Annotated in this window: 51 protein-coding genes and 1 pseudogene (2 of these 52 cut by a window edge); 43 read left to right on the top strand and 9 right to left on the bottom strand. The window is 70.3% G+C overall.

Annotated features, from left to right (window positions below):
• The 3 genes from IE262_RS13470 to IE262_RS13460 form a co-directional block, all read left to right on the top strand.
• Positions 1-1059 carry the 3' portion of a hypothetical protein gene (locus IE262_RS13470; protein ID WP_189873759.1) on the top strand. The gene continues 186 nt to the left of window position 1, outside the view, so only the last 1059 of its 1245 coding nucleotides appear in the window; the start codon falls outside the window, past its left edge; the stop codon is at positions 1057-1059.
• A gap of 105 nt (positions 1060-1164) precedes the next feature.
• Positions 1165-3141 carry a threonine--tRNA ligase gene (gene thrS, locus IE262_RS13465; RefSeq protein WP_189873757.1) on the top strand — a complete coding sequence of 659 codons (1977 nt, stop codon included), beginning with the start codon at positions 1165-1167 and terminating at the stop codon, positions 3139-3141.
• 120 nt (positions 3142-3261) lie between these two features.
• Positions 3262-3822 (top strand): HIT family protein, encoded by a 561-nt coding sequence (locus IE262_RS13460; protein ID WP_134039100.1) that lies wholly within the window; start codon positions 3262-3264, stop codon positions 3820-3822.
• A gap of 40 nt (positions 3823-3862) precedes the next feature.
• Here IE262_RS13460 and IE262_RS13455 read toward each other — a convergent pair whose 3' ends face one another.
• Both IE262_RS13455 and IE262_RS13450 read right to left on the bottom strand, forming a co-directional pair.
• Entirely contained in the window at positions 3863-5536 is a 1674-nt protein-coding gene (locus IE262_RS13455) for an AbeC-like domain-containing protein (RefSeq protein WP_189873755.1), read from the bottom strand.
• Positions 5537-5811: 275 nt separating this feature from the next.
• Positions 5812-8007, bottom strand: coding sequence for an elongation factor G-like protein EF-G2 (locus IE262_RS13450; RefSeq protein ID WP_134039098.1), 2196 nt, complete (start codon positions 8005-8007; stop codon positions 5812-5814).
• Between the two features lie 250 nt (positions 8008-8257).
• Here IE262_RS13450 and pgsA point away from each other — a divergent pair.
• From pgsA to IE262_RS13370, 16 genes and pseudogenes are all read left to right on the top strand, one after another.
• A pseudogene (gene pgsA, locus IE262_RS13445) lies at positions 8258-9003 on the top strand (phosphatidylinositol phosphate synthase).
• Positions 9000-9950: a phosphatidylinositol mannoside acyltransferase gene (locus tag IE262_RS13440; RefSeq protein ID WP_189873751.1), complete on the top strand. Its 951-nt coding sequence runs from the start codon at positions 9000-9002 to the stop codon at positions 9948-9950. The pseudogene pgsA and the gene IE262_RS13440 overlap by 4 nt, the downstream one beginning before the upstream one ends.
• Entirely contained in the window at positions 9947-11107 is a 1161-nt protein-coding gene (locus tag IE262_RS13435) for a glycosyltransferase family 4 protein (RefSeq protein ID WP_134039095.1), read from the top strand. Before IE262_RS13440 ends, IE262_RS13435 begins: the two co-directional genes overlap by 4 nt.
• 5 nt (positions 11108-11112) lie before the next feature.
• Entirely contained in the window at positions 11113-12036 is a 924-nt protein-coding gene (locus IE262_RS13430) for a formylglycine-generating enzyme family protein (RefSeq protein WP_189873749.1), read from the top strand.
• Positions 12037-12073: 37 nt separating this feature from the next.
• Positions 12074-12619 (top strand): LemA family protein, encoded by a 546-nt coding sequence (locus IE262_RS13425; protein WP_189873747.1) that lies wholly within the window; start codon positions 12074-12076, stop codon positions 12617-12619.
• 587 nt (positions 12620-13206) lie between these two features.
• Complete coding sequence (pdxS, locus tag IE262_RS13420; RefSeq protein ID WP_134039091.1) at positions 13207-14130, top strand: pyridoxal 5'-phosphate synthase lyase subunit PdxS; 924 nt, start codon at positions 13207-13209, stop codon at positions 14128-14130.
• Entirely contained in the window at positions 14130-14735 is a 606-nt protein-coding gene (gene pdxT, locus IE262_RS13415) for a pyridoxal 5'-phosphate synthase glutaminase subunit PdxT (RefSeq protein ID WP_134039090.1), read from the top strand. The genes pdxS and pdxT overlap by 1 nt, the downstream gene beginning before the upstream one ends.
• 75 nt (positions 14736-14810) lie before the next feature.
• Positions 14811-15563, top strand: a complete 753-nt coding sequence (locus IE262_RS13410; protein WP_134039089.1) for a YebC/PmpR family DNA-binding transcriptional regulator — start codon at positions 14811-14813, stop codon at positions 15561-15563.
• A gap of 216 nt (positions 15564-15779) precedes the next feature.
• Positions 15780-16310, top strand: a complete 531-nt coding sequence (ruvC, locus tag IE262_RS13405; RefSeq protein WP_134039088.1) for a crossover junction endodeoxyribonuclease RuvC — start codon at positions 15780-15782, stop codon at positions 16308-16310.
• Complete coding sequence (gene ruvA / locus IE262_RS13400; protein WP_189873745.1) at positions 16307-16915, top strand: Holliday junction branch migration protein RuvA; 609 nt, start codon at positions 16307-16309, stop codon at positions 16913-16915. The genes ruvC and ruvA overlap by 4 nt, the downstream gene beginning before the upstream one ends.
• A gap of 102 nt (positions 16916-17017) precedes the next feature.
• Positions 17018-18088, top strand: coding sequence for a Holliday junction branch migration DNA helicase RuvB (gene ruvB / locus IE262_RS13395; protein WP_134039086.1), 1071 nt, complete (start codon positions 17018-17020; stop codon positions 18086-18088).
• Positions 18089-18252: 164 nt separating this feature from the next.
• Entirely contained in the window at positions 18253-18771 is a 519-nt protein-coding gene (gene yajC, locus IE262_RS13390; protein ID WP_134039085.1) for a preprotein translocase subunit YajC, read from the top strand.
• A 142-nt stretch (positions 18772-18913) separates the two neighbouring features.
• A complete protein-coding gene (gene secD, locus IE262_RS13385) occupies positions 18914-20674 on the top strand; it encodes a protein translocase subunit SecD (RefSeq protein WP_189873744.1) in 1761 nt (586 codons plus the stop codon).
• A gap of 1 nt (position 20675) precedes the next feature.
• Positions 20676-21788 carry a protein translocase subunit SecF gene (secF, locus tag IE262_RS13380; protein ID WP_134039083.1) on the top strand — a complete coding sequence of 371 codons (1113 nt, stop codon included), beginning with the start codon at positions 20676-20678 and terminating at the stop codon, positions 21786-21788.
• Positions 21785-22333 carry an adenine phosphoribosyltransferase gene (locus IE262_RS13375; protein WP_189873742.1) on the top strand — a complete coding sequence of 183 codons (549 nt, stop codon included), beginning with the start codon at positions 21785-21787 and terminating at the stop codon, positions 22331-22333. Before secF ends, IE262_RS13375 begins: the two co-directional genes overlap by 4 nt.
• 204 nt (positions 22334-22537) lie before the next feature.
• Entirely contained in the window at positions 22538-25072 is a 2535-nt protein-coding gene (locus IE262_RS13370; protein WP_189873740.1) for a RelA/SpoT family protein, read from the top strand.
• Positions 25073-25174: 102 nt separating this feature from the next.
• Here IE262_RS13370 and IE262_RS13365 read toward each other — a convergent pair whose 3' ends face one another.
• The gene (locus tag IE262_RS13365; protein WP_134039080.1) at positions 25175-26404 is read right to left on the bottom strand and encodes a DUF349 domain-containing protein; all 1230 of its coding nucleotides are present in this window, start codon (positions 26402-26404) and stop codon (positions 25175-25177) included.
• A gap of 135 nt (positions 26405-26539) precedes the next feature.
• Positions 26540-27376, bottom strand: coding sequence for a peptidylprolyl isomerase (locus IE262_RS13360; protein WP_189873738.1), 837 nt, complete (start codon positions 27374-27376; stop codon positions 26540-26542).
• A 169-nt stretch (positions 27377-27545) separates the two neighbouring features.
• Here IE262_RS13360 and IE262_RS13355 point away from each other — a divergent pair, with 169 nt between their 5' ends.
• Positions 27546-28268, top strand: coding sequence for an MBL fold metallo-hydrolase (locus IE262_RS13355; RefSeq protein ID WP_189873736.1), 723 nt, complete (start codon positions 27546-27548; stop codon positions 28266-28268).
• A gap of 11 nt (positions 28269-28279) precedes the next feature.
• Positions 28280-29542 carry a histidine--tRNA ligase gene (gene hisS / locus IE262_RS13350; RefSeq protein WP_189873734.1) on the top strand — a complete coding sequence of 421 codons (1263 nt, stop codon included), beginning with the start codon at positions 28280-28282 and terminating at the stop codon, positions 29540-29542.
• 702 nt (positions 29543-30244) lie between these two features.
• Here the strand turns inward: hisS and IE262_RS13345 are convergent.
• From IE262_RS13345 to IE262_RS13330, 4 genes are read right to left on the bottom strand one after another with little or no spacing between them, the layout of a single operon-like run.
• Positions 30245-30868, bottom strand: a complete 624-nt coding sequence (locus IE262_RS13345; protein WP_134039076.1) for a response regulator — start codon at positions 30866-30868, stop codon at positions 30245-30247.
• Entirely contained in the window at positions 30865-32058 is a 1194-nt protein-coding gene (locus IE262_RS13340) for a sensor histidine kinase (RefSeq protein WP_189873732.1), read from the bottom strand. Before IE262_RS13340 ends, IE262_RS13345 begins: the two co-directional genes overlap by 4 nt.
• Positions 32055-32900 (bottom strand): ABC transporter permease, encoded by an 846-nt coding sequence (locus IE262_RS13335; RefSeq protein ID WP_134039074.1) that lies wholly within the window; start codon positions 32898-32900, stop codon positions 32055-32057. Before IE262_RS13335 ends, IE262_RS13340 begins: the two co-directional genes overlap by 4 nt.
• Positions 32897-33799 (bottom strand): ABC transporter ATP-binding protein, encoded by a 903-nt coding sequence (locus IE262_RS13330; RefSeq protein WP_189873730.1) that lies wholly within the window; start codon positions 33797-33799, stop codon positions 32897-32899. The genes IE262_RS13335 and IE262_RS13330 overlap by 4 nt, the downstream gene beginning before the upstream one ends.
• 150 nt (positions 33800-33949) lie before the next feature.
• Here IE262_RS13330 and IE262_RS13325 point away from each other — a divergent pair, with 150 nt between their 5' ends.
• The 16 genes from IE262_RS13325 (at position 33950) to nusB (ending at position 50286) form a co-directional block, all read left to right on the top strand.
• Complete coding sequence (locus IE262_RS13325; protein WP_134039072.1) at positions 33950-34585, top strand: vitamin K epoxide reductase family protein; 636 nt, start codon at positions 33950-33952, stop codon at positions 34583-34585.
• A gap of 56 nt (positions 34586-34641) precedes the next feature.
• Positions 34642-35997: a replication-associated recombination protein A gene (locus IE262_RS13320; RefSeq protein WP_134039071.1), complete on the top strand. Its 1356-nt coding sequence runs from the start codon at positions 34642-34644 to the stop codon at positions 35995-35997.
• 300 nt (positions 35998-36297) lie between these two features.
• Complete coding sequence (gene rpsD / locus IE262_RS13315; RefSeq protein WP_131563026.1) at positions 36298-36912, top strand: 30S ribosomal protein S4; 615 nt, start codon at positions 36298-36300, stop codon at positions 36910-36912.
• A gap of 210 nt (positions 36913-37122) precedes the next feature.
• Positions 37123-37569 carry a DUF948 domain-containing protein gene (locus tag IE262_RS13310; RefSeq protein ID WP_134039070.1) on the top strand — a complete coding sequence of 149 codons (447 nt, stop codon included), beginning with the start codon at positions 37123-37125 and terminating at the stop codon, positions 37567-37569.
• 3 nt (positions 37570-37572) lie between these two features.
• The gene (locus tag IE262_RS13305) at positions 37573-37929 is read left to right on the top strand and encodes a DUF6167 family protein (protein ID WP_134039069.1); all 357 of its coding nucleotides are present in this window, start codon (positions 37573-37575) and stop codon (positions 37927-37929) included.
• The gene (alaS, locus tag IE262_RS13300) at positions 37929-40601 is read left to right on the top strand and encodes an alanine--tRNA ligase (protein ID WP_189873728.1); all 2673 of its coding nucleotides are present in this window, start codon (positions 37929-37931) and stop codon (positions 40599-40601) included. The genes IE262_RS13305 and alaS overlap by 1 nt, the downstream gene beginning before the upstream one ends.
• A gap of 57 nt (positions 40602-40658) precedes the next feature.
• Positions 40659-41123: a Holliday junction resolvase RuvX gene (ruvX, locus tag IE262_RS13295; protein ID WP_229877262.1), complete on the top strand. Its 465-nt coding sequence runs from the start codon at positions 40659-40661 to the stop codon at positions 41121-41123.
• 115 nt (positions 41124-41238) lie between these two features.
• On the top strand, positions 41239-42987 hold the full coding sequence (gene mltG / locus IE262_RS13290; protein ID WP_189873724.1) for an endolytic transglycosylase MltG: 1749 nt from the start codon (positions 41239-41241) through the stop codon (positions 42985-42987).
• Positions 42984-43826 (top strand): shikimate dehydrogenase, encoded by an 843-nt coding sequence (locus IE262_RS13285; protein WP_189873722.1) that lies wholly within the window; start codon positions 42984-42986, stop codon positions 43824-43826. Before mltG ends, IE262_RS13285 begins: the two co-directional genes overlap by 4 nt.
• 209 nt (positions 43827-44035) lie before the next feature.
• The gene (gene aroC / locus IE262_RS13280) at positions 44036-45220 is read left to right on the top strand and encodes a chorismate synthase (RefSeq protein WP_189873720.1); all 1185 of its coding nucleotides are present in this window, start codon (positions 44036-44038) and stop codon (positions 45218-45220) included.
• Positions 45217-45732: a shikimate kinase gene (locus IE262_RS13275; RefSeq protein WP_189873718.1), complete on the top strand. Its 516-nt coding sequence runs from the start codon at positions 45217-45219 to the stop codon at positions 45730-45732. Before aroC ends, IE262_RS13275 begins: the two co-directional genes overlap by 4 nt.
• Entirely contained in the window at positions 45729-46820 is a 1092-nt protein-coding gene (gene aroB / locus IE262_RS13270; RefSeq protein ID WP_189873716.1) for a 3-dehydroquinate synthase, read from the top strand. The genes IE262_RS13275 and aroB overlap by 4 nt, the downstream gene beginning before the upstream one ends.
• A 170-nt stretch (positions 46821-46990) precedes the next feature.
• On the top strand, positions 46991-47851 hold the full coding sequence (locus tag IE262_RS13265) for a Pro-rich N-terminal domain-containing protein (protein WP_189873714.1): 861 nt from the start codon (positions 46991-46993) through the stop codon (positions 47849-47851).
• 183 nt (positions 47852-48034) lie between these two features.
• Positions 48035-49144, top strand: a complete 1110-nt coding sequence (locus IE262_RS13260; protein ID WP_189873712.1) for an aminopeptidase P family protein — start codon at positions 48035-48037, stop codon at positions 49142-49144.
• Between the two features lie 144 nt (positions 49145-49288).
• The gene (gene efp, locus IE262_RS13255; protein WP_134039059.1) at positions 49289-49855 is read left to right on the top strand and encodes an elongation factor P; all 567 of its coding nucleotides are present in this window, start codon (positions 49289-49291) and stop codon (positions 49853-49855) included.
• Between the two features lie 2 nt (positions 49856-49857).
• On the top strand, positions 49858-50286 hold the full coding sequence (nusB, locus tag IE262_RS13250; RefSeq protein ID WP_134039058.1) for a transcription antitermination factor NusB: 429 nt from the start codon (positions 49858-49860) through the stop codon (positions 50284-50286).
• A 123-nt stretch (positions 50287-50409) separates the two neighbouring features.
• Here nusB and bldD read toward each other — a convergent pair whose 3' ends face one another.
• Positions 50410-50910, bottom strand: a complete 501-nt coding sequence (bldD, locus tag IE262_RS13245) for a transcriptional regulator BldD (protein ID WP_134039057.1) — start codon at positions 50908-50910, stop codon at positions 50410-50412.
• Between the two features lie 244 nt (positions 50911-51154).
• Here bldD and pyrR point away from each other — a divergent pair, with 244 nt between their 5' ends.
• From pyrR to carB, 6 genes are all read left to right on the top strand, one after another.
• Positions 51155-51727 (top strand): bifunctional pyr operon transcriptional regulator/uracil phosphoribosyltransferase PyrR, encoded by a 573-nt coding sequence (gene pyrR, locus IE262_RS13240; protein ID WP_189873710.1) that lies wholly within the window; start codon positions 51155-51157, stop codon positions 51725-51727.
• A gap of 122 nt (positions 51728-51849) precedes the next feature.
• Positions 51850-52845 carry an aspartate carbamoyltransferase catalytic subunit gene (locus tag IE262_RS13235; protein ID WP_134039055.1) on the top strand — a complete coding sequence of 332 codons (996 nt, stop codon included), beginning with the start codon at positions 51850-51852 and terminating at the stop codon, positions 52843-52845.
• A 5-nt stretch (positions 52846-52850) separates the two neighbouring features.
• Entirely contained in the window at positions 52851-54137 is a 1287-nt protein-coding gene (locus IE262_RS13230; RefSeq protein ID WP_134039054.1) for a dihydroorotase, read from the top strand.
• Positions 54134-54703 (top strand): PH-like domain-containing protein, encoded by a 570-nt coding sequence (locus tag IE262_RS13225; RefSeq protein WP_189873708.1) that lies wholly within the window; start codon positions 54134-54136, stop codon positions 54701-54703. Before IE262_RS13230 ends, IE262_RS13225 begins: the two co-directional genes overlap by 4 nt.
• Positions 54700-55842 carry a glutamine-hydrolyzing carbamoyl-phosphate synthase small subunit gene (gene carA / locus IE262_RS13220; protein WP_189873706.1) on the top strand — a complete coding sequence of 381 codons (1143 nt, stop codon included), beginning with the start codon at positions 54700-54702 and terminating at the stop codon, positions 55840-55842. The genes IE262_RS13225 and carA overlap by 4 nt, the downstream gene beginning before the upstream one ends.
• Positions 55835-57671 carry the 5' portion of a carbamoyl-phosphate synthase large subunit gene (gene carB, locus IE262_RS13215; protein ID WP_189873704.1) on the top strand. Its footprint extends 1472 nt past the window's final position, so 1837 of the gene's 3309 nt are visible here — the first part of the coding sequence; its start codon is at positions 55835-55837; its stop codon lies beyond the right edge, outside the window. The genes carA and carB overlap by 8 nt, the downstream gene beginning before the upstream one ends.

Here is a 57671-nt window from a genome sequence, read left to right as displayed (position 1 = left end):
CGCTGGACCCCACCCGGACCCGGCGGCGCCGGTACGAGCCTGCTCGTGCCCGAGAACCGCGCCTTCCCCGACAGCGACGACCTGCTCGGCGAGGCACTCGACGCGCTCTCCCGCAGCGGATCCCCGTCCGCCCGCGACATCCTCCTCGCCCTCTCCGTCCCCAGCGACGAGATCCGCTGGTGGCGGGACGTCCCGACCGGCCCCCTCGGCCCCGCGCCCTGGACGGTCGAGGACCAGCTGCGCAACGCCGCCCGCCAGATGCTGCTCGCGGGCGCGCTCGCCACACGCGCGCGTGCGGGCTACTACGGTGCCCGGCACCGCCGACCGGCGGCCATGTCCCTGGAGAACGTCCTCGTCGGCACCGCTCCCGACGGGCGCCGCATCACCGCCTTCGTCCCCGTCACCACCGGCCGCCCCCTCGCCGTACGCCTCCACCAGGCGCTGTACGCGGCCCGCGAGGCCGTCGACTACCGGCGCGCCACCGGCGGCATGGACGCCTTCGACAGCGCCGTCGAGGCAGGCGTCAGCCACGAACTCACCGAGTCCCTGGCCGCCCTCGTCCGGGGCACCGAGGGCGCACGCATCGCCGTCGAATGGGCACCCGCCGCGGGCGTTCCCGAGGGCTGTGCCACCCACCCGGAGCCTGTCGAGTTCTCCCCGGGTGACCTGCCCGCGCTGCGCGAGGCCGCGTCCCGCTACCTGCGCGAGGAACCCTCGGTGTCCGTACGCCTCACCGGAGCCGTCGTACGGATGCGCCGCTCGGGACCGCGCGGCCAGGGCACCGTGCGCCTGCGCGTCCTCGCCGGGGCCGAGGTGTCGCACGTTCGCATGACACTGGACGAGGAGTCGTACCGGATCGCGGGCCACGCCCATCTCGTCGGACTGCCCGTACGCGTACACGGCAGGCTGGAGCGCCGGGGCGGGTTCCGCCGCCTCACCGACGCCTCCGGGGTCGTCCCCGTGCAGGTCGACGAGGCGGAGCGGGACCGGCTCATGAAGTCGCTGCAGGAGACCGCCGAGACGATGGCCTTCTTCGAGGAGGCGTGCGGCGGGGAGTGAGACGGGTCTGTGATAACCGTTTCGCAGAGGGCACCCCGGGCTCGGTACGATTCCTGTCTGCGTACGCGGACGCGTACGCACTCACCCATCAGGCAGGAGAGACCGGTGTCAGACGTCCGTGTGATCATCCAACGCGATTCCGAGCGGGAAGAGCGCGTGGTGACGACGGGCACTACGGCCGCCGACCTCTTCGCCGGCGAGCGCAGCATCGTCGCGGCCCGCGTGGGCGCCGAACTCAAGGACCTCGCGTACGAGGTGAAGGACGGCGAGACCGTCGAAGGAGTGGAGATCTCCTCCGAGGACGGCCTGAACATCCTGCGGCACTCGACGGCGCATGTGATGGCGCAGGCCGTGCAGGAGCTGTTCCCCGAGGCCAAGCTGGGCATCGGGCCGCCCGTCAAGGACGGCTTCTACTACGACTTCGACGTCGAGAAGCCGTTCACCCCAGAGGATCTCAAGGCCATCGAGAAGAAGATGCAGGAGATCCAAAAGCGCGGCCAGCGCTTCTCGCGTCGCGTCGTCACCGATGAGTCCGCCCGTGAGGAGCTGGCGGACGAGCCGTACAAGCTGGAGCTGATCGGTCTCAAGGGCTCGGCATCCTCCGACGACGGCGCGGACGTCGAGGTGGGCGCCGGTGAGCTGACCATCTACGACAACCTGGACGCCAAGACCGGCGAGCTGTGCTGGAAGGACCTCTGCCGGGGCCCCCACCTGCCCACCACCCGCACCATCCCCGCGTTCAAGCTGATGCGCAACGCCGCCGCGTACTGGCGCGGCAGCGAGAAGAACCCCATGCTCCAGCGCATCTACGGCACCGCCTGGCCCTCCAAGGACGAGCTGAAGGCGCACCTCGACTTCCTCGCCGAGGCCGAGAAGCGCGACCACCGCAAGCTGGGCAACGAGCTGGACCTGTTCTCCATCCCCGACGAGATCGGCTCCGGCCTCGCCGTCTTCCACCCCAAGGGCGGCATCATCCGCCGGGTCATGGAGGACTACTCGCGCCGTCGGCACGAGGAGGAGGGCTACGAGTTCGTCTACACCCCGCACGCCACGAAGGGGAAGCTCTTCGAGGTCTCGGGCCACCTGGACTGGTACGCCGACGGCATGTACCCGCCCATGCAGCTCGACGAGGGCGTGGATTACTACCTCAAGCCCATGAACTGCCCGATGCACAACCTGATCTTCGACGCGCGCGGCCGCTCGTACCGTGAACTGCCGCTGCGCCTCTTCGAGTTCGGGACAGTGTACCGGTACGAGAAGTCGGGCGTCGTGCACGGTCTCACCCGTGCCCGCGGCTTCACCCAGGACGACGCGCACATCTACTGCACCAAGGAGCAGATGGCGGACGAGCTCGAAAAGACGCTCACGTTCGTCCTGAACCTGCTGCGCGACTACGGCCTCACGGACTTCTACCTGGAGCTGTCCACCAAGGACCCGGAGAAGTTCGTCGGCTCGGACGAGGCGTGGGAAGAGGCCACCGAAACCCTGCGGAAGGTCGCCGAGAAGCAGGGCCTCCCGCTGGTCCCGGACCCGGGCGGCGCCGCCTTCTACGGGCCGAAGATCTCCGTGCAGTGCAAGGACGCCATCGGCCGCACCTGGCAGATGTCGACGGTCCAGCTCGACTTCAACCTGCCGGAGCGCTTCGACCTGGAGTACACCGCCCCGGACGGCTCCAAGCAGCGCCCGGTCATGATCCACCGAGCGCTGTTCGGCTCGATCGAGCGGTTCTTCGCGGTGCTCCTTGAGCACTACGCGGGCGCCTTCCCGGCCTGGCTGGCACCCGTCCAGGCCGTCGGCATCCCGATCGGCGACGCGCACGTGGAGTACCTGGAGAAGTTCGCCGCCGCAGCGAAGCGCAAGGGCCTGCGCGTCGAGGTCGACTCCTCCTCCGACCGCATGCAGAAGAAGATCCGCAACGCCCAGAAGGCGAAGGTGCCCTTCATGGTCATCGCCGGCGACGAGGACATGACCCACGGCGCCGTCTCCTTCCGCTACCGCGACGGCTCGCAGGAGAACGGCATCCCGGTGGACGAGGCGATCGCCAAGATCGCGCAGGTCGTGGAGGACCGCGTCCAGGTCTGACCCGAGAGCGCACCCGTACGGAAGGCCCCCGGAGCCCAGTCGCTCCGGGGGCCTTCCCTCGTGGTCCGCGTCTCGCGGTCCTCCCCGCCCCGGCGACCCGCTCCGTGCGCGTGAAGCCATATGCTGCACAGCATGACGAGTGAGCCGGAGCAGCAGATCGGAGTGGGGACGCAGGACGCGTTCCAGCGCCTGTGGACGCCCCACCGGATGGCATACATCCAGGGCGAGAACAAGCCCACCGGTCCGGGGGCCGACGACGGCTGCCCGTTCTGCTCGATCCCGGCCAAGTCCGACGAGGACGGCCTGATCATCAGGCGCGGGGAGCATGTGTACGCGGTGCTCAACCTGTACCCGTACAACGGCGGCCACCTGATGGTCGTGCCCTACCGCCACGTCGCCGACTACACGGACCTCACCGCGGCGGAGACCGCCGAACTCGCCGAGCTGACCAAACAGGCCATGACCGCCCTGCGCACCGCCTCCGGCGCCCATGGCTTCAACATCGGCATGAACCAGGGCGGGGTCGCCGGTGCCGGCATCGCCGCGCATCTCCACCAGCACGTCGTGCCCCGCTGGGGCGGCGACACCAACTTCATGCCGGTGGTCGGCCACACCAAGGTGCTGCCACAGCTCCTGGCCGACACCCGCGACATGCTGGCGCAGGCCTGGCCGGCAGGCTGAGGCCGGGCTCGCCCCCGTCCCGGCCGGCCGCCGCCAGGCACTACGCGTCGTACACGTCCGCCTTGCGCGGTGTCGGGTCCTGGACGGCCGTGCTGAGGAACGAGGACCGGTCACCGAACTTCTCGGTGTTCACGCCGTTCTCCGCAAGGACCTTGATCGCCGCCGAGTGCACCACGCGCAGCACGGGAGTCGCGGCGCGCAACGCGTCGTCCGCCATGAACCGGTGCCGCCACGGCTGGTCGGCCCACGCGTGCCGCATCCCGAACGGCTCGGGCAGCGACATGGACCCGCCGAGCCAGTTCAGCAGAGGCGGATACCAGGTCAGCGGTGCCCGCGCGGCGAGCCGCACGACCTCGTCCGTGTCGACCAGCGGGAGCTTCACCTTCCGGGTCTCCCAGAACCTGATCGACTTCTGGACCGACTTCTCCTTCGCGGCCGGCTTGTTGTTGAACAGCCCGTGCACCGGCCCGAGCGCATGCCCGGTCACCTCGATGCGCAGCGTGTGGTGCAGCACGGTCACGTTGATCATCATCGTGATGATCAACTGGCCGTCCCAGAGCGTCCACTGCACGCCCAGGTAGTGCCGGTTCCCTTGGCCGAACTGCTGCTTGTTGCAGATCTCCTGTATCGCGTGGGTCTTGAACTGGTACGCGTCGATGTCCTCGCCGTCGGGCCGCGACACCTCACCCGCGCCCTCCGCGATCGGACTGACGATCCAGTGCTTGATCGACGGGGCCGGGAAGCCGCCGGTGTTCAGCGGCCCGCGCTCCAGCATGCGCAACTGGTCGTGGATGGACCGGATGACGTCCCAGCTGCGGAACGGATGGATCTCCTTGCCGGGGTCGGCCGGTACCAGATCCTCGGCGAGCTGCCAGCTGCCCCAGCGGGTCCCCATGCCGAGGATGCCCTTGGGACCGGCGTAGAAGACAAGGTTGGAGCGCTGCTCCGCGCTGAGCCGGGCGAGCTCCTTGCGCAGCTGCTCGGCCTTGCTTTCGCCCGGACTGCCGGGCACCGCCTCGGGGATCTTGGCGCCGATGCCGCCGCCCGACAGCAGGCCCTCCCAGCGCTCGCGCAGGTCCTTCGCCGTGCGCTCACAGATCTGCTTGGCCCAGAACCAGCCGACGACGGGCAGTACGAGGCACGCGCGCGCGTACCACGCCCAGAAGCCGGTGAACGGCAACCGGAGCAGGACGATCACGGCGAGGATCCCCACGGCCACGAGCAGCACGGTGGCAAGGGTGCCTGCCCGCTTGTCGTCGCGCTTGGCGACCGTCGTCCTGATCTGGAAGACCAGCAGCCAGAGCAGGAGCCCCGGCAGGAACAACAGGCCGCACAGCACCATCACCGCCGTGAGCCAGTTGTCCCGCTCGCGGCGGATGCGGATGGCCGCGAGGCTGTGCTCGACGACGACCTGCGGCTCCATGCCGAAGGACTGGATGAGCGCCTTGCGGCCGGCGCCGAGCGTGCGGTCCCGCACCGCCAGCGAGAAGGCCTCACCGAGGTTGGGCCGGAAGATCGTCGCCCACTTGCGGCCTTCACTGACCGTGGACTTGTGCCACTCGTTGTTCGCCTTGAGGATCTCCGCGACCTCGTTGTCCCGGTAGGCGGCGGACGCCAGCGCGAACGTCGCCGCCGTCTGCCCCGCGGTGCCCGTGAGCGGCACCTGCGCACCGGGAGAGAAATCAAATCCGTCGTCCGCCACCGCCGCCCCCATCGCCACAGTTCCGCTTCTGCGGCCTTCCCGACTTCTGTGCTCCGCACACCTGTTGATCAGGTCATCGCCAGGATCACGGCATGATCGGGCCACAACTCGATCAGGTGATCAGCGTATCCGCACCCACCGACATCCGTCACCGGACTGCGAAAGCTGCCCACCACAAGGCGGTTGAGCGAACCGCCCGCCATCCGCCCGAACCACCCCGACCGCCGGGCGGCCCCGGTCCGGGGCCCCGGCGGCCCGTCGCCGAACTCGTCGAAATTGCCGAACTGTCAGCCCTCCTTCGCCTGTTCACGGACCTTCTCGGCGATCTGGGGCGGCATCGGCTCGTGCCGGGCGTAGGTGCGGTTGAAGCGCGCGGTGCCGTGGGAGATCGAGCGCAGATCGACGGCGTACCGTCCGATCTCGATCTCCGGCACCTCGGCCCGTACGAGCGTCCGCCCGCCACCGGCCTGCTCGGTGCCGACGACGCGGCCGCGGCGCCCGGACAGATCGCTCATGACGGACCCCACGTAGTCGTCGCCGACCAGGACAGCCACCTCGGCGACCGGCTCCAGGAGATGGATCCGCGCATCGGCCGCGGCCTCGCGCAGCGCCAGCGCTCCGGCTGTCTGGAAAGCCGCGTCCGAGGAGTCCACGGAGTGCGCCTTGCCGTCGAGCAGGGTGACCCGTACGTCGATGAGCGGGTAACCGGCGGCGACGCCCCTGGCGGCCTGGGCCCGCACGCCCTTCTCGACCGAGGGGATGAACTGCCGCGGCACGGCACCGCCGACGACCTTGTCCACGAACTCGATGCCCGAGCCACCCGGCAGCGGCTCCACCTCGATCTCGCAGATCGCGTACTGCCCGTGCCCGCCGGACTGCTTCACATGACGGCCCCGGCCCCCCGACTTGTCCGCGAACGTCTCCCGTAGGGAGACCTTGTGCGGGACCACGTCGACCTGGACGCCGTACCGGCTGCGCAGCCGTTCCAGCGCCACGTCGGCGTGCGCCTCGCCCAGGCACCAGAGCACCACCTGGTGGGTGTCCTGGTTCTGCTCCAGGCGCATGGTGGGGTCCTCGGCGACCAGGCGGGCGAGGCCCTGGGAGAGCTTGTCCTCGTCCGACTTGCTGTGCGCCTGGATGGCCAGCGGCAACAGGGGGTCCGGCATCTCCCACGGCTCCATGAGCAGCGGGTCGTCCTTCGCGGAGAGCGTGTCGCCGGTCTCCGCGCGGTTCAGTTTCGCCACGCACGCCAGGTCGCCCGCTATGCAGTGCGTCAGGGACTGCTGCTGTTTGCCGAACGGCCGGGACAGGGCGCCGATCCGCTCGTCCACATCGTGGTCCTCGTGGCCGCGGTCGGTGAGCCCGTGCCCGGAGACGTGCACCGTCTCGTCGGGACGCAGGGTGCCCGAGAAGACCCGCACCAGCGACAGCCGGCCCACGTAGGGGTCGCTGGCCGTCTTCACGACCTCGGCGACCAGCGGCCCGTCCGGGTCGCAGGTCCTGACCTCGCGGGGCTTGCCGTCCGGTGTGGTGACCGTCGGCGCCTCGTGCTCCAGCGGGGTCGGGAAGCCGCGGGTGATGAGTTCCAGGAGCTCCACCGTGCCGAGGCCCTGCCGGGAGCCGTCGGCCGCGGGGGCGGCGGCCAGCACGGGGAAGAACACCCCGCGCGCGACGGCCCGCTCCAGATCCTCCACGAGCGTCTTGAAGTCGACCGTCTCGCCGCCGAGATAGCGGTCCATGAGGGTCTCGTCCTCGCTCTCGGCGATGATCCCCTCGATCAGCCGGTTGCGGGCCTCCTCGATGAGCGGCAGCTCGCCGGACCCCGGCTCGGATCCCTTGCGCTCACCGGAGGAGTAGTCGAACAACTGCTGCGAGAGCAGCCCGATCAGGCCCGTCACCGGCGCGTGCCCGTCCGGTCCCTGCGGGCCGTGCAGCGGCAGGTAGAGCGGCAGCACGGCGTCGGGGTCGTCCGCGCCGAAGGCCTCAGCGCAGGTCCGGGTCATCTCGTCGAAGTCGGCCCGCGCCGCTTCAAGGTGCGTGATCACGATGGCGCGCGGCATGCCGACCGCCGCGCACTCCTCCCACACCATCCGCGTCGAGCCGTCCACCCCGTCGGCGGCCGAGACGACGAAGAGGGCCGCGTCCGCCGCTCGCAGACCGGCCCTGAGCTCCCCGACGAAGTCGGCGTATCCGGGAGTGTCCAGAAGGTTGATCTTGATCCCGTCCCATTCGACGGGCACCAGGGAGAGCTGCACCGAGCGCTGCTGCCGGTGCTCGATCTCGTCGTAGTCGGAGACGGTGCCGCCGTCCTCCACGCGGCCCGCCCGGTTCACCGCTCCCGCTGTCAGCGCGAGAGCCTCCACCAGCGTCGTCTTGCCCGATCCACTGTGGCCGACCAGCACCACATTCCGTACGGACGCCGGGTGGTCGGCCCCCGTAGCCCTGCCGGCGGCTCCGGGGTGTGCGTTCGCCTTGTCGCCCATGATCCTGCCTCCCGTGCACGGTGAGGTCACTGTGGGCGCGGACGTGCGGATCCGCGTGCGGTGGCGGCTCCGATGACGCCCGCGGTTCTTCGAGCTTTCCACTCCCGTCACGGTGCGTCCATACGGCGGACGTGATCGCGCCGCTCGCGGATCGGTGAACGGGCGCTATCCTCGCGTGACCAGGCCGCTGCCAGGACGTGACACGGGGCCGCGGGCGCCCGTCCGCCGTGCACGCACGCGCGTGACTACGATGGGCCCGCCGGTGGCCAGCAGGGGCCGCACGGCGCACCGACCCTCGGGAAGGCCATGCTGAACAAGTACGCGCGTGCTTTCTTCACGCGTGTCCTCACACCGTTCGCCGCGTTTCTCATCCGCCGCGGGGTCAGCCCCGACACGGTCACCCTCCTCGGCACCGCCGGAGTGGTCGCGGGCGCGTTGGTCTTCTACCCCCGGGGCGAGTTCTTCTGGGGCACGGTCGTCATCACGCTGTTCGTGTTCTCCGACCTGGTCGACGGCAACATGGCCCGCCAGCTGGGCCGCACCAGCCGCTGGGGCGCCTTCCTGGACTCCACGCTCGACCGCGTCGCCGACGGCGCCATCTTCGGCGGCTTCGCGCTCTGGTACGCAGGTCAGGGCGACGACAACATGCTGTGCGCGGTCTCGATCTTCTGCCTGGCGAGCGGCCAGGTGGTGTCGTACACCAAGGCACGCGGGGAATCGATCGGTCTGCCGGTCGCCGTGAACGGGCTGGTGGAGCGCGCCGAGCGGCTGGTGGTCTCCCTGGTCGCGGCCGGTCTCGCGGGCCTGCACACGTTCGGCGTGCCCGGCATCCAGTACCTGCTGCCCGTCGCCCTGTGGATCGTCGCCGTCGGCAGCCTCGTCACACTGATCCAGCGGGTCGTCACGGTACGTCGTGAATCCGCCGAGGCGGAGGCCGCCGAGGACACGGCCCGGAAGAACGAGAACGCCTCGCGGGGGAGTGGGGCGACGTCGTGAGCAACGTGCGGGAGCGGCTGACGGACGCCCTGTACGGTCTCGCCTGGACCACGGTCAGGAAACTCCCCGAGTCCGTCGCGGTACGCCTCGGCCGCACCATCGCCGACGTCACCTGGAAGCAGCGTGGCAAGGGCGTACAGCGGCTGGAGAGCAACTACGCGCGCGTGGTGCCGGGCGCGTCCCCGGAGCGGCTCGCCGAGCTCTCCCGGGCGGGCATGCGCTCGTACCTGCGCTACTGGATGGAGTCGTTCCGCCTCCCCGCGTGGAGCGAGGAACGGATCAGGCGCGGCGTCGAAGTGCAGGACGTGCACCGCATCACCGAGGGTCTCGCCGCAGGCAAGGGCGTCGTCCTCGCGCTGCCGCACCTGGGCAACTGGGACCTCGCGGGAGCCTGGGTCACCACCAAGCTGGAGATTCCCTTCACGACCGTCGCCGAGCGCCTGAAGCCCGAGACGCTGTACGACCGCTTCGTCGCCTACCGCGAGGGCCTCGGCATGGAGGTCCTGCCCCACAACGGCGGCTCCGCCTTCGGCACGCTGGCCCGGCGGCTGCGCGACGGCGGCCTGGTCTGCCTGGTCGCCGACCGCGATCTGTCCGCGTCCGGCGTCGAGGTCGACTTCTTCGGCGAGAAGACCCGGATGCCCGCCGGACCGGCCCTCCTGGCCCAGCAGACCGGCGCGCTCCTGCTCCCCGCGGCGCTCTGGTTCGACGAGACCCCCGTGATGAAAGGCAGAGTGCACCCCCCGATCGCGGTACCCGAGTCAGGTACGCGCCAGGAGAAGACGTCTGTCATGACACAGGCGCTGGCCGATGCCTTCGCCATGGGAATCGCCGACCACCCGGAGGACTGGCACATGCTGCAGCGCCTGTGGCTCGCCGACCTGGATCCCGCCGGCGCCCCCGAGAACCGGGACCCCGCGCGGGCTTCGGGGAAGGAGACCCCGTGAGGATCGGCATCGTCTGCCCGTACTCCTGGGACGTGCCCGGCGGTGTCCAGTTCCACATCCGCGACCTGGCCGAGCACCTCATCCGCCTCGGCCACGAGGTGTCGGTGCTCGCCCCCGCGGACGACGACACACCGCTGCCGCCGTACGTCGTCTCGGCGGGCCGCGCGGTCCCCGTGCCGTACAACGGCTCGGTGGCCCGTCTCAACTTCGGCTTCCTGTCGGCGGCCCGCGTACGGCGCTGGCTGCACGACGGCACGTTCGACGTGATCCACATCCACGAGCCCGCGTCGCCGTCGCTGGGCCTGCTGACGTGCTGGGCCGCGCAGGGCCCGATCGTGGCCACCTTCCACACGTCGAACCCGCGCTCCCGGGCGATGGTCGCCGCGTACTCGATCCTCCAGGCCGCCCTGGAGAAGATCAGCGCACGGATCGCGGTGAGCGAGTACGCCCGGCGCACGCTGGTGGAGCACCTCGGCGGCGACGCCGTGGTCATCCCGAACGGAGTGGATGTCGACTTCTTCGCCGGCGCCAGGCCCAGGGCCGAGTGGCAGGGGGAGACGATCGGCTTCATGGGCCGCATCGACGAGCCCCGCAAGGGACTGCCCGTGCTCATGGGGGCCCTGCCGAAGATCCTCGCCGAACGCCCGGGGACACGGCTCCTGGTCGCCGGGCGCGGGGACGAGGAGGAGGCCGTGGCGAGCCTGCCCAAGGAGATGCGCTCCCGGGTGGAGTTCCTCGGCATGATCAGCGACGAGGACAAGGCGCGCTTCCTGCGCAGTGTCGACCTGTACGTCGCGCCGAACACCGGCGGCGAGAGCTTCGGCATCATCCTGGTCGAGGCCATGTCGGCGGGCGCACCCGTCCTCGCGTCCGACCTCGACGCCTTCGCCCAGGTCCTGGACCAGGGAGCGGCGGGGGAACTGTTCGCCAACGAGGACGCCGACGCGCTGGCCGCCGCGGCCGTGCGGCTGCTCGGCGACCCGAAGCGGCGCGAGGAACTGCGCACCCGGGGCAGCGCGCACGTCCGGCGCTTCGACTGGTCGACCGTCGGCGCGGACATCCTGTCCGTGTACGAGACGGTGACCGACGGGGCGGCCGCCGTCGCCGCCGACGAACGCTCAGGTCTGCGCGCGCGGCTCGGGCTGATACGGGACTGAAGGACATGGCCGGCACCGACGACCGCAAGGGCTCGTGCTGCGCCCCCACGCGCGGGGACGCGAGTCCGGTGTCCCAACTCACCGTTCCGGGGCCCCGGGCCGAGGCACGCACAGCACACGCTGCGACCGCCGTGTCCCTGCCCGGAGGCGAATTCCGCATGGGTGACGCCTTCGACGAGGGCTACCCCGAGGACGCCGAGCGCCCTGTCCGGACCGTGCGGGTGGCCCCCTTCCGGATCGACACGACGGCCGTCACCAACGCCCGGTTCGCCGACTTCGTCCGCGCCACCGGGTACCGCACCGAGGCGGAGCAGTACGGCAGTTCGTTCGTGTTCCACCTGACGCTGCACCCACGCGCGCGGGCCGCGGTCCTCGGCGCGGTCGCCGGCGCGCCGTGGTGGCTCGGTGTCGAAAGGGCCTACTGGGGGGCGCCCGAGGGACCCGGGTCGGACATCGCCGGCCGGGAGGACCACCCTGCCGTGCACATCTCGTACAACGACGCGCTGGCGTACTGCGCTTGGGCGGGAGCCCGGCTGCCCACCGAGGCGGAGTGGGAGTACGCGGCGCGCGGGGGACTGGAGGGGCGCCGCTACCCCTGGGGCGACGACTTCGCGCAGGACCGGCTGAACACCTGGCAGGGAGACTTCCCCCGGGTGAGTACGAGGCCGGACGGCGCGACCGGAACGGTCCCCGTGGACGCGTATGAGCCCAACGGCTTCGGTCTGTACAACACGTCGGGCAACGTGTGGGAGTGGTGTGCCGACCGCTTCGCGGCGACCGGCGAGGAACGGGTCATCCGCGGCGGCTCGTACCTGTGCCACGCCTCGTACTGCAACCGCTACCGGGTCGCGGCACGGTCGAAGAACACGCCTGACTCCTCGACGGGGCACGGGGGTTTCCGGTGCGCCTGGGACGTGAAAGAGGCGTGACCGGCGACGTGAACAGGGACGGGTAGCCTTGCCGCCCGTGATGGCAACCCTGATCTGGATCCTCGTCGGCCTGGTCGTGATCGGCCTCTATCTGAGCTGGACCGCCGGGCGCCTCGACCGGCTGCACGCGCGCATCGACGCCACCCGTGCCGCGCTGGACGCGCAGCTGTTGCGTCGCGCCTCGGTCGCCCAGGAACTGGCCACGTCCGGGGTCCTCGATCCGGCCGCCTCGATCGTGCTGTACGAGGCGGCGCATGCGGCGCGGCAGGCGGACGAGGAGCAGCGCGAGGTCGCCGAGAGCGAGTTGAGCCAGGCGTTGCGGGCCGTGTTCGCGGAGGCGCAGCAGGTGGAGGCGGTACGCGAGGCGCCGGGCGGGGAGGACGCGGCGAGGGAACTGGCCCAGGCGGTACGGCGCGTCCCCATGGCCCGCCGCTTCCACAACGACGCCGTTCGTGCCGCTCGCGCCCTGCGCCGTCACCGCAAGGTCCGCTGGTTTCGCCTGGCCGGCCACGCCCCGTTCCCGATGGCCTTCGAAATGGACGACGAGCCCCCCGCGGCACTGGCGGACCGCGCGGGCACCTGAGCCCAGGCCGGTAGGGGCTGCGCCCCCCAGACCTCCGCTGTCCGGCCTGAACGGCCTCGTCCTCGACCGCCGGACGGGCTTGAGGGGCACCTCACCTCGGGAAAACCCCAGCCCCGCCCCCGGCGGGGAGGCCCGGCCCCCCTGCCGCCGCTGCGCCGCCCACACATTCCAGCCCGTCCGGCGTTTGAGGAGCCGGGGCCCGGGGGTGGCCCCCGAAGTCCGGTCAGGGGCGAAGCCTTGCAGTGCGGTCAGGGGCGGAGCCTTGGAGCGCGGTAGGGGGCGGAGCCTTGGGGGAGGGGCTCGAAGCGCGGTCGGAGCCGGCCCCCGTAGTTCGGTCCGGGGCGGAGCCCCGAAGCCCCGAAGCCCCGAAGCCCCGAAGCCCCGGGGGCTGGGGGCTGGGGGTCCGGGGGGCGCAGCCCCCTCGGCCGGGGTCGAAGGGGCGGAGCCCCTGGGGATGGGACGGGTAGGGGCGGCGGGGGCGAAAACGATCCACCGCCTCCCCATTGGCCCTTGCAGTGGACTGCACCCCTCACGTTTCCTCGGTGCTGCAGAAACACCCCCCTCTTCTCCCGAGTGAGGTCGAACCCGTGTCCAGCACGCTCTCCAACTCCGCCCAGCCCGACGAGCACACCGCAACCGGCACCGCACGCGTGAAGCGCGGCATGGCCGAGCAGCTCAAGGGCGGCGTGATCATGGACGTCGTCACCCCGGAGCAGGCGAAGATCGCCGAGGACGCGGGCGCCGTCGCGGTCATGGCCCTGGAGCGGGTCCCCGCGGACATCCGCAAGGACGGCGGCGTGGCCCGCATGTCCGACCCGGACATGATCGAGGGCATCATCAACGCGGTCTCCATCCCCGTGATGGCCAAGTCGCGGATCGGCCACTTCGTCGAGGCGCAGGTGCTCCAGTCCCTCGGCGTCGACTACATCGACGAGTCCGAGGTCCTCACCCCGGCCGACGAGGTCAACCACTCGGACAAGTGGGCGTTCACGACCCCCTTCGTCTGCGGCGCCACCAACCTCGGCGAGGCCCTGCGCCGGATCGCCGAGGGCGCCGCCATGATCCGCTCCAAGGGCGAGGCCGGCACGGGCAACGTCGTCGAGGCCGTCCGCCACCTGCGCCAGATCAAGAACGAGATCGCCCGCCTCAGGGGCTTCGACAACCACGAGCTGTACGCCGCAGCCAAGGAGCTGCGCGCCCCGTACGAGCTGGTCAAGGAGGTCGCCGAGCTGGGCAAGCTGCCGGTTGTCCTCTTCTCCGCCGGCGGAGTCGCGACCCCCGCCGACGCCGCGCTCATGCGCCAGCTCGGAGCCGAGGGCGTCTTCGTCGGCTCCGGCATCTTCAAGTCCGGCGACCCGGCCAAGCGCGCCGCCGCCATCGTGAAGGCCACCACCTTCTACGACGACCCGAAGATCATCGCGGACGCCTCCCGCAACCTGGGCGAGGCCATGGTCGGCATCAACTGCGACACCCTCCCCGAGGCCGAGCGCTACGCGAACCGAGGCTGGTAATGACCACTCCCGTAGTCGGAGTGCTCGCACTCCAGGGCGACGTACGGGAGCATCTCATCGCCCTGGCCGCGGCCGACGCCGTGGCCAGGCCGGTACGGCGCCCCGAAGAGCTCGCCGAGGTGGACGGCCTCGTCATCCCCGGCGGAGAGTCCACCACGATCTCCAAGCTGGCCATCCTCTTCGGAGTGATGGAGCCCCTCCGCGCGCGCGTGCGCGACGGCATGCCCGTCTACGGCACCTGCGCCGGCATGATCATGCTCGCCGACAAGATCCTCGACCCGCGCTCGGGCCAGGAGACCATCGGCGGCATCGACATGATCGTGCGCCGCAACGCCTTCGGACGGCAGAACGAGTCCTTCGAAGCGGCGGTCGACGTACGGGGCGTCGAGGGCGATCCTGTAGAGGGCGTCTTCATCCGGGCCCCCTGGGTCGAGTCCGTCGGTGCCGAGACCGAGGTGCTCGCCGAGCACGACGGCCACATCGTCGCGGTACGCCAGGGCAACGCGCTCGCCACGTCGTTCCACCCGGAACTGACCGGCGACCACCGTTTGCACGCCCTGTTCGTCGAGATGGTGCGCGGGAACCGGACAGCGGACGCCTTGTAGGATCTCGAAGGGTCCCCCTGGGTCCTGAGGCTGGGGGCGTTCGTTCAGGATGGGTTACGCGAAGGAGACAGGCAGATGTCCGGCCACTCTAAATGGGCCACGACGAAGCACAAGAAGGCCGTGATCGACGCCAAGCGCGGCAAGCTCTTCGCGAAGCTGATCAAGAACATCGAGGTCGCGGCGCGTATGGGCGGCGTGGACCTGGACGGTAATCCGACGCTGTACGACGCCGTACAGAAGGCGAAGAAGCAGTCGGTTCCGAACAAGAACATCGACTCCGCGATCAAGCGCGGTGGCGGTCTTGAAGCCGGTGGCGCCGACTACGAAACCATCATGTACGAGGGCTACGGCCCGAACGGTGTCGCGGTGCTCATCGAATGCCTCACCGACAACCGCAACCGCGCCGCCTCCGACGTCCGCGTCGCCATGACCCGCAACGGCGGCTCGATGGCCGACCCGGGCTCCGTCTCGTACCTCTTCAACCGCAAGGGCGTCGTGATCGTCCCCAAGGGCGAACTGACCGAGGACGACGTCCTCGGTGCCGTCCTCGACGCGGGCGCCGAGGAGGTCAACGACCTCGGCGAGTCCTTCGAGGTGCTCAGCGAGGCCACCGACCTGGTCGCGGTCCGCACCGCCCTCCAGGAGGCCGGGATCGACTACGACTCGGCCGAGGCCAACTTCGTCCCGACCATGCAGGTCGAGCTGGACGAGGAGGGCGCCAAGAAGATCTTCAAGCTCATCGACGCCCTGGAGGACAGCGACGACGTGCAGAACGTCTTCGCCAACTTCGACGTGAGCGACGACGTCATGGCGAAGGTCGACGCATGACGACGCATAACGCTGCCGCGAGCTGAGCGGCGGTATCGGCGGGCCGGTGGGACACGTCCTACCGGCCCGCCGCCGTTGTCGGTGGCAGCGGATAGCCTGGCGTGAAGTCAAAGATCACCGTCCGCGGACCGCGACCGGCAGCTGAGGAACCCCGGCGGTGCTCGGCCAGGTTCCGCGAGAGCGGCGGCGGTCCAGCCGCGAGGAGGGGAGGGGCGGGTGCGCGTACTGGGGGTGGACCCAGGACTGACCCGATGCGGTGTCGGGGTCGTGGAGGGCGTCGCAGGGCGGCCGTTGACCATGCTCGGCGTCGGTGTCGTACGGACGCCCGCGGACGCCGAGTTGGGGCACCGTCTCGTCGCCATCGAGCAGGGCATCGAGCAGTGGCTGGACGACCACAAGCCCGAATTCGTCGCCGTGGAACGGGTGTTCAGCCAGCACAACGTACGGACGGTCATGGGCACCGCCCAGGCCAGCGCCATCGCCACGCTCTGCGCAGCCCGCCGTGGCATACCCGTCGCCCTGCACACCCCCAGCGAGGTCAAGGCTGCCGTCACCGGCAGCGGCCGCGCCGACAAGGCCCAGGTCGGCGCCATGGTCACCCGGCTGCTGCGGCTCGGCGCACCCCCGAAACCCGCCGACGCCGCCGACGCCCTCGCACTCGCCATCTGCCACATCTGGCGCGCCCCCGCCCAGAACCGGCTCCAGCAAGCCGTCGCCCTGCACGCATCGAAAGGCCGCACCTCATGATCGCCTTCGTCAGCGGCCCGGTCGCCGCTCTCGCTCCCGACTCCGCCGTGGTCGAGGTGGGCGGCATCGGCATCGCCGTCCAGTGCACACCGGGCACACTGTCCGGGCTGCGCATGGGCCGGCCGGCCAAGCTCGCCACCTCCCTCGTCGTACGGGAGGACTCGCTGACCCTGTACGGCTTCGCGGACGACGACGAGCGCCAGGTCTTCGAACTGCTGCAGACCGCGAGCGGTGTGGGCCCCCGTCTGGCCCAGGCGATGCTGGCGGTGCACGCCCCCGACGCGCTGCGCCGCGCGGTGTCGACCGGCGACGAGAAGGCGCTCACCGCCGTCCCCGGGATCGGCAAGAAGGGCGCCCAGAAACTCCTTCTGGAGCTCAAGGACCGCCTGGGCGAGCCGACCGGCACCGGCACGGGCGTGGGCGCCCCGGTGAGCGTCGGCTGGCGCGACCAACTGCACGCGGCCCTGATCGGCCTCGGGTACGCGACCCGCGACGCCGACGAGGCCGTGGCGGCCGTCACCCCCCAGGCCGAGGCCACCGAGGGCACACCCCAGGTGGGTCACCTGCTGAAGGCCGCCCTGCAGACCCTCAACAGAGCCCGCTGACCGGCTCGCAGGCCACGCAAGCCCGCCCCCTGACGAAGCGCCCGTACGGCGACCAGGCACCGCACGACCCATCCGACCGCGACCGACCCGCGAGGCACAGCAATGAACTGGGACGACACGACCGACGCCACCGCCCCCGAGCGGCTGGTGGGCTCTGTCGCCGACCGTGAGGACCAGGCCGTCGAAGCCGCCCTGCGCCCCAAGGACCTGGACGAGTTCATCGGCCAGGAGAAGGTCCGCGAGCAGCTCGACCTCGTGCTGCGGGCGGCACGCGCGCGTGGGGCGACCGCCGACCACGTCCTCCTCTCCGGTGCACCGGGCCTCGGCAAGACCACCCTGTCGATGATCATCGCGGCCGAGATGGGCGCCCCCATCCGCATCACCAGCGGCCCCGCCATCCAGCACGCGGGCGACCTGGCCGCGATCCTGTCCTCGCTCCAGGAGGGCGAGGTCCTGTTCCTCGACGAGATCCACCGCATGTCCCGTCCCGCCGAGGAGATGCTCTACATGGCGATGGAGGACTTCCGCGTCGACGTCATCGTCGGCAAGGGCCCGGGCGCCACCGCCATCCCTCTCGAACTGCCACCGTTCACCCTGGTCGGCGCCACCACGCGCGCGGGCCTGCTCCCGCCCCCACTGCGCGACCGCTTCGGCTTCACCGCGCACATGGAGTTCTACGAGCCCGCCGAACTGGAGCGCGTCATCCACCGCTCCGCACACCTGCTGGACGTCGGGATCGAGGCCGAGGGCGCCGCCGAGATCGCGGGCCGCTCCCGGGGCACGCCCCGTATCGCCAACCGCCTGCTGCGCCGGGTGCGGGACTACGCGCAGGTCAAGGCCGACGGAGTCATCACCAGAGACATCGCCGGGGCCGCCCTCGCCGTCTACGAGGTCGACGCCCGCGGACTCGACCGCCTCGACCGCGCCGTGCTGGAGGCCCTGCTGAAGCTGTTCGGCGGCGGCCCCGTCGGCCTGTCCACGCTCGCCGTCGCGGTGGGGGAGGAGCGCGAGACGGTCGAGGAGGTCGCCGAGCCCTTCCTCGTCCGCGAGGGACTGCTCGCCCGCACCCCGCGCGGCCGGGTCGCGACCCCCGCGGCATGGGCCCACCTCGGCCTCACCCCGCCCCGCGCGACCACCGGGGGAAACGGACAACAAGACTTGTTCGGGGCGTGACGGCGCGGGCATTGGCCGGGTCAGGAACCCCGGTGCGATGCTGGGCGTTGTTCCTTGCGCGCGGACTCCCTTAGACTCCGCCGATGCCGCCTTCGTCGGCGGCACCCATACCCCCAACCATCAGGCCGCTCACCAATGCGGTCGTGTGAAGGAAGTTCCCACCCGTGAGTCTCGTGACCCTCCTCCCGTTCATCGTGCTCATCGGGGCCATGTTCCTGATGACCCGGTCGGCCAAGAAGAAGCAGCAGCAGGCCGTCGACATGCGGAACCAAATGCAGCCCGGCAGTGGCGTCCGCACCATCGGGGGCATGTACGCGACGGTGAAGGAGGTCAACGACGACACGGTCCTCCTCGACGCCGGACCGGGCGTGGAACTGCTCTTCGCGAAGAACGCGATCGGCGCCGTCCTCTCCGACGACGAGTACAACCGCATCGTCCACGGCATCGAGCACGACCTGAAGTCCGACATCGTGCCGGACGACGCCTCCTCTCTCACCGAGACCGACGAGCCCGCCGCCGACGCTTCCGTCGCCTCCGACGACAAGCCCATCGACCTTGGTAAGAAGGACGCGGACGACGACGCGGCCGACAAGCCCGCCGAGGCGAAGGCCGACGACACGGAGCCGAAGAAGGCCGAGGACGCGGAGCCGAAGAAGACCGACGGCGAGTCCGACGCGAAGTAGTCACGTTCCCGGGGGCGCGGCGCGACCAGCTCGTGCCGCGCCACCCCCCCGGTCGTGCCGTCCCGCACGGATCCGAGACCATGTCATGGCCGCCCGCCCGCTCGACCGGCGCTGAGGCGGCCCGAGAGGGAGTTACGAGAAGGTGGCAGCACCGAAGAAGGGCCGGAGCGCGAGCGCCCAGAGCAAACCAGGCCGCGCACTCGTCCTCATCCTGATCGCCATCGTGGCGCTCACCGGGGGAATGTTCCTCTCCGGACACACCACTCCGCGTCTCGGCATCGACCTCGCCGGGGGCACCAGCATCACGCTGACGGCGGTCAATGAGCCGGGTCAGCCCAATGCGATCAACAAGACGAACATGGACACCGCGGTCTCCATCATGGAGCGCCGTGTCAATGGTCTGGGTGTCTCCGAGGCTGAGGTACAGACACAGGGCCGGGAAAACATCATCGTCAACATCCCCAAGGGCACGAACTCCCAGCAGGCCCGGGAACAGGTCGGCACCACCGCCAAGCTCTACTTCCGCCCGGTCCTGACCACGGAGGTGTCCGGCACCGGCGCGACCCCCAGCCCGAGCGCCAGCCCCAGCGGCTCCCCGAGCGCGTCGCCCTCCGACAAGGCCAGCGACAAGGAGAAGGCGACCTCGTCCTCCTCCGCCACACCGTCCTCCTCCGCCACCTCGCAGGGCCGCGCGGTCACCGACGCGCTGAAGGCCGACCCCACGCCGAGCGGCTCGGCCTCCACGAGCGCCGGCGCCTCCCCGTCCGGGAGCCCCGGCGGGGCCGACGACGCGACGGCCAAGCTCCAGGCCGAGTACGCCGCGCTCGACTGCACCAAGCCGGCACAGCGCGCCAAGGCCGGTGACGGAGCCAAGCCCAGCGACACCATCCTCGCCTGCGGCCAGAACTCCCAGAAGCAGTGGCAGAAGTACATCCTCGGCCCTGCTGGGGTCGACGGCACGGACGTCGAAAAGGCTCAGGCGGTCTTCGACACCCAGAGTGCCGCGGGCTGGAAAGTCACCATGAAGTTCACGTCCGGCGGTGCCAAGAAGTTCGCCGACATCACCGGCCAGCTCGCCAAGAACCAGTCCCCGCAGAACCAGTTCGCGATCGTCCTCGACGGCGACGTCGTCTCCGACCCGTACGTCAACCAGTCGATCACCGGTGGCAACGCCGAGATCTCCGGCAGCTTCACCCAGGAGGAGGCCCAGGGCCTCGCGAACATGCTGTCGTACGGCGCGCTCCCGCTCACCTTCAAGGAAGCGAGCGTCACGACCGTCACCGCCGCGCTCGGTGGCGAGCAGCTGCACGCCGGTCTGATCGCCGGCGCCATCGGCCTCGGGCTGGTCGTGCTGTACCTGGTCGTCTACTACCGCGGTCTGTCGCTCATCGCCATCGCCTCGCTGCTGATCTCCGCGGCCCTGACCTACGTGATCATGTCTCTGCTGGGCCCGACCATCGGCTTCGCGCTGAACCTGCCGGCGGTCTGCGGTGCCATCGTCGCGATCGGCATCACAGCGGACTCGTTCATCGTGTACTTCGAACGCGTCCGCGACGAGATCCGCGAGGGCCGCTCGCTCCGCCCCGCCGTCGAGCGGGCCTGGCCGCGAGCGCGGCGCACCATCCTGGTCTCCGACTTCGTGTCGTTCCTCGCCGCCGCGGTGCTGTTCGTCGTCACCGTCGGCAAGGTCCAGGGCTTCGCGTTCACGCTCGGTCTGACCACCCTGCTCGACGTGGTCGTGGTGTTCCTCTTCACCAAGCCGCTGCTGACGCTCCTCGCCCGCAGGAAGTTCTTCGCGAACGGCCACAGCTGGTCCGGCCTCGACCCGAAGCGACTGGGTGCCCAGCCACCGCTGCGCCGCACCCGCCGTCCCGCCGTCCCCGTCGACCCGAAGGAGGCCTGAGATGTCGAAACTCGGCAACCTCGGCGCCCGACTCCACCGCGGCGAGGTCGGCTACGACTTCGTCGGCAACCGCAAGCTCTGGTACGGCATCTCCATCCTGATCACCATCACGGCCATCCTCGGCCTGACGGTGCGCGGCCTGAACATGGGCATCGAGTTCCAGGGCGGCGCCGTCTTCACCACCCCGAAGACCAGCGTCTCGGTCGCCCAGACCCAGACATACGCCGAAGAGGCGGCCGGGCACGACGCGATCGTGCAGGAGCTCGGCACGGGCGGTATGCGCATCCAGATCTCCGGCGTCGACACCGGCAAGTCCGACGCGGTCAAGGAACAGCTGGCCAAGGACCTGAAGGTCGACTCGGAGAAGATCAACGCCGACCTGGTCGGCCCCAGCTGGGGTGACCAGATCGCCAACAAGGCCTGGCAGGGCCTCGCGATCTTCATGGTCCTCGTGGTGATCTACCTGGCGATCGCGTTCGAGTGGCGCATGGCCATCGCCGCGTTCGTCGCCCTGATCCACGACATCACGATCACGGTCGGCATCTACGCCCTCGTCGGCTTCGAGGTCACGCCGGGCACGGTGATCGGTCTGCTGACGATCCTCGGCTACTCGCTCTACGACACGGTCGTCGTCTTCGACAGCCTCAAGGAGCAGACGAAGGACATCACCAAGCAGACCCGCTGGACCTACGGCGAGGTCGCCAACCGCTCGATCAACAGCACCCTGGTGCGTTCGATCAACACCACGGTGGTCGCGCTGCTGCCAGTGGCGGGCCTGTTGTTCATCGGCGGCGGTGTCCTCGGCGCGGGCATGCTCAACGACATCTCGCTCTCGCTGTTCGTCGGCTTGGCCGCCGGTGCGTACTCCTCGATCTTCATCGCCACCCCGCTCGTCGCCGACCTCAAGGAGCGCGAGCCGCAGATGAAGGCCCTGAAGAAGCGCGTCCTGGCCAAGCGCGCCCAGGCCGCCCAGGGCGAGCCCGCTCAGGAGCAGGGCGACGACGAGGAGTACGGCGACGAGCCGGAGGACGCGGCCCCCGCGGTCGTCGGCCCGCGCCACCAGCCCGCGTCCCGCAACCGGGGTCGTGGCCGACCCTCGGGGAAGCGCCGATGACCGAGCTCTCCGAGATCACGACGCTGCTGCTCAGCCGCATCCGCGACATCCCCGACCACCCCGAGCCGGGCGTGATGTTCAAGGACATCACCCCGCTGCTGGCCGACCCGGTGGCGTTCACCGCCCTCACCGACGCGCTCGCGGAACTCGTCGTCCGCCACGGCGCCACGAAGATCGTCGGCCTGGAGGCCCGCGGCTTCATCCTCGGCGCACCCGTAGCGGTGCGCTCGGGAGTCGGCTTCGTCCCCGTACGCAAGGCGGGCAAGCTCCCCGGAGCGACCCTCGGCCAGGCCTACGACCTGGAGTACGGCTCCGCGGAGATCGAGGTGCACGCCGAGGACCTGTCGCGGCACGACCGCGTCATGGTGATCGACGACGTCCTCGCCACCGGCGGCACCGCCGAGGCCTCCGTCCAGCTGATACGCCGGGCGGGAGCCGAGATCGCGGGGGTCTCCGTACTGATGGAGCTCGGCTTCCTGGGTGGCCGCGCCCGCCTGGAGCCGGCCCTGGGAGGCGCCCCACTGGAGGCGCTGCTCCAGGTCTGAGCACCGCCACGACAGGCGGACGAAAGCCCTGCGCCATCCGTACGACACCGACGAGGCGGGCACCGGAGGAATCCGGCGCCCGCCTCGTGCGTTGCTCGGGTAGCGGCCCGTCTCACCGGCCGAAGGCGAGCGGGGAGCCGAGGATCGCTACCATGGGGTCTCCGGAGCCTGCCGGGGGACCCGGATCGCGCACGAGGAGTCCTCTTGCCAGACGAGGCCCAGCCACTGACCGCCGCCAAGCCCGAGTCCGCCTCGGGAGCCGCGGCCAAGCCCGCGCCGAGCGCGAAGAACGCCCCGCAGGGCCCGGTCGAGCGCGCCCAGCCCGCGCCCGTCGACAAGAGCGCCGAGCAGCCGCGCCCCAAGCCCTCACCTTCCGGACGCCCGGCGTCCACACCGGCACGCCCGGCCGCAGGCCAGCCCGCGCGCTCCGGCTCCTCCAACCGCGTACGCGCCCGCCTGGCCCGTCTCGGTGTGCAGCGGTCCAACCCGTACAACCCGGTGCTGGAGCCGCTGCTGCGGATAGTGCGCAGCAACGACCCGAAGATCGAGACGTCGACGCTCCGCCAGATCGAGCGGGCCTACCAGGTCGCCGAGCGCTGGCACCGTGGCCAGAAGCGCAAGAGCGGCGACCCGTACATCACCCACCCCCTCGCGGTGACCACGATCCTCGCCGAGCTCGGCATGGACCCGGCCACCCTCATGGCCGGCCTCCTGCACGACACGGTCGAGGACACCGAGTACGGCCTGGACCAGCTCCGCCGCGACTTCGGCGACCAGGTGGCGCTGCTCGTCGACGGCGTCACCAAGCTGGACAAGGTCAAGTTCGGCGAGGCCGCCCAGGCCGAGACCGTGCGCAAGATGGTCGTCGCCATGGCCAAGGACCCGCGCGTCCTGGTCATCAAGCTCGCCGACCGCCTGCACAACATGCGCACCATGCGCTACCTCAAGCGCGAGAAGCAGGAGAAGAAGGCGCGCGAGACCCTGGAGATCTACGCGCCGCTCGCCCACCGCCTGGGCATGAACACCATCAAGTGGGAGCTGGAGGACCTCGCGTTCGCGATCCTCTATCCCAAGATGTACGACGAGATCGTCCGCCTCGTCGCCGAGCGCGCCCCCAAACGCGACGAGTACCTCGCGATAGTGACCGACGAGGTGCAGTCCGATCTGCGCGCGGCCCGCATCAAGGCGACCGTCACCGGCCGCCCGAAGCATTACTACAGCGTCTACCAGAAGATGATCGTCCGCGGCCGGGACTTCGCGGAGATCTACGACCTGGTGGGCATCCGCGTCCTCGTCGACACGGTCAGGGACTGCTACGCCGCTCTCGGCACCGTGCACGCGCGATGGAACCCGGTCCCCGGCCGGTTCAAGGACTACATCGCGATGCCCAAGTTCAACATGTACCAGTCGCTCCACACGACGGTCATCGGCCCCAACGGCAAACCGGTCGAACTCCAGATCCGTACCTTCGACATGCACCGCCGCGCCGAGTACGGCATCGCCGCGCACTGGAAGTACAAGCAGGAGGCCGTCGCGGGCGCCTCCAAGGTCCGTACGGACGTCCCGAAGACACCGTCCGGCAAAGCCGGCAAGGACGCGGCCGCCATCAACGACATGGCGTGGCTGCGGCAGCTCCTCGACTGGCAGAAGGAGACCGAGGACCCCAGCGAGTTCCTGGAGTCGCTGCGCTTCGACCTGTCCCGCAACGAGGTCTTCGTCTTCACGCCGAAGGGCGACGTGATAGCGCTGCCGGCCGGCGCGACGCCCGTCGACTTCGCCTACGCGGTCCACACCGAGGTCGGCCACCGCACGATAGGTGCCAGGGTCAACGGACGCCTGGTCCCGCTCGAATCCACCCTGGACAACGGCGACCTGGTGGAGGTCTTCACCTCCAAGGCGACCGGAGCGGGCCCGTCCCGCGACTGGCTCGGCTTCGTGAAGTCGCCGCGCGCCCGCAACAAGATCCGCGCCTGGTTCTCCAAGGAGCGCCGCGACGAGGCCATCGAGCAGGGCAAGGACGCCATCGCCCGCGCGATGCGCAAGCAGAACCTGCCGATCCAGCGCATCCTGACCGGCGACTCCCTGGTGACCCTCGCCCACGAGATGCGCTACCCGGACATCTCGTCCCTGTACGCGGCGATCGGCGAGGGCCATGTGGCGGCGCAGAACGTCGTACAGAAGCTGGTGCAGGCCCTCGGCGGCGAGGAGGCGGCCTCCGAGGAGATCGACGAGGCGGTACCACCGGCGCGCGGCCGTGGACGCAAGCGCCGCAGCACCAACGACCCGGGTGTCGTGGTCAAGGGCGTCGAGGACGTCTGGGTGAAGCTGGCCCGCTGCTGTACGCCCGTCCCCGGCGACCCGATCATCGGCTTCGTGACGCGCGGCAGCGGTGTGTCGGTCCACCGCAGCGACTGCGTCAACGTCGAGTCGCTGTCCCGCGAGCCCGAGCGCATCCTCGACGTCGAGTGGGCGCCCACCCAGTCCTCGGTCTTCCTGGTCGCCATCCAGGTCGAGGCGCTGGACCGCTCCCGGCTGCTCTCCGACGTCACGCGCGTGCTCTCCGACCAGCACGTCAACATCCTCTCGGCCGCGGTCCAGACGTCCCGTGACCGCGTGGCCACGTCCCGATTCACCTTCGAGATGGGCGACCCGAAGCACCTGGGCCACGTCCTGAAGGCCGTACGGGGCGTCGAGGGCGTGTACGACGTGTACCGGGTGACGTCGGCGCGCAGGCCGTAACCTGCGCCGCGCAGGGGCGCATACGAAGGGGCTCCCGTACGTGTGTGTACGGGAGCCCCTTCGTATGCGCGGCGAGAGCTCTGTCAGCCCTGTCAGCCTTGTTCAGCCGCCGAACTCCTGCAGGCCCTTCAGCGCCTGGTCCAGCAGTGCCTGGCGGCCCTCCAGCTCCCTTTCGAGCTTGTCGGCCCTGGCGTTGTTGCCCTGGGCCCGCGCCTGCTCGATCTGGCCCTTCAGCTTGTCCACGGCCGCCTGGAGCTGGCCCGTGAGCCCCTCGGCCCGGGCGCGGGCCTCCGGGTTCGTACGGCGCCACTCCGCTTCCTCGGACTCCTGGAGGGCCCGCTCCACAGCGTGCATCCGGCCCTCCACCTTGGGACGGGCGTCCCGCGGGACGTGGCCGATGGCCTCCCAGCGCTCGTTGATGGAGCGGAACGCCGCACGGGCCGCCTTCAGGTCCGTGATCGGCAGCAGCTTCTCCGCCTCCCCGGCCAGTTCCTCCTTGAGCTTGAGGTTCTCCGCCTGCTCGGCGTCACGCTCCGCGAACACCGAGCTGCGCGCCGCGAAGAAGATGTCCTGGGCACCGCGGAAACGGTTCCACAGGTCGTCCTCGTGCTCGCGCTGGGCGCGGCCCGCGGCCTTCCACTCGGACATCAGCTCGCGGTAGCGGGCCGCCGTCGGCCCCCAGTCGGTCGAGCCCGACAGGGACTCGGCCTCGGCGACCAGCCGCTCCTTCGTCCTGCGGGCGTCCTCGCGCTGCGCGTCCAGCTGCGCGAAGTGCGCCTTGCGCCGCTTGGAGAACGCCGACCGCGCGTGCGAGAAGCGGTGCCACAGTTCGTCGTCCGACTTGCGGTCGAGCCTCGGCAGTCCCTTCCAGGTGTCCACCAGCGCGCGCAGCCGCTCTCCGGCCGCCCGCCACTGGTCGGACTGGGCCAGCTCCTCCGCCTCGGTGACCAGGGCCTCCTTGGCGTGCCGTGCCTCGTCGGACTGCTTCGCCCGCTGCGCCTTGCGCTCCTCACGGCGCGCCTCGACGGCCTCGACCAGCTTGTCCAACCGCGTCCGCAGGGCATCCAGGTCGCCGACCGCGTGATGCGCGTCGACCTGCTCCCGCAGATGGTCGATCGCGGCCTGGGCGTCCTTCGCCGACAGGTCGGTGGTCTTCACTCGCTTTTCGAGGAGGCCGATCTCGACAACCAGTCCCTCGTACTTGCGTTCGAAGTAGGCCAGCGCCTCCTCGGGAGAGCCGGCCTGCCAGGAACCGACGACCTGCTCGCCGTCGGCCGTACGCACGTACACGGTCCCCGTCTCGTCGACGCGGCCCCACGGGTCGCTGCTCACAGCGCCTCCTCCACATGATGCCTGCGAAGGGCTGAAGCACCCCCGGGCATCGTCCACAGTTTCGTCACGGCCAACATAGGCGACCGGCAGGGCGGCTGTCCGCATCCCGCGCGACCGAAATTGCGCAGTTGGCGGTCAGCTTTCCTTGACAGTCGCCTTGTTGATCACGACCGTCGCGTTCGGCGTGCCGTCGCCCTGCCCCGTGCTCTCGCCCGCCTTGGCGATCTTCTCCAGGACCTTCATCCCCGATGCCGAGATCGTGCCGAACGGTGTGTAGTCCGGCGGGAGCTGACTGTCCTGGTAGACGAGGAAGAACTGGCTGCCGCCGCTGTTACGGCCCTCCTTCGTCTGGGCGTTGTACTGGTTCGCCATGGCCACGGTGCCCGCCGGGTACACCCCGCCCTTCAGGCTCTTGTCCTTCAGGTTCTCGTCCGGGATCGTGTAGCCCGGCCCGCCCATGCCGGTGCCCTGGGGGTCCCCGCACTGGAGCACATAGATGCCCGCGGTGGTGAGCCGATGGCACTTCGTGTGGTCCAGGTACCCCTTGTTGACCAGGAAGTCGAACGAGTTCACCGTGCGCGGGGTCTTCGCCGCGTCCATGGCGATGGAGATGTCACCGCAGGTGGTCTGCAGGTCCATCGTGTACTTCGCGCTCTTGTCGACGGTGACGTCGGGCTCCTTCTTGAACGTGAGCTCCTTCACCTTGCCCTCGGCGGGCTTCTCGCACGGGTCCGGGGCCTTGCTCGGTGAGGCGCTCGGCGTCACCTCCGCGCTCGCGTTCTCCTTCTTGCCGTCGTCCTTGAGTACCCCGGTCGTATACAGCGCCACACTGCCTATCAGGATGACGCCGAGCACCGACGCGATCACGGCATTGCGGGCACGTGCCTTGCGTCGCGCGGCCGTGCGCCGCTGCTGCTGCCGCAAGAACTTCTCCCGGGCGAGCTGACGCCGCCGCTGTTCCTGGCTGACCACCGGGTTCTCTCCTCATGCGTCTTCGTACGTCGACCGGTACGCGTGCGACTGGTGAGCCGACCGCTTGTGTGTGCCCCGTACCGTATATGGGTTCGCTGAGGAAACGGCAGCGCCGGTAGGCTCTGATGCGCAGCAATCCAGCCCGTACTCCACAATCCGAAGGACGATCGTGCTCATTGCCGGGTTCCCCGCCGGGGCCTGGGGGACCAACTGTTACCTGGTCGCCCCGGCCGCCGGAGAGGAGTGCGTGATCATCGACCCGGGCCACCGGGCCGCCGAGGGAGTCGAGGAGGCGCTGAAGAAGCACCGGCTCAAGCCCGTCGCCGTCGTGCTCACCCACGGCCACCTCGACCACGTGGCCTCGGTCGTCCCGGTGTGCGGCGCGCACGGCGTACCGGCGTGGATCCACCCCGCCGACCGCTACATGATGAGCGACCCGGAGAAGGGACTCGGCCGCTCCATCGGGATGCCGCTGATGGGCGAGCTGACGGTGGGGGAGCCCGACGACGTCAAGGAGCTGACGGACGGTTCGGCGCTGCAACTGGCCGGTCTGGAGCTGTCCGTCGCGCACGCGCCCGGCCATACGAAGGGGTCGGTGACCTTCCAGATGCCGGAGACGGCGGACATCCCGTCGGTGTTCTTCTCGGGCGATCTGCTCTTCGCCGGCTCCATCGGACGCACCGACCTGCCCGGCGGTGACATGGCCGAGATGCTCGACTCGCTGGCCCGCGTGTGCCTGCCGCTCGACGACTCGACCGTGGTGCTGTCGGGCCACGGCCCCCAGACGACCATCGGCCAGGAGCGCGCCACCAACCCGTACCTGCGGCAGGTGGCCGCCGGCCGCCAGGAACCCAGTGCGGGTGGGAGCACCCCTCCCCGACGAGGAATGTGACGAGACCTTCCGTGAGCACCTTCAAGGCCCCCAAGGGCACGTACGACCTGATCCCGCCGGACAGCGCCACGTACCTGGCCGTCCGTGAGGCGATCGCCGCGCCGCTGCGCAACTCCGGCTACGGCTACATCGAGACCCCGGGCTTCGAGAACGTGGAACTCTTCGCGCGTGGCGTCGGCGAGTCGACGGACATCGTGACGAAGGAGATGTACGCCTTCGAGACGAAGGGCGGCGACAGGCTGGCCCTGCGCCCCGAGGGCACGGCCTCGGTCCTGAGGGCCGCGCTGGAGGCCAACCTGCACAAGGCGGGCAACCTTCCGGTCAAGCTCTGGTACTCCGGCTCGTACTACCGCTACGAGCGCCCGCAGAAGGGCCGCTACCGCCACTTCTCGCAGGTCGGTGCCGAGGCGATCGGGGCCGAGGACCCGGCGCTGGACGCCGAGTTGATCATCCTGGCGGACCAGGCGTACCGCTCGCTGGGCCTCAGGAACTTCCGTATCCTCCTCAACTCCCTGGGGGACAAGGAGTGCCGCCCGGTGTACCGGGCGGCACTCCAGGACTTCCTGCGCGGCCTCGACCTCGACGAGGACACCTTGCGCCGCTCCGAGATCAACCCTCTCCGGGTGCTCGACGACAAGCGGGACGCGGTCCAGAAGCAGCTCGTGGGTGCTCCGCTGCTGCGTGACTACCTGTGCGACGGGTGCAAGACGTACCACGAGGAGGTCCGCGAGCTGATCACGGCGGCGGGAGTGTCCTTCGAGGACGACCCCAAGCTGGTCCGCGGCCTCGACTACTACACCCGTACGACCTTCGAGTTCGTCCACGACGGCCTCGGCTCCCAGTCCGCGGTGGGCGGCGGGGGCCGCTACGACGGTCTGTCGGAGATGATCGGCGGCCCGGCGCTCCCGTCGGTCGGCTGGGCGCTGGGGGTCGACCGCACGGTCCTTGCCCTGGAGGCGGAGGGTGTGGAGCTCGCGCTCCCCGCGTCCACGAGCGTGTTCGCCGTCCCGCTGGGCGAGGAGGCCCGCCGGGTCCTCTTCGCGAAGGTCACCGAACTGCGCAAGGTGGGCATCGCGGCCGACTTCTCCTTCGGTGGGAAGGGGTTGAAGGGCGCGATGAAGAACGCGAACCGCAGCGGTGCGCGGTACACGCTCGTCGCGGGTGAGCGTGATCTCGCCGAGGGTGTGGTGCAGCTCAAGGACATGGAGTCCGGCGAGCAGGTGGCCATCGGGGTGAACGAGGTCGTGGCGGAACTGGAGTCCCGGCTGGGCTGAGGGCGGACCGGGTCACGGCCGGCTCTACTTCGCCCCCGCCGCCCCTACCCATCCCCGTCCCCTGGGGGCTCCGCCCCCAGCCCCCCCCACGCTGTCGGCCTGACGGCCATCTTGTCCTTACACACCGGACAGGCTCGGCGGCCCCTGACCTCGACACAGCTCCCGGCCCAGCCCGCGAGCCCACACCATCCAGCCCCTCCGGCGTTTTGAGGAGCGGGGGCCCGGGGGCTGGCCCCCCGGCAAGGGGGCCGGGGGCGGAGCCCCGGAGGGTGGGGTCGGGGCCGCAGCCCCCCCAGAAGGTGGGGTGCGGGGCGGAGCCCGGCTGGTGGGGCCGCAGCCCCAGAGGGTGATGGTGCGGGGCGGTGTCCTGGAGGGGGCCGGGGGTGGTGCCCCGGAGTGTGGGGCTGGGGGTGTAGCCCGGTGGGTGGGGCCCGCAGCCCCAGAGGGTGGTGGTGCGGGGCGGTGCCCCGGAGGGGGCCGGGGGTGGTGCCCCGAAGTGTGGGGCTGGAGGCGCAGCTCGGACAGGGCCCGGGGGCGGAGCCCCAGAGAGGGCGGGCGGGGCGGAGTCCCGGAGCGGGCCGGCGGGGTCGGGGGCGGAGCCCCGGAATTGGGGGGTCAGGGGGCGTAGCCCCCTGGACTGGGGTTGAAGGGGCGGAGCCCCTGGGGATGGGACGGGTAGGGGCGGCGGGGGGCGAGGAACCCTCAGTCCAGCAACCCGAACCGCATCGCACTCGTCACCGCAGCCGTCCGGTCGTCCACCCCCAACTTGCCGAACGCACGCAGGAGATGGGTCTTGACCGTCGACTCACCGATGAACAGCCGTCGACCGATCTCCGCGTTGGTGCACCCCTCCGCCACCAGCCGCAGCACCGCCGTCTCCCGCTCGGACAACCGCGGCCGCTCCGGCTTCGTACGCAACTGGTCGACCAGCCGCGCGGCCACCGACGGCGCGAGCACCGTCTCGCCCCGCGCGGCGGCCCGCACGGCCTCCGCCAGCTCACCACGCGGCAGATCCTTGAGCAGATAACCGGCGGCACCGGCCTCCACGGCACGCAGAATGTCGCCGTCCGTCTCGTACGTCGTCAACACGATGACGCGGCACGACAGCCCGGCCTCCGTCATCCGCAGAATCGAGTCAACGCCCCCGCCCCCCGGCATCCGCAGATCCATCAGAACGATGTCGGGGCGCAACTCGGCCGCCAGCGCCTCCGCCTGAGGGCCGTTCGACGCGTCGGCGACCACATCGAGGTCGGGCTCGGCGCTCAGCATGGCGCGCAGGCCCTCGCGCACGACGGGGTGGTCGTCGGCGAGGATGATCCGGATCACGGGGTGCTCCTCGGAGGTGGGACGGGCAGTCGCACGGTCACCGTCGTACCCGTGCCGGGAGCGCTGTCCACGCACGCCGTGCCGCCCACTTCGGCGGCCCGGGCGCGCAGTCCGGCCAGACCGTAGCCGTCCGTCACGGCGGACGGCTCGAAGCCGCAGCCGTCGTCCCGGACGGACAGGGTGAGCGTCTCCTCGGCGTACGCCAGCGTGATGCCGACCACGGTCGAAGTCGCCGCGTGCTTGCGCACGTTGGCCAACGCCTCCTGGCAGGAGCGCAGGGCCACCACCTCGGGCCCGGCGGACAGCGCGCGCACCGGACCGGTGATGTCCACCTCGGCGCCGTGCCGGGCGGCCAGCCGGCGCAACGCGTCCGGCAGGGAGGCGCCGTGCAGGTCGGCGGGTGCGCCACCGGCGACCAGCGCCCGCGCCTCGGCCAGGTTCTGCCGGGCCGTCTCCTCCATCAGCGCCAGGTGGCGCCGGGCGGCGGGAAGATCGTCCTCCAGCTCGGCATCCACGGCCTGCACCAGCATCAGCAGACTGGTGAACCCCTGCGCGAGCGTGTCGTGGATCTCCCGGGAGAGCCGTTCCCGCTCGGCCAGCGCGCCGTGCGCGGCCGACAGACGGGAGATCTCATGGCGGCTGGCGTCCAACTCGGCGATCAGCTCCGCCCTTTCCTCGCTCTGCTCGATGACGCGAATGATCCAGCTGCCGATGGCCACCGAGAAGGCGAGCGTGACGACCGCGAACACGGAGTTGAAGAAGACGGTTCCGGCATCGGGCCGCCACAGCAGCGCCCAGCCCGCCACCGGCACGATGTTGATGAACGCTACAGCGATCAGCGCCCACCGCAGACGCAGTGACATGAAGCACTGGGGAACCAGAGCGAAGGACATCAGCCGGGTCTCGCCGACGAGGAGGGCCGACGGCAGGAACAGTACGACCGTTCCGGCGAGGTAGAGGAGGGCCCGGTGCTCGTCGGTCCGGTTCTCCCGCATGATCGGGCGCCCGAACGCCACGTACCAGGGAACCAGCGGGACGAGGAGTCCGGCCGCGAGCGCGCCCAGCGGCCACCCCGTGTTCCCCGCGCCGAGCACGACGAACACCAGGGTGGCCACCCACACGACGGCGAAGTACGAGTCCCAGAGCCGGAACGAGCGGTCCCAGGTGTACGCGCCGGTGGTCGTCGTCATCCGTCGCGCCGGCTCTTCCAGCGGAAGGTCAGCAGACACAGCACCAATCCTCCGACGCACCAGGCGGCGAGGACCAGGGCGACGCGGCCGAACTCCCAGTCGCCCGTCTGCTCCAGGACGCGCGCAGACTCCGGCAGGAACACCCCGCGCAGTCCCTGGCACATCCACTTCAGCGGGAACAGCGCACCGATGTTCAGCATCCACTCGGGGATCGTGTCGACGGCGATGTAGACCCCGGAGATGAACTGCAGGACAAGGAAGGGCAGGACGACCACGGAGGTGGCGCTCTTGCCGGACCTCGGCACCGAGCTGATCGCGATGCCGAGCAGCGCGCAGGCCGTCAGCCCGAGGACGAAGATCCAGGCGAGGTCGAACCACCTGCCGGCGGACGTCGGCAGGTCCACGTCGTACAGCGTCGTGCCGACCAGGAGGAGGATCGCCGTCTCCAACAGCCCGGTGACGAAGACCAGCCAGATCTTCCCGAGGAAGTACGAGGCCGGGGGCATGGGGGTGCCACGCAGCCGGCGCAGCACCCGCTCGTCCCGCTCGACGGCGATGGAGACGCCGAGGGACTGGAAGCTGGTGGACATGATCCCGGCGGCCGTCATCGCGGGCACGTACAGCTGTGAGGCGGAGATGCCCGCCCCCTCCACGGCGTCACTGAAGATCGACGCGAACAGGAACAGGAAGACCACGGGGAAGGCGAACGTGAAGACGACCTGTTCACGCATCCGGAAGAACTGTTTGATCTCCAACGCGCCCCGGCTGAGACCGAGGCTCCACGCGCCGGGCAGCCGCGCGGTGAGCGCTTCTTCCGGGGGACGTACGGCAGTCGTCGTCATCGTTCGTCCTCCTGCGTGATCCGTCCGGCCTGTCCGGCCTCGTCGCTCTGCCCCGTCAGCCTGAGATAGACGTCCTCCAGGGTCGGGCGGCTCACCCGCAGCCCCGGTATCTCCCCGTCGAAGCGGCGCATGAGCTCGGCGACCGCGCGCGTGGGCGTGCCGGTGCGCTCCGCGCGCGGGGTGCCGTCCGGTTCCGTCCACTCGACAGTGGCCTCGGTACCGTGGCGGTCGCGCAGCGCGGCCGGTTCGCCCTCGGCGACCACGCGGCCGTTCGCGATGACCGCGAGCCGGTCGGCCAGCGCCTCCGCCTCCTCCAGGTAGTGCGTGGTCAGCAGGATCGTCGTGCCTTCGTCGGCCAGCGTACGGATCAGCTCCCAGAACTGGCGGCGGGCCGCCGGGTCGAAGCCGGTCGTCGGCTCGTCCAGGAGCAGCAGCTCCGGCCCGCCGATCACCCCGAGTGCCACGTCGAGCCGCCGCCGCTGTCCACCGGAGAGGGCCTTGATACGACTGCCCGCCTTCTCCCGGAGACCCACCAGAGCGAGGACTTCCTCCGGGTTTCTCGGCTTCGGGTAATATCGGGCGAAATGTCGCACGGTTTCCCGCACCGTCAACTCGGCGGGCGCGGATTCGTCCTGCCAGACGATTCCGACGCGCGAGCGCCACGCGCGCGTGGCCCGCCCCGGGTCCGCCCCGAGCACGGACACCTCGCCCCCGTCCCGTGCGCGATTGCCCTGGAGGATCTCCACCGTGGTGCTCTTGCCCGCCCCATTGGGCCCGAGCAGGCCGAACACCTCCCCCCGCCGGATGCCGAGATCGATACCGTCGACCGCGGTCACGTCCCCGTACTGCTTGCGCAGCCCCCGTACGTCCACCGCGAGTTCGTTCGCGTGTGCTGTCATGCCGTCGAGCGTCGCCTTGAACCGAACGCTCCGGGACGACCGGGCGTACTTCCTTATGTCCATCGAACGGTGGACACGCGCGCGTGTGCGGCACAATGACCGTGCCCGGAAGCCCTCCTTCGACGCTACGGAAGCTACGGATACGACGAGATGAGCAAGACGACAGTCAAGGACGTCTCCATCGAGCGGGAACGAGCCGAGGCTCCGCGCGGCGTGGGCGGCAGCCGCGCCTTCGCGATCCTCCTGCTGATCACCGGCGCGGCCGGGCTGCTGGCCTCCTGGGTCATCACGATCGACAAGTTCAAGCTCCTGGAGGACCCCGGCTTCACGCCCGGGTGCAGCCTGAACCCCGTCGTCTCCTGCGGCAACATCATGAAGAGCGAGCAGGCGTCGGCCTTCGGGTTCCCCAACCCGATGCTCGGTCTCGTCGCGTACGGCATCGTGATCTGCGTCGGCATGAGCCTCCTCGCCCGCGCCACGTTCCCGCGCTGGTACTGGCTCACCTTCAACGCCGGCACCGTCTTCGGCGTCGGCTTCTGCACCTGGCTGCAGTACCAGTCGCTGTACAACATCAACTCGCTGTGCCTGTGGTGCTCCCTGGCCTGGGTCGCCACGATCGTCATGTTCTGGTACGTGACGTCGTTCAACGTCCGCCACGGCTTCCTGCCCGCGCCGAACTGGCTGAAGGGCTTCTTCGGCGAGTTCACCTGGGTCCTGCCCGTGATGCACGTCGGCATCATCGGCATGCTGATCCTGACCCGCTGGTGGGACTTCTGGACCAGCTGACGGCGGTCTGGCGACTCCCGAGGGCTCTGTCAGTGGGGTGACATAGGGTTTTGGACGTGGAGCCCGACCTGTTCACCGCAGCCGCCGAAGAACGCCAGGAGAAGGACCCGTCCGGCAGCCCCCTGGCCGTGCGCATGCGCCCGCGCACCCTCGACGAGGTCGTGGGCCAGCAGCATCTGCTCAAGCCCGGCTCACCCCTGCGCAGACTGGTCGGCGAGTCCGGCGGCGGCCCGGCCGGACCGTCCTCGGTGATCCTCTGGGGCCCGCCCGGCACCGGCAAGACGACCCTCGCGTACGTCGTCTCCAAGGCCACCAACAAGCGCTTCGTCGAGCTCTCCGCGATCACCGCCGGAGTGAAGGAGGTCCGCGCGGTCATCGACGGCGCCCGCCGCGCCACCGGCGGCTTCGGCAAGGAGACCGTCCTCTTCCTCGACGAGATCCACCGCTTCAGCAAGGCCCAGCAGGACTCCCTGCTCCCGGCCGTCGAGAACCGCTGGGTGACCCTGATCGCGGCGACGACGGAGAACCCGTACTTCTCGGTGATCTCCCCCCTCCTGTCCCGCTCCCTGCTCCTCACCCTGGAACCGCTCACCGACGACGACGTGCGCGGGCTCCTGCGCCGCGCCCTCACCGACGAGCGCGGCCTGTCAGGTGCCGTCACCCTCCCCGAGGACACCGAGGAGCACCTGCTGCGGATCGCCGGCGGCGACGCCCGCCGCGCGCTCACCGCGCTGGAGGCCGCCGCCGGCGCCGCCCTCGACAAGGGCGGGACGGAGATCGGCCTGACGACCCTGGAGGAGACCGTCGACCGTGCCGCCGTGAAGTACGACCGCTCCGGCGACCAGCACTACGACGTGGCGAGCGCCCTCATCAAGTCCATCCGCGGCTCCGACGTCGACGCCGCCCTGCACTACCTGGCCCGCATGATCGAGGCCGGTGAGGACCCCCGGTTCATCGCCCGCCGCCTGATGATCTCCGCCAGTGAGGACATCGGCCTCGCCGATCCGAACGCACTGCCCATAGCCGTCGCCGCCGCCCAGGCGGTCGCCATGATCGGTTTCCCCGAGGCCGCGCTCACCCTCAGCCACGCCACCATCGCCCTGGCCCTCGCCCCCAAGTCCAACTCCGCGACCATGGCGATCGGCGCCGCCATGGAGGACGTACGCAAGGGGCTGGCCGGTCCGGTGCCCCCGCACCTGCGGGACGGGCACTACAAGGGCGCCGCCAAGCTGGGGCACGCGCAGGGGTACGTCTACCCGCACGACCTGCCCGAGGGAATCGCCGCCCAGCAGTACGCCCCGGACGCCCTCCAGGACCGCGAGTACTACACCCCGACCAGGCACGGAGCCGAGGCACGCTACGCGGACGCGGTGGAGTGGACCAGGAGGCACCTCGGGCGGAAGCAGCCCTGAGCCACCTGTAGACTTCACTGCAGTGCTGAGTCCCGTGTCCGACTCCCGTCGGCGCCTCAGGCGGGACATCCAGCCGGATCCTTCGATCCAGGAGCGTCGCGCACCGTCGTAGGTGTCGCGGGCAGCCCACTACCGCCCGGAGTCCCGGGACCGGTCGGTGGGCCGTTCGTGTGCTGCACGTATGTGCCCAGACCAGGGGAGCGGCTGCCCGACGGGTCCCTCGTGGACCTGGCGGGAATCCCCGGCTGCGGATGCGACCTCCCGTAACCCTGAGGCAGCCGAAGAGGAAAAGGAAAAGAAGTGGCGAACCAGTCCCGCCCCAAGGTCAAGAAGTCGCGTGCCCTCGGCATCGCGCTGACCCCGAAGGCCGTCAAGTACTTCGAGGCCCGCCCCTACCCGCCGGGCGAGCACGGCCGCGGCCGCAAGCAGAACTCGGACTACAAGGTCCGTCTGCTGGAGAAGCAGCGCCTGCGTGCGCAGTACGACGTGTCCGAGCGCCAGCTCGTCCGCGCCTACGAGCGTGCCTCCAAGGTCCAGGGCAAGACCGGTGAGGCCCTGATCATCGAGCTGGAGCGTCGTCTCGACGCCCTGGTTCTGCGTTCGGGCATCGCCCGCACCATCTACCAGGCCCGCCAGATGGTCACCCACGGCCACATCGAGGTCAACGGCCACAAGGTCGACAAGCCGTCCTTCCGCGTCAAGCCGGACGACGTCGTCATGGTCCGTGAGCGCAGCCGCCAGAAGCCGCTGTTCGAGGTTGCCCGCGAGGGCGGCTTCGCTGCCGACGGCGAGACCCCGCGCTACCTCCAGGTGAACCTCAAGGCCCTGGCGTTCCGCCTGGACCGCGAGCCGAACCGCAAGGAGATCCCGGTGATCTGCGACGAGCAGCTCGTCGTCGAGTACTACGCCCGCTGATCGCCCCACAGCGCGAGCGGACGTAGTACGTCCCGTGCGTCAGCCCGTCGTCTCCCCGCCTCCGTGGCGGACGGGACGGCGGGCTCTCGCACTCTTCGGCCGGAGCCAGGTAATGCGGTACGGAGGGGCGCCCCCGGCGCGATAGGCTCGGGGGCACGACTTTTCGACGTTCAGGCATGTTCCGACGTGTTCCAGGGAGCGGGTGCACACGTGTCCGGTGGAGAGGTGGCCGGGATCCTGGTGGCCGTCTTCTGGGCGATCCTGGTCTCCTTCCTCGCCGTCGCACTGGCGAGGCTGGCCCAGACGCTCAAGGCGACCACCAAGCTCGTCGCGGACGTGACCGACCAGGCCGTCCCGCTCCTCGCCGACGCCTCCGAGGCGGTCCGCTCCGCGCAGACCCAGATCGACCGGGTCGACGCGATCGCCTCGGACGTCCAGGAGGTCACGTCCAACGCGTCGGCGCTCTCCACCACCGTCGCGTCCACCTTCGGTGGCCCCCTGGTCAAGGTGGCGGCGTTCGGCTATGGCGTGCGCCGCGCCATGGGCCGCCGTGAGGACGAGCCCGCCACCAAGACGCCCCGACGCACCGTGATCGTGGGCCGCACCATCCCGTCCGCGCGGCGGGGGAAGCGGAACACCCGGGACAAGAAGGACTGACCGATGTTCCGCCGTACCTTCTGGTTCACCGCCGGCGCAGCCGCGGGCGTGTGGGCCACCACCAAGGTCAACCGCAAGCTGAGGCAGCTGACCCCCGAGAGTCTCGCCGCGACGGCGGCGAACAAGGCGATCGAGACGGGCCAGCGGCTCAAGGACCGTGCGGTCGGCTTCGCACTCGACGTCCGCGACGGCATGGCCGAGCGCGAGGCCGAACTCGGCGACGCGCTCGGCCTGAACGCGACCGCCGACCACGAACTCCCGGCACCCCGGCGTCACGCCGCGATCGAGAACCGCAACAAGCCGAAGACGTACGTCGTCGAGGGGACGGCGTACTCGTACAACCGGAATGAGGACCACTGATGGAGTCGGCTGAAATCCGCCGCCGCTGGTTGAGCTTCTTCGAGGAGCGCGGTCACACCGTCGTCCCTTCGGCGTCGCTCATCGCGGACGACCCGACTCTGCTCCTCGTCAACGCCGGCATGGTGCCCTTCAAGCCCTACTTCCTGGGCGAGACCACGCCGCCGTCCCCCCGCGCCACCAGCGTCCAGAAGTGCGTGCGCACGCCGGACATCGAAGAGGTGGGCAAGACCACCCGGCACGGCACGTTCTTCCAGATGTGCGGCAACTTCTCCTTCGGCGACTACTTCAAGGAAGGCGCCATCACCTACGCCTGGGAGCTGCTCACCAGCCCCCAGGACAAGGGGGGCTACGGCCTGGACCCGGAGAAGCTCTGGATCACCGTCTACAAGGAGGACGACGAGGCCGAGCGCATCTGGCGCGACGTCGTCGGCGTCCCCGCCGAGCGCATCCAGCGCCTGGGCATGGGCCCCAACTTCTGGTCCATGGGCGTCCCCGGCCCCTGCGGCCCGTGTTCCGAGATCAACTACGACCGCGGGCCGGAGTTCGGCGAGGAGGGCGGCCCCGCCGTCAACGACGAGCGGTACGTGGAGATCTGGAACCTGGTCTTCATGCAGTACGAGCGTGGCGAGGGCACCGGCAAGGAGGACTTCCCGATCCTCGGTGAACTGCCCGCCAAGAACATCGACACGGGCCTCGGCCTGGAGCGTCTCGCCATGATTCTGCAGGGCGTGCAGAACATGTACGAGATCGACACCTCCATGGCCGTCATCAACAAGGCCACGGAGCTCACCGGCGTCCGCTACGGCGCCGCCCACGCCTCCGACGTGTCCCTGCGCGTGGTCACCGACCACATGCGCACCTCCGTGATGCTCATCGGCGACGGAGTCACCCCCGGCAACGAGGGCCGCGGCTACGTCCTGCGCCGCATCATGCGCCGCGCCATCCGCAACATGCGGCTCCTCGGTGCCACGGGGCCCGTCGTGAAGGACCTGATCGACACCGTCATCGAGACGATGGGCCAGCAGTACCCCGAGCTCGTCACCGACCGCGAGCGCATCGAGAAGGTCGCCCTCGCCGAGGAGGCCCGCTTCCTCAAGACGCTGAACTCCGGCACCAACGTCCTCGACACCGCCGTGACCGAGATCAAGGCCGCCGGCTCCACCGTCCTGCCCGGCGACAAGGCCTTCCTGCTCCACGACACCTGGGGCTTCCCGATCGACCTCACCCTCGAAATGGCCGCCGAGCAGGGCCTGTCCGTGGACGAGGAGGGCTTCCGCCGCCTGATGAAGGAGCAGCGGGAGCGCGCCAAGGCCGACGCCCGGGCCAAGAAGACCGGCCACGCCGACCTCGGCGCCTACCGCGAGATCGCCGACTCCTCCGGTGAGACCGACTTCATCGGCTACGCGCACACCGAGGGCGAGTCCAGGGTCGTCGGCATCCTCGTCGACGGTCTGTCCTCGCCCGCCGCCACCGAGGGCGACGAGGTCGAGATCGTCCTCGACCGCACGCCGTTCTACGCCGAGGGCGGCGGCCAGATCGGCGACACCGGCCGGATCAAGGTGGACTCCGGTGCCGTCATCGAGGTCCGTGACTGCCAGAAGCCGGTCCCGGGTGTGTACGTCCACAAGGGCGTCGTCCAGGTCGGCGAGGTCACCGTCGGCGCCACGGCCCACGCCTCGATCGACTCCCGCCGCCGCAAGGCCATCGCCCGCGCCCACTCGGCCACCCACCTCACCCACCAGGCCCTGCGCGACGCCCTCGGCCCGACGGCCGCCCAGGCCGGTTCCGAGAACCAGCCGGGCCGGTTCCGCTTCGACTTCGGTTCGCCGTCCGCGGTGCCGACGGCCGTGATGACCGATGTCGAGCAGAAGATCAACGAGGTCCTCGCCCGCGATCTCGACGTGCACGCCGAGGTCATGGGCATCGACGAGGCCAAGAAGCAGGGCGCCATCGCCGAGTTCGGCGAGAAGTACGGCGACCGTGTCCGTGTCGTCACCATCGGCGACTTCTCCAAGGAGCTGTGCGGCGGCACCCACGTCCACAACACCGCCCAGCTGGGCCTGGTCAAGCTCCTCGGTGAGTCCTCGATCGGCTCCGGAGTGCGCCGTATCGAGGCCCTGGTCGGCGTCGACGCCTACAACTTCCTGGCCCGTGAGCACACGGTCGTGGCCCAGCTCCAGGAACTGATCAAGGGGCGCCCCGAGGAGCTCCCGGAGAAGGTCTCCGCCATGCTCGGCAAGCTGAAGGACGCCGAGAAGGAGATCGAGAAGTTCCGCGCCGAGAAGGTCCTCCAGGCCGCCGCCGGGCTCGCCGAGTCCGCCAAGGACGTGCGGGGCGTCGCACTGGTCACCGGACAGGTCCCGGACGGCACGACCCCGGACGACCTGCGCAGGCTGGTCCTCGACGTACGCGGCCGCATCCCGGGCGGCCGGGCCGCCGTGGTCGCCCTGTTCACGGTGAACAACGGCAAGCCGCTGACGGTCATCGCCACCAACGAGGCCGCCCGCGAGCGCGGTCTGAAGGCCGGCGACCTGGTCCGTACGGCCGCCAAGACCCTCGGCGGCGGCGGTGGCGGCAAGCCGGACGTCGCCCAGGGCGGCGGCCAGAACCCGGCCGCCGTCGGCGAGGCCGTCGACGCGGTCGAGCGCCTGGTCTCAGAGACGGCCAAGTAGAGCCCGACAGACGGCCAGGTGGCGCCCGATGGAACCACGCAGGAATCGACGGTGAACATGCGCAAGGGGCGTCGGCTCGCGATCGATGTAGGGGACGCCCGGATCGGGGTCGCCTCGTGCGACCCCGACGGGATCCTCGCGACACCGGTCGAGACGGTTCCGGGACGTGATGTCCCGGCCGCGCAGCGCCGGTTGAAGCAGCTCGTCGAGGAGTACGAGCCCATCGAGGTGATCGTCGGCCTCCCTCGCTCCCTGAAGGGCGGCGAGGGACCGGCGGCGGTCAAAGTGAGGGGCTTCGCCCAGGAGTTGGCCCGCATGGTCGCCCCCGTTCCGGTGCGGCTCGTGGACGAGCGGATGACCACCGTGACAGCCAGTGCGGGACTGCGCGCCTCCGGCGTGAAGTCCAAGAAGGGCAGATCGGTGATCGACCAGGCGGCGGCCGTGATCATCCTGCAACAGGCGCTCGAATCCGAGCGGGTGTCGGGTACAGCACCCGGAGACCCCGTCGAAGTGGTCATCTGATCGCGATACGGTAACGTTCCGGCGCGATGCGGCAGTATTCGAACAGCTGCCGCACAGATCGAGGCGGGACGGGAGCGGAGCCGTGCGACCGCCGCCTCGCGGCTCTAGGGGATCGATGACTGAGTATGGCCGGAGCCCAGGCTCCGAACCGTGGCATCCCGAGGACCCGTTGTACGGGGACGGCGGATGGGGAGGACAGCAGACCCACGCGGGTCAGCAGCCTCCCTACGGCGGCCAGCCGCAGCAGTACCCGGAGCAGCCGCAGTACGGCGACTGGGGCAACGGCCAGCAGGCCGACTACGGCCAGGCGCAGCAGCATTACCCGTACTACGACGGACAGGGTCACCCGCAGTACCCCGGGCAGGGTCAACCGCAGCACCCCGGGCAGGGCCACCAGCAGTACCCCGATCAGGGACAGCACCACTACCAGGGCGGGGGCTGGGACACCGGCACGCACGAGCACGTCCAGGCCGCCTACCCCACCGGTCCGACGGGCCCCTACGAGGGGCAGAACGCCGCGTACGGCGGCGGGCAGCACGACCAGTACGGCGGCCACGACGCGTACCCACAGCAGGAACCGGAGCCGGAGCCCCGGGCGAGCCGCCGGGCGGAGCCCGAGCCACCGCAGACGGACTGGGACCCTGGCCCCGATCAGGGCGAGCACGCCTTCTTCGCGGGCGCCAACGACGACGATGACGACGACTCCGACCAGCCGGGCCGCCGCGGGGGACGTGGAGACCGGAAGGGCAAAGGCGGCAAGGGCGGCAAGGCGGGCAAGAAGCGCCGCAACGGCTGTGCCTGCCTGGTGGTCGTTCTCGTCATCGGCGGCGGCATCGGCGGAGTCGGTTATTTCGGCTACCAGTTCTACCAAAGCCGTTTCGGCGCGGCTCCCGACTACGCGGGCGACGGCACGAGCGAGACGGTGACCGTCACGATTCCCAAGGGGACGGACGGTTATGCGATCGGGCAGGCGCTGAAGAAGGCCGGCGTCGTCAAGAGCGTCGACGCCTTCGTGACCGCCCAGGCGAACAACGCCGAGGGCGACACGATCCAGGCGGGCGTCTACGTCCTCAAGAAGGAGATGTCCGCCGCGAGCGCCGTCTCGCTCATGCTCAGCGACGAGAGCCGCAACAACCTGGTCATCGCCGAGGGGCGGCGCAACACCCAGATCTACGAGCTGATCGACCAACGTCTGGGAGTCAAGTCGGGCACGACCGAGGAGGTCGCCAAGAAGGAGTGGAAGTCCCTCGGCCTTCCGGACTGGGCCAATGACAACCAGGACATCAAGGAGCCGCTGGAGGGATTCCTCTACCCGTCCAGTTATCCCGTGTCCAAGGGCATGAAGCCCGAGGACGTCCTGAAGGAAATGGTCGATTTCTCCAAGCAGAAATACGCCGAACTCGGGCTGGAGAAGAAGGCGAGGTCGCTGAACCTCGACACTCCGCTCCAGGTCCTCACCGTGGCGAGCCTCGTCCAGGCGGAGGGCAAGTCAAAGGACGACTTCGAAAAGGTCGCCAGGGTCGTGTACAACCGGCTCAAGCCGGACAACACCGAGACATACGGCCTGCTCGACTTCGACTCCACGGTGAACTACCTGCGCGGCGAGTCCAAGCTGGCCACGGGATCGGTCGACCAGCTGAGGCAGATCGACGACCCGTACAACACCTACAAGATCAAGGGTCTGCCGCCCGGACCGATCAACAATCCGGGCCAGGTGGCGATCGAGGCGGCCCTCAATCCGGCCAAGGGCAACTGGTATTACTTCGTCTCGATCAGCGAGGACGAGACACTCTTCGCCGAGACCAACGAAGAACAGAACCGCAATCGCGAAAAGTACCTCGAAGCACAGAAGAACGGACAATGACCCGCAGCGACAGCAAGCGCCGAGCCGCCGTCCTCGGCTCCCCGATCGCCCACTCGCTCTCCCCGGCGCTGCACCGGGCCGCGTACACGGCGCTGGGGCTCGACGACTGGTCGTACGACCGCTTCGAGGTGGACGAGGAGGCGCTGGCCGAGTTCTTCGGGAAGCTGGGCCCCGAGTGGGCCGGGCTGTCGCTGACCATGCCGCTGAAGCGGGCCGTCATCCCACTGCTCGACGAGATCAGCGAGACTGCGGCCTCAGTCGAGGCCGTCAACACCGTCGTGTTCACCGAGGACGGGCGGAGCCTCGGTGACAACACCGACATCCCCGGCATGATCGCCGCCCTGCGTGAGCGGGGCATCGAGCAGGTGGACGCGGCCGCGATCCTCGGTGCGGGCGCCACCGCCTCCTCCGCGCTGGCGGCACTCGCCCGGATCTGCACCGGTGAGGTCGTCGCGTACGTACGGAGCGAGGCGCGCGCCGCCGAGATGCGGCAGTGGGGCGAGCGGCTCGACGTCGACGTGCGCACGGCGGACTGGGCGGACGCGGCACAGGCGCTCGGCGCGCCGCTCGTCATCGCCACCACCCCGGCCGGCACGACCGACGCACTGGCCGCGCACATCCCGGAACGGCCCGCGACCCTCTTCGACGTGCTCTACGACCCGTGGCCGACGGCGCTCGCGGCACGCTGGTCCGCCTGCGGCGGCGCTGTCGTCAGCGGACTCGACCTGCTCGTGCACCAGGCGGTGCTCCAGGTCGAGCAGATGACGGGGCGTGCCCCGGCCCCGCTGGACGTCATGCGAAAAGCGGGGGAACACGCTCTGGCCGGTCGGGAGGCGTGAGCGGACGGATGGCGCCACGGGCGGGGAGCCCGCGGCTGCGGTCCCGTCGCGTCCGCCTGATGGACCTGCGACCGGCCCCGGTCCCGGACGTGGGAGGATCGGAGGTGGCGGGCCCGGGCCGCGCACCCGGTGGCGCCGTCGCCGTACGCGAGGACGCGCGTACGCAAGGGCAGTACGCAGTACCAGGGCGCGAGCACTGAGGAGCACCGTTGAGCAGGTTGCGCTGGCTGACCGCGGGGGAGTCCCACGGTCCCGCACTCGTCGCGACGCTGGAGGGCCTTCCCGCCGGCGTGCCGATCACCACGGCGATGGTGGCGGACCACCTGGCTCGGCGCCGGCTCGGCTACGGACGCGGTGCGCGCATGAAGTTCGAGCGGGACGAGATCACCTTCATCGGCGGCGTACGGCACGGCCTGACCCTCGGCTCCCCGGTGGCGATCATGGTGGGCAACACCGAGTGGCCGAAGTGGGAGCAGGTGATGGCGGCCGACCCGGTGGACCCGGAGGTGCTCGCCGGTCTGGCCCGTAACGCGCCCCTGACCCGTCCCCGGCCCGGCCATGCGGACCTCGCGGGCATGCAGAAGTACGGGTTCGACGAGGCGCGTCCGGTGCTGGAGCGGGCGAGTGCGCGGGAGACGGCCGCCCGGGTGGCCCTGGGTGCGGTGGCACGGTCGTACCTGAAGGAGACCGCCGGGATCGAGATCCTCTCGCACGTGGTGGAGCTGGCGGCGGCGAAGGCCCCCTACGGCGTCTACCCCACGCCCTCGGACGTGGAGAAGCTGGACGCCGACCCGGTGCGCTGCCTGGACGCGGACGCGTCGAAGGCGATGGTCGCGGAGATCGACCAGGCCCACAAGGACGGCGACACACTCGGCGGCGTCGTGGAGGTGCTGGCGTACGGGGTGCCGGTCGGGCTCGGCTCGCATGTGCACTGGGACCGACGGCTGGACGCGCGCCTCGCGGGCGCGCTGATGGGCATCCAGGCGATCAAGGGCGTCGAGGTCGGGGACGGCTTCGAACTGGCCCGGGTGCCGGGCTCCAAGGCACATGACGAGATCGTGCAGACCGACGAAGGCGTCCGGCGCGCCACGGGACGCTCGGGCGGCACCGAGGGCGGTCTGACCACGGGCGAGTTGCTGCGGGTGCGAGCGGCGATGAAGCCGATCGCGACCGTACCGCGGGCCCTGGCCACCATCGACGTGGCCACCGGTGAGGAGGCCAAGGCCCATCACCAGCGCTCCGACGTCTGCGCGGTCCCCGCCGCCGGTATCGTCGCCGAGGCGATGGTCGCGCTGGTGCTCGCGGACGCGGTGGCGGAGAAGTTCGGCGGCGACAGTGTGGTGGAGACCCGCCGCAACGTGCGGTCGTACCTTGAGAACCTGGCGATTCGATGAGCGCCCCGCTGATCGTCCTGGTCGGTCCGATGGGCGTCGGCAAGTCCACCGTCGGGCAGCTGCTGGCCGAGCGGCTCGGCGTGGGCTACCGGGACACCGACAACGACATCGTCGCGGAGCAGGGCCGCACGATCGCGGACATCTTCGTCGACGAGGGCGAGCCCGCCTTCCGGGCCATCGAGAAGCGGGCGGTGCGCACCGCCCTCGCCGAGCACACCGGTGTATTGGCGCTGGGCGGCGGTTCCGTCCTCGACGCCGACACCCGCGCGGCGCTGGCCGGCCTGCGGGTGGTCTACCTGTCGATGGACGTGGAGGAGGCGGTCCGGCGCACCGGCCTGAACACGGCCCGCCCGCTGCTCGCGGTCAACCCGCGCCGGCAGTGGCGGGAGCTGATGGATGCCCGCCGCCATCTGTACACCGAGGTCGCCCACGCGGTCGTCCCCACCGACCACCGCACGCCCGAAGAAGTCACCCAAGCCGTCCTGGACGCAACGGAGTTGAAGGAAGCATGAGCGAGGCAGTCACCCGGATCCAGGTCGGCGGCACAGCGGGCACCGACCCCTACGAGGTCCTGGTCGGCCGGCAACTCCTCGGCGAACTGGGCGGGTTGATCGGGAGCGCGGCCAAGCGGGTGGCCGTCATCCACCCCGAGGCGCTGGACGGGACCGGGGAGGCGCTGCGGGCCGATCTGGCGGAGCAGGGGTACGAGGCCGTCGCGATCCAGGTGCCGAACGCGGAGGAGGCCAAGACCGCCGAGGTCGCCGCCTACTGCTGGAAGGCGCTGGGCCAGTCCGGGTTCACGCGCACGGACGTCATCGTGGGCGTGGGCGGGGGCGCCACCACGGACCTGGCCGGGTTCGTGGCCGCGACCTGGCTGCGCGGGGTGCGCTGGATCGCCATCCCCACCACCGTGCTGGGCATGGTGGACGCGGCCGTCGGCGGCAAGACCGGTATCAACACGGCCGAGGGCAAGAACCTCGTCGGCGCCTTCCACCCGCCGGCCGGTGTGCTGTGCGACCTGGCCGCGCTGGACTCGCTGCCGGTCAACGACTACGTGTCCGGGCTCGCCGAGGTCATCAAGGCCGGTTTCATCGCCGATCCGGTGATCCTTGAGCTGATCGAGTCCGACCCACAGGCCGCCCGCACCCCGGCCGGTCCGCACACCGCCGAGCTGATCGAGCGGTCCATCAAGGTCAAGGCCGAGGTCGTCTCGTCCGACCTGAAGGAGTCCGGGCTGCGCGAGATCCTCAACTACGGGCACACCCTCGGGCACGCGATCGAGAAGAACGAGCGCTACACGTGGCGGCACGGTGCGGCCGTCTCGGTGGGCATGCACTTCGCCGCCGAACTCGGGCGTCTGGCGGGCCGGTTGGACGATGCGACGGCCGACCGCCACCGTACCGTCCTGGAGTCGGTGGGCCTGCCGCTGCACTACCGCCACGACCAGTGGCCCAGGCTGCTGGAGACGATGAAGGTCGACAAGAAGTCCCGCGGCGATCTGCTGCGCTTCATCGTCCTCGACGGACTGGCCAAGCCCACCGTCCTGGAGGGCCCCGACCCGGCCGTCCTGCTCGCCGCCTACGGCGAAGTGGGGCAGTAACGCCCGTTGGGACGCCGTAGGCCCGATTCGCCTTGTGAGCATGGGCACTTCGGACCGCCCCCGGCCGTTCACCAAACGACGGCCGGGGGCGGTACCGTTCGGGAGGGGACTGGGTGCCAGCGCCCCGCCTGCCAGCGCCAATGTGACTGTACGAGACGGAGTGGCACCGGATGCAGCACGCAGTGGGAGCTCCGCTGCCGCCGCCCCACCAGCCGGGGCAGGGACCGTCGACCGGCTGGTCGCCGGCCGGACACCAGCCGGGACACCCGGGGCCCGCACCGTCGACCCCGCCCCCGCCGGGGTTCGTCGGAGCACCGGTCCCGCCGGGTGCTCCGCAGGTCCCGCACCACGCACCGCCGCAACCCGCCTCCGCCCCGCCCGCGCGGGATATGACCGGACATGTGCAACTGCCACCGGGCGGCCCCGTCGGCATACCGAGCGCCCCGCCCGCCGCGGGCGTGCCCGACGCGGCGGCCACCACGCTCGCGGTCCTGCTCATCGGCCCGGCGGGCGCGGGCAAGACGAGCGTGGCCAAGTACTGGGCGGACCACCGCCCGGTGCCCACGGCCCACATCAGCCTCGACGACGTCCGCGAATGGGTGCGCTCGGGTTTCGCCGACCCGCAGTCCGGGTGGAACGACCACTCGGAGGCGCAGTACCGTCTCGCCCGCCGCACCTGCGGTTTCGCCGCCCGTAACTTCCTGGCGAACGGCATCTCCTGCATCCTCGACGACGCCGTCTTCCCGGACCGCCCGGTCGTGGGTCTCGGTGGCTGGAAGCGGCACGTCGGCCCCGGGCTGCTCCCGGTCGTGCTGTTGCCCGGCCTGGAGATCGTCCTGGAGCGCAACGCCGAGCGCACGGGCAACCGCCGCCTCACCGACGAGGAGGTCGCGCGCATCCACGGCCGCATGGCCGGCTGGTACGGCTCCGGGCTGCCCATCATCGACAACTCCCAGCTTGATGTGCCCGCGACGGCACGGCTCCTGGACGACGTACTGGCCCGGTCGATCGCGAGCCCGCCGAAGTGGTAGGGAGGCGGGCCCGAGGGCGCGTGATCGCCGGGGCGTGCGCCCCTGGTGGGGTACGTACACGCCCGCGCCCCTGATGGGTACGGACACGCCTCAGCGCCGTGTGCTGTGCCCCACCCACCGGGCCGCCGCCCGACCGGCCCTCCTGGACCGGCGGTATTCGGCCACCGCCCATAGGCTCGGCACATGTCAGAGGTGTACGCGGCCCGCCGGGCCCGGCTACGGGAGTACTGCATCGCGGGCGGCAGCGCGACCGCGCTCATCACCCGCCCGGCCAACGTGCGCTATCTCGCGGGGGCCGCACCCCAGGGCGCCGTCCTGCTGCTGGGCACGGAGGACGACCTGCTGCTGTGCGGCGACGCACCAGGTGGCGGGCGTGACCACGACGCACGTCCCGACGAGGTGTTGCGGGTGCGCCCGCTGCCCGGCGCGGGCGGTGATCCCGCGGTCGCCGCAGCCGACCTCGCCGCGGCCGAGGGCGCCGAGTCACTCGCGGTCGAGGAACACCACCTCACCGTCACCCGGCACCGCGCCATCGCCTCGGTGGCCCCCCGGCTGCGCCTCGCCGACCTCGGCGGCATGGTCGAGCAGCTGCGCGTCGTCAAGGACGAGGAGGAGATCTCCTGCCTGCGGATCGGCGCGGAGATCGCCGACCAGGCGCTGAGCGAGTTGCTGGAGTCGATCCTCGTCGGCCGTACCGAACGTCATCTCGCCCTGGAACTGGAGCGCCGGCTCGTCGACCACGGCGCCGACGGCCCGGCCTTCGCGACCTCCGTCGCCACCGGCCCCAACGCCGGCCGTCGCCTGCACCGCCCCACCGACCGCCGCGTCGAGGAGGGCGACTTCCTCTCCGTCTGCCTGGGCGCGGCGTACCGCGGGTACCGCTGTGAGATCGGGCGTACCTTCGTCATCGGCACATCCCCGGCCGACTGGCAGATCGACCTGTACGACCTGGTCTTCGCCGCCCAGCGCTCCGGCCGTGAGACGCTGGCCCCCGGCGCGGCGTACCGTGACGTGGACCGCGCGGCCCGTCAGGTGCTGGACTCCGCCGGGTATGCGGAAGGCCTCCCACCGCTGATGGGACACGGGGTCGGACTCGAAATCGACGAGGACCCGCAGTTGGCTCCCGCGGCCATGGGTAAACTGGACGCTTGCGTGCCGGTCACCGTCGAACCGGGGGTCCACCTCCCGGGCCGGGGCGGCGTCCGGATCGATGACACGCTCGTCGTCCGCCCCGAGGCGGACGGCGGACCCGAGCTACTCACCATCACGACCAAGGAGCTGCTCGCGCTCTAGCGACACCAGGGAAGTTCAGGCACGTTCCCACGCCGCCCGGCACGTACTCTCGCCGCGAACGACGCAGGAACGCACCCGCCCTTCCCCGGCGCCGCTCGCGCGTGCCCCGGGGTCGTCCACGTCAGTCCAGGAGATTCCGCAACCGTGGCTTCCACGAACGACCTCAAGAACGGCATGGTGCTCAAGCTCGACGGCGGCCAGCTCTGGTCCGTTGTCGAGTTCCAGCACGTCAAGCCCGGCAAGGGCCCGGCCTTCGTGCGCACCAAGCTCAAGAACGTGCTCTCCGGCAAGGTCGTCGACAAGACCTTCAACGCCGGCGTCAAGGTCGAAACGGCCACCGTCGACAAGCGCGACATGCAGTTCTCCTACATGGACGGCGACTACTTCGTCTTCATGGACATGGAGACCTACGACCAGCTCCACATCGACCGCAAGGTCGTCGGCGACGCCGCGAACTTCCTCATCGAGGGCTTCGAGGCCACCGTCGCCCAGCACGAGGGCGAGGTGCTCTTCGTCGAGCTGCCCGCCGCCGTCGAGCTGAGCATCGCCGAGACGGAGCCGGGCGTCCAGGGCGACCGCTCCACCGGCGGCACCAAGCCCGCCACGCTGGAGACCGGCCACCAGATCCAGGTCCCGCTCTTCATCACCACCGGTGAGAAGATCAAGGTCGACACCCGCACGAGCGACTACCTCGGCCGGGTGAACAGCTAACCGTGGCTGCCCGTAACACGGCCCGTAAGCGTGCCTTCCAGATCCTCTTCGAGGGCGACCAGCGCGGGGCCGACGTCCTGACGGTCCTCGCGGACTGGATCCGGCACAGCCGGACCGACCCGCGCCAGCCTCCCGTGAGCGAGTACACGATGGAGCTGGTCGAGGGCTACGCGAAGTACTCGGAGCGGATCGACGAGCTGATCACGCAGTACGCGGTGGGGTGGACGCTCGACAGGATGCCGGTCGTGGACCGCAACATCCTGCGTCTCGGTGCGTACGAACTGATCTGGGTCGACGGGACTCCGGACGCCGTGGTGCTGGACGAGATGGTGCAGCTGGCCAAGGAGTTCTCGACGGATGAGTCGCCCGCGTTCGTGAACGGTCTGCTGGGGCGCTTCAAGGATCTGAAGCCGTCGTTGCGTCGCGAGTAGCGCACCATGGGGGTGCGGTCCCCCCCCCGGGGGCGCAGAGCCCGTACGAAAAGCCGTCGGGGTGGCCGGAATCTTTCGGTTCCGGCCACCCCGACGGCACGTTTCTGCTGGGAGCCGGGGCTCTCAGCTCTCGTCGTGGGACACCGCTCGGCGCGCGTCCGCGTCGAGGACACCCCAGCTGATCAGCTGCTCGGTGAGGACCGAGGGCGACTGGTCGTAGATCACGGCGAGTGTGCGCAGGTCGTCCTGGCGGATCGACAGCACCTTGCCGTTGTAGTCACCGCGCTGGGACTGGATGGTCGCCGCGTAGCGCTGCAGAGGGCCCGCCTTCTCGACAGGCACGTGGGCCAGGCGCTCCAGGTCCAGCACGAGCTTCGGCGGCGGCTCGGCGGCCCCACCGGGAGTGCTGCCCGGCAGCAGCTCCTGCACCGGAACCCCGTAGAAATCGGCCAGTTCGGCAAGGCGCTGCACGGTGACGGCGCGGTCGCCGCGCTCGTACGAACCGACCACGACCGCCTTCCAGCGTCCCTGGGACTTCTCCTCGACACCGTGGAGGGAAAGGCCCTGCTGGGTGCGGATGGCCCGGAGCTTGGCCCCGAGCTGTTTGGCGTATTCGCTGGACATATAGCTCCCGGACGCTGTGTCGACGTGCGGTGGTGCCGCACGGCTGGTGACTCACTGTGAGGTTACGCAGCGTTACTCTGCCCCGTCAAGCCGAATGGTCCGGACCGACTCTTCCGTGGTAACCCCCCATCCGTTACTCCAGGGGGGTGATCAGGGCCGTTGTTCCGGCCTGCTACCGTTGATGGCGCAAATCCGACGTCCTTTAAGGTCCGTCCCGTGAGGCGGAGAAGGAGGTCCGTTTCGTATGGACACGCAAGCGCCAGATCCGAGGCCCGTGCTTGAGGGCCCCGACATCGCCCGGGTACTGACCCGCATCGCCCACGAGATCGTCGAGCGCGCCAAGGGCGCCGACGACGTGGTGCTCCTCGGCATTCCGACCCGGGGAGTCTTCCTCGCCCAGCGGATCGCCGCCAAGCTCGCGGAGATCACCGACCGCAAGATCCCGGTCGGCTCGCTCGACATCACCATGTACCGCGACGACCTGCGCCTGCAGCCGCCGCGTGCCCTGGCCCGCACGGAGATCCCCGGTGACGGCGTCGACGGCCGTCTGGTCGTCCTCGTCGACGACGTGCTCTTCTCCGGCCGCACCATCCGCGCCGCGCTCGACGCGCTGAACGACATCGGGCGCCCGCGTGCGGTGCAGCTCGCGGTTCTCGTCGACCGCGGCCACCGCGAACTGCCCATCCGCGCCGACTACGTCGGCAAGAACCTCCCCACGTCGCTGCGGGAGACGGTCAAGGTCCAGCTCGCCGAGGAGGACGGTCGGGACACCGTCCTGCTCGGAGCCAAGCGGACCGCCCCGGGCGCGCAGCAGTAGCGCTCCGGCGTACGGCGCTGCCGTACGCCTGCTCAGTGCGCTCGTGCGCGCCCGCCTGCCCGGCCGCGCCACCGTGGCGGGGCCTCGCCTCCCGACCTGAACTGCCTTACGGAGCCTGAAAGATGCAGCGCCATCTCATCTCGGCCGCCGACCTCACCCGTGACGACGCCATCCGGATCCTCGACACCGCCGAGGAGATGTCCCGGGTCGCCGACCGGCCGATCAAGAAACTGCCGACCCTGCGCGGCCGTACCATCGTCAACCTCTTCTTCGAGGACTCCACCCGGACCCGGATCTCCTTCGAGGCCGCCGAGAAGCGCCTCTCCGCGGACGTGATCAACTTCTCCGCCAAGGGTTCGAGCGTGTCCAAGGGCGAGTCCCTCAAGGACACCGCCCAGACCCTGGAGGCCATGGGCGTCGACGCCGTCGTCATCCGGCACGGCGCCTCGGGGGCCCCGTACCGCCTGGCGAACTCCGGCTGGATCGACGCCGCCGTCGTCAACGCCGGCGACGGCACCCACCAGCACCCCACCCAGGCCCTGCTGGACGCCTTCACCATGCGCCGCCGCCTCGTCGGCCGGGACGCCGGGCTCGGCCAGGACCTCGACGGCCGACGCATCACGATCGTCGGCGACATCCTGCACAGCCGCGTCGCCCGCTCCAACGTCGACCTGCTGCACACCCTCGGCGCCGAGGTCACGCTCGTCGCGCCGCCCACGCTGCTGCCGGTCGGCATCGAGTCCTGGCCCTGCGAGATCAGCTACGACCTCGACGCCACCCTGCCGAAATCGGACGCGGTGATGATGCTGCGCGTGCAGCGTGAGCGCATGAACGCCGCGTTCTTCCCGACCGAGCGCGAGTACTCCCGGCGTTACGGCCTCGACGGCGAGCGCATGGCGCGGATGCCCGAGCACTCCATCGTGATGCACCCCGGCCCGATGGTGCGCGGCATGGAGATCACCGCCGAGGTCGCCGACTCCGACCGGTGCACCGCGATCGAGCAGGTCGCCAACGGGGTCTCCATCCGTATGGCCGTGCTGTACCTGCTGCTCGGCGGCGCTGTCTTCGAGACCAAGAACGTGCCCGACACCCTCCAGACCCGTACCGAGGAGAAGTAAGACAGATGAGCAAGACCCTGATCCGTGGTGCGAAGGTGCTCGGCGGCGAGCCGCAGGACGTGCTGATCGACGGCCGGACCATCGTCGAGGTGGGATCCGGGCTGTCCGCCGAGGGCGCCGAGGTCGTCGAGGCCGACGGCAAGGTGCTGCTGCCGGGCCTGGTCGACCTGCACACCCATCTGCGCGAGCCCGGCCGCGAGGACTCCGAGACCGTACTGACCGGTACACGGGCGGCGGCGAGCGGCGGTTACACGGCCGTGTTCGCCATGGCCAACACCTTTCCGGTGGCCGACACCGCCGGTGTCGTCGAGCAGGTCTACCGGCTCGGCCAGCAGCACGGGTACTGCGACGTGCAGCCCATCGGCGCCGTCACCGTCGGCCTGGAGGGCAGGAAGCTCGCCGAACTGGGCGCCATGCACGAGTCGGCGGCGGGCGTGACCGTGTTCTCGGACGACGGCAAGTGCGTGGACGACGCCGTGATCATGCGCCGGGCGCTGGAGTACGTGAAGGCCTTCGGCGGTGTCGTCGCCCAGCACGCGCAGGAGCCGCGGCTCACCGAGGGCGCCCAGATGAACGAGGGCGTCGTCTCCGCCGAGCTGGGCCTCGGAGGCTGGCCGGCGGTGGCCGAAGAATCGATCATCGCCCGCGATGTCCTGCTCGCCGAGCACGTCGGATCCCGGGTGCACATCTGCCACCTGTCCACCGCCGGCTCCGTCGAGATCGTCCGCTGGGCCAAGTCCCGCGGCATCGACGTCACCGCCGAGGTCACCCCGCACCACCTCCTCCTCACCGACGAGCTCGTGCGGACGTACAACCCGGTCTACAAGGTCAACCCGCCGCTGCGCACCGAGCGCGACGTGTACGCGCTGCGCGAGGCGCTGGCCGACGGCACGATCGACATCGTGGCCACCGACCACGCCCCCCACCCGCACGAGGACAAGGACTGCGAGTGGGCCGCGGCCGCCATGGGCATGGTCGGGCTGGAGACCGCGCTGTCCGTGGTCCAGGAGACGATGGTCGACACCGGGCTGCTCGACTGGGCGGGCGTCGCCGACCGCATGTCGTTCAAGCCCGCCGTCATCGGCCGGGCCGCGGGTCACGGCCGTCCCGTCTCGGCAGGTGAGCCCGCCAACCTCACGCTCGTCGACACGGCATACCGTGGGTCGGTGGACCCCGCGGGCTTCGCCTCGCGCAGCCGCAACACCCCGTACGAGGGCCGCGAGCTGCCGGGCCGTGTCACGCACACGTGGCTCCGGGGCAAGGCCACGCTCGTCGACGGGAAGCTCACGTGACACCACTCATCTCGATCGCCGCTGAACAGAAGTCGGCCGAAGTGACCGACTGGGCCGCCCGCATCGGCTGGCTGGTCGGCCTCGCCCTCTTCGTCTCACTCGTCTACTGGCTGATGCGCGAGGGGTGGAAGTGGCGCGGCACGCTCCAGGGCGACCTGCCCGAGCTGCCCACGGCACCGGACGACCCGGGCGAGGCCACGCTGACGATGAGCGGGCGCTATCACGGCTCCACCACCGCCGGGCAGTGGCTTGACCGCATCGTGGCGCACGGCCTGGGCACCCGAAGCCGGGCCGAGCTCACCCTGACGGACGCGGGACTGGACGTCGTACGCCCCGGAGCGACCGACTTCTTCGTGCCGGCCGCCGCGCTGCGCGAGGCCCGGCTCGACAAGGGCATCGCCGGCAAGGTCCTCACCGAGGGCGGACTGCTCGTCGTCACCTGGGAGCACGGCGACCGGCTGATCGACTCGGGCTTCCGCTCCGACCGGGCCGCCGAGCACAACGAGTGGCTCGAAGCCCTCACCTCCATGACCAAGACCAGCACCACGGAAGGCGCCGAACGATGACGACCTCCACCCGGGGAACCACCAGGGTTCCCGCCGTACTCGTCCTGGAGGACGGCCGGATCTTCCGCGGCCGCGCCTACGGGGCCGTGGGGGCGACCTTCGGCGAGGCCGTGTTCTCCACGGGCATGACCGGCTACCAGGAGACCCTCACCGACCCGTCGTACCACCGCCAGATCGTCGTCATGACCGCCCCGCACGTGGGCAACACCGGCGTCAACGACGAGGACCCGGAGTCGAAGCAGATCTGGGTCTCGGGTTACGTCGTACGCGACCCCGCGCGCGTGCCGTCCAACTGGCGCTCGCGGCGCTCGCTGGACGAGGAGCTCCGGAACCAGGGCGTCGTCGGCATCAGCGGTGTCGACACGCGTGCCCTGACCCGTCACCTGCGCGAGCGCGGCGCCATGCGCGTCGGCATCTTCTCCGGCAGCACGCTGCCCGACGAGGGCACCATGCTCGCCGAGGTGCGCCAGGCCCCCGAGATGAAGGGCGCCGACCTCTCGGCGGAGGTCGCGACGAAGGAGACGTACGTCGTCCCGGCGATCGGTGAGAAGAAGTTCACCGTCGCCGCCGTCGACCTCGGCATCAAGGGGATGACCCCGCACCGCATGGCCGAGCGCGGCATCGAGGTGCATGTGCTCCCGGCGACGGCGACCGTCGAGGACGTGTACGCCGTGAACCCGGACGGCGTGTTCTTCTCCAACGGCCCCGGCGACCCGGCCACCGCCGACCACCCGGTCTCCGTGATGCGGGCGGTCCTGGAGCGCGGCACGCCACTGTTCGGCATCTGCTTCGGCAACCAGATCCTGGGACGCGCGCTCGGCTTCGGCACGTACAAGCTGAAGTACGGCCACCGCGGCATCAACCAGCCGGTGCAGGACCGTACGACCGGCAAGGTCGAGGTCACCGCGCACAACCACGGCTTCGCCGTCGACGCCCCGCTCGACCAGGTCTCCGAGACCCCCTACGGCCGCGCCGAGGTCTCCCACGTCTGCCTCAACGACGACGTGGTGGAGGGGCTGCGGCTCCTCGACCGCCCGGCCTTCAGCGTCCAGTACCACCCCGAAGCGGCAGCCGGCCCGCACGACGCCGCCTACCTGTTCGACCGCTTCGTATCCCTGATGGAGGGCCAGCGTGCCTAAGCGCACCGATATCCAGTCCGTCCTGGTCATCGGCTCCGGCCCGATCGTCATCGGCCAGGCCGCCGAGTTCGACTACTCCGGCACGCAGGCGTGCCGCGTCCTGAAGGCCGAGGGCCTGCGGGTCGTCCTGGTGAACTCCAACCCGGCGACGATCATGACCGACCCGGAGATCGCCGACGCGACGTACGTCGAGCCGATCACTCCCGAGTTCGTCGAGAAGATCATCGCCAAGGAGCGGCCGGACGCCCTGCTGCCCACCCTGGGCGGCCAGACGGCGCTCAACACCGCCATCTCCCTGCACGAGAACGGTGTCCTGGCGAAGTACGGCGTCGAGCTGATCGGCGCCAATGTGGAGGCGATTCACAAGGGCGAGGACCGTGACCAGTTCAAGCTGGTGGTCGACGCGGTCCACAGCAAGATCGGGCACGGTGAGAGTGCACGGTCGGTGATCTGCCACTCCATGGACGACGTCCTGAAGGGCGTCGACGAGCTCGGCGGCTACCCGGTCGTCGTCCGGCCCTCCTTCACGATGGGCGGCGCCGGCTCCGGCTTCGCGCACGACGAGGAGGAGCTGCGCCGTATCGCGGGCACGGGCCTCACCCTCTCCCCGACCACCGAGGTGCTCCTGGAGGAGTCCATCCTCGGCTGGAAGGAGTACGAGCTGGAGCTCATGCGCGACAAGCACGACAACGTCGTGGTCGTCTGCTCCATCGAGAACTTCGACCCCATGGGCGTCCACACCGGTGACTCGATCACGGTCGCGCCCGCGATGACGCTCACCGACCGCGAGTACCAGATCCTGCGCGACATCGGCATCGCCGTCATCCGCGAGGTCGGCGTCGACACCGGCGGCTGCAACATCCAGTTCGCTGTGAACCCGGATGACGGCCGTGTCATCGTCATCGAGATGAACCCGCGTGTGTCGCGTTCGTCGGCCCTCGCGTCCAAGGCGACCGGTTTCCCGATCGCCAAGATCGCCGCGAAGCTGGCCGTCGGCTATACGCTCGACGAGATCCCGAACGACATCACCGAGCAGACCCCGGCCTCCTTCGAGCCCACGCTCGACTACGTGGTCGTCAAGGCGCCGCGGTTCGCCTTCGAGAAGTTCCCGTCCGCCGACTCCACGCTGACCACGACCATGAAGTCGGTCGGCGAGGCCATGGCGATCGGCCGCAACTTCACCGAGGCGCTGCAGAAGGCGCTGCGGTCGCTGGAGAAGACGGGCAGCCAGTTCACGTTCGTCGGCGAGCCCGGCGACAAGGCCGCCCTCCTGGAAGAGGCCGTGCGGCCGACCGACGGGCGGATCAACTCCGTCATGCAGGCCATCCGCGCCGGCGCCACACCGGAAGAGGTCTTCGAGGCCACCAGGATCGACCCGTGGTTCGTCGACCAGCTCTTCCTGATCAAGGAGATCGCGGACGAGCTGGCCGCCGCCGAGCGTCTCGATGTCGAACTGCTCGCCGAGGCCAAGCGGCACGGCTTCTCCGACCAGCAGATCGGCGAGATCCGTGGCCTGCGCGAGGACGTCGTGCGCGAGGTCCGCCACGCGCTGGGCGTGCGCCCGGTGTACAAGACGGTCGACACCTGCGCCGCCGAGTTCGCGGCGAAGACGCCGTACTTCTACTCCTCCTACGACGAGGAGACCGAGGTCGCGCCCCGCGAGAAGCCGGCCGTGATCATCCTGGGGTCCGGGCCGAACCGCATCGGCCAGGGCATCGAGTTCGACTACTCCTGCGTCCACGCCTCCTTCGCGCTGAGCGACGCGGGCTACGAGACCGTGATGGTCAACTGCAACCCGGAGACCGTCTCCACGGACTACGACACCTCCG

This window comes from Streptomyces bluensis, from assembly GCF_014650715.1.
Taxonomy (GTDB): domain Bacteria; phylum Actinomycetota; class Actinomycetes; order Streptomycetales; family Streptomycetaceae; genus Streptomyces; species Streptomyces bluensis.
Note: the sequence above shows the minus strand (reverse complement) of the source record. Positions and strands in the feature narration are given on the sequence as shown.

What these genes read in the sequence shown, in the direction of transcription:
- IE262_RS13460 (WP_134039100.1), top strand. Translation starts at nt 3,262, where the DNA reads ATGCTGCACAGCATGACGAGTGAGCCGGAGCAGCAGATCGGAGTGGGG.
- IE262_RS13455 (WP_189873755.1), bottom strand. Translation starts at nt 5,536, where the DNA reads ATGGGGGCGGCGGTGGCGGACGACGGATTTGATTTCTCTCCCGGTGCG.
- IE262_RS13450 (WP_134039098.1), bottom strand. Translation starts at nt 8,007, where the DNA reads ATGGGCGACAAGGCGAACGCACACCCCGGAGCCGCCGGCAGGGCTACG.
- IE262_RS13430 (WP_189873749.1), top strand. Translation starts at nt 11,113, where the DNA reads ATGGCCGGCACCGACGACCGCAAGGGCTCGTGCTGCGCCCCCACGCGC.
- pdxT (WP_134039090.1), top strand. Translation starts at nt 14,130, where the DNA reads ATGACCACTCCCGTAGTCGGAGTGCTCGCACTCCAGGGCGACGTACGG.
- IE262_RS13410 (WP_134039089.1), top strand. Translation starts at nt 14,811, where the DNA reads ATGTCCGGCCACTCTAAATGGGCCACGACGAAGCACAAGAAGGCCGTG.
- ruvA (WP_189873745.1), top strand. Translation starts at nt 16,307, where the DNA reads ATGATCGCCTTCGTCAGCGGCCCGGTCGCCGCTCTCGCTCCCGACTCC.
- ruvB (WP_134039086.1), top strand. Translation starts at nt 17,018, where the DNA reads ATGAACTGGGACGACACGACCGACGCCACCGCCCCCGAGCGGCTGGTG.
- secF (WP_134039083.1), top strand. Translation starts at nt 20,676, where the DNA reads ATGTCGAAACTCGGCAACCTCGGCGCCCGACTCCACCGCGGCGAGGTC.
- IE262_RS13375 (WP_189873742.1), top strand. Translation starts at nt 21,785, where the DNA reads ATGACCGAGCTCTCCGAGATCACGACGCTGCTGCTCAGCCGCATCCGC.
- IE262_RS13340 (WP_189873732.1), bottom strand. Translation starts at nt 32,058, where the DNA reads ATGACGACGACCACCGGCGCGTACACCTGGGACCGCTCGTTCCGGCTC.
- IE262_RS13335 (WP_134039074.1), bottom strand. Translation starts at nt 32,900, where the DNA reads ATGACGACGACTGCCGTACGTCCCCCGGAAGAAGCGCTCACCGCGCGG.
- IE262_RS13330 (WP_189873730.1), bottom strand. Translation starts at nt 33,799, where the DNA reads ATGACAGCACACGCGAACGAACTCGCGGTGGACGTACGGGGGCTGCGC.
- IE262_RS13325 (WP_134039072.1), top strand. Translation starts at nt 33,950, where the DNA reads ATGAGCAAGACGACAGTCAAGGACGTCTCCATCGAGCGGGAACGAGCC.
- IE262_RS13305 (WP_134039069.1), top strand. Translation starts at nt 37,573, where the DNA reads ATGTTCCGCCGTACCTTCTGGTTCACCGCCGGCGCAGCCGCGGGCGTG.
- alaS (WP_189873728.1), top strand. Translation starts at nt 37,929, where the DNA reads ATGGAGTCGGCTGAAATCCGCCGCCGCTGGTTGAGCTTCTTCGAGGAG.
- ruvX (WP_229877262.1), top strand. Translation starts at nt 40,659, where the DNA reads ATGCGCAAGGGGCGTCGGCTCGCGATCGATGTAGGGGACGCCCGGATC.
- mltG (WP_189873724.1), top strand. Translation starts at nt 41,239, where the DNA reads ATGACTGAGTATGGCCGGAGCCCAGGCTCCGAACCGTGGCATCCCGAG.
- IE262_RS13285 (WP_189873722.1), top strand. Translation starts at nt 42,984, where the DNA reads ATGACCCGCAGCGACAGCAAGCGCCGAGCCGCCGTCCTCGGCTCCCCG.
- IE262_RS13275 (WP_189873718.1), top strand. Translation starts at nt 45,217, where the DNA reads ATGAGCGCCCCGCTGATCGTCCTGGTCGGTCCGATGGGCGTCGGCAAG.
- aroB (WP_189873716.1), top strand. Translation starts at nt 45,729, where the DNA reads ATGAGCGAGGCAGTCACCCGGATCCAGGTCGGCGGCACAGCGGGCACC.
- IE262_RS13265 (WP_189873714.1), top strand. Translation starts at nt 46,991, where the DNA reads ATGCAGCACGCAGTGGGAGCTCCGCTGCCGCCGCCCCACCAGCCGGGG.
- IE262_RS13260 (WP_189873712.1), top strand. Translation starts at nt 48,035, where the DNA reads ATGTCAGAGGTGTACGCGGCCCGCCGGGCCCGGCTACGGGAGTACTGC.
- bldD (WP_134039057.1), bottom strand. Translation starts at nt 50,910, where the DNA reads ATGTCCAGCGAATACGCCAAACAGCTCGGGGCCAAGCTCCGGGCCATC.
- pyrR (WP_189873710.1), top strand. Translation starts at nt 51,155, where the DNA reads ATGGACACGCAAGCGCCAGATCCGAGGCCCGTGCTTGAGGGCCCCGAC.
- IE262_RS13235 (WP_134039055.1), top strand. Translation starts at nt 51,850, where the DNA reads ATGCAGCGCCATCTCATCTCGGCCGCCGACCTCACCCGTGACGACGCC.
- IE262_RS13230 (WP_134039054.1), top strand. Translation starts at nt 52,851, where the DNA reads ATGAGCAAGACCCTGATCCGTGGTGCGAAGGTGCTCGGCGGCGAGCCG.
- carA (WP_189873706.1), top strand. Translation starts at nt 54,700, where the DNA reads ATGACGACCTCCACCCGGGGAACCACCAGGGTTCCCGCCGTACTCGTC.